At 53.5% G+C, this 57,671-nt stretch carries 45 protein-coding genes and 2 pseudogenes (2 of these 47 cut by a window edge); 7 read left to right on the forward strand and 40 right to left on the reverse strand.

The window, feature by feature from the left end; all coding sequences use genetic code 11:
* The 12 genes and pseudogenes from KJW29_RS23050 to KJW29_RS23105 all read right to left on the reverse strand — a co-directional run.
* Nucleotides 1–718 carry the 5' portion of a DMT family transporter gene (locus KJW29_RS23050; RefSeq protein WP_214626373.1) on the reverse strand. The gene continues 185 nt to the left of window position 1, outside the view, so only the first 718 of its 903 coding nucleotides appear in the window; its start codon is at nt 716–718; its stop codon lies off the left edge, out of view.
* 76 nt (nt 719–794) lie between these two features.
* Nucleotides 795–2,687, reverse strand: a complete 1,893-nt coding sequence (locus KJW29_RS23055) for a cache domain-containing sensor histidine kinase (protein WP_246608343.1) — start codon at nt 2,685–2,687, stop codon at nt 795–797.
* Nucleotides 2,674–4,314, reverse strand: coding sequence for a response regulator (locus KJW29_RS23060; protein WP_214626374.1), 1,641 nt, complete (start codon nt 4,312–4,314; stop codon nt 2,674–2,676). Before KJW29_RS23060 ends, KJW29_RS23055 begins: the two co-directional genes overlap by 14 nt.
* A gap of 167 nt (nt 4,315–4,481) precedes the next feature.
* Entirely contained in the window at nt 4,482–6,035 is a 1,554-nt protein-coding gene (locus KJW29_RS23065; protein ID WP_214626375.1) for an extracellular solute-binding protein, read from the reverse strand.
* A gap of 147 nt (nt 6,036–6,182) precedes the next feature.
* Nucleotides 6,183–7,058, reverse strand: a complete 876-nt coding sequence (locus KJW29_RS23070) for a carbohydrate ABC transporter permease (RefSeq protein ID WP_087567411.1) — start codon at nt 7,056–7,058, stop codon at nt 6,183–6,185.
* A gap of 12 nt (nt 7,059–7,070) precedes the next feature.
* Entirely contained in the window at nt 7,071–8,018 is a 948-nt protein-coding gene (locus KJW29_RS23075; RefSeq protein WP_214626376.1) for an ABC transporter permease, read from the reverse strand.
* An 887-nt stretch (nt 8,019–8,905) separates the two neighbouring features.
* Nucleotides 8,906–10,187: pseudogene (locus KJW29_RS23080) on the reverse strand (Gfo/Idh/MocA family protein).
* Between the two features lie 98 nt (nt 10,188–10,285).
* Complete coding sequence (locus KJW29_RS23085) at nt 10,286–11,986, reverse strand: response regulator transcription factor (protein WP_214626377.1); 1,701 nt, start codon at nt 11,984–11,986, stop codon at nt 10,286–10,288.
* Between the two features lie 25 nt (nt 11,987–12,011).
* The gene (locus tag KJW29_RS23090; protein ID WP_214626378.1) at nt 12,012–13,751 is read right to left on the reverse strand and encodes a sensor histidine kinase; all 1,740 of its coding nucleotides are present in this window, start codon (nt 13,749–13,751) and stop codon (nt 12,012–12,014) included.
* Between the two features lie 31 nt (nt 13,752–13,782).
* Complete coding sequence (locus KJW29_RS23095; RefSeq protein WP_087567416.1) at nt 13,783–14,667, reverse strand: carbohydrate ABC transporter permease; 885 nt, start codon at nt 14,665–14,667, stop codon at nt 13,783–13,785.
* A gap of 33 nt (nt 14,668–14,700) precedes the next feature.
* On the reverse strand, nt 14,701–15,606 hold the full coding sequence (locus KJW29_RS23100; RefSeq protein ID WP_214626379.1) for an ABC transporter permease: 906 nt from the start codon (nt 15,604–15,606) through the stop codon (nt 14,701–14,703).
* A 97-nt stretch (nt 15,607–15,703) separates the two neighbouring features.
* Nucleotides 15,704–17,365: an extracellular solute-binding protein gene (locus KJW29_RS23105; RefSeq protein WP_214626380.1), complete on the reverse strand. Its 1,662-nt coding sequence runs from the start codon at nt 17,363–17,365 to the stop codon at nt 15,704–15,706.
* A 180-nt stretch (nt 17,366–17,545) separates the two neighbouring features.
* On the opposite strand from KJW29_RS23105, the pseudogene KJW29_RS36890 reads away from it, so the two are divergent.
* Nucleotides 17,546–17,680, forward strand: a pseudogene (locus KJW29_RS36890) (ROK family protein); the annotation flags it as partial.
* A gap of 74 nt (nt 17,681–17,754) precedes the next feature.
* Here KJW29_RS36890 and KJW29_RS23110 read toward each other — a convergent pair.
* The 8 genes from KJW29_RS23110 to KJW29_RS23140 all read right to left on the reverse strand — a co-directional run bounded on the left by KJW29_RS23110 (nt 17,755) and on the right by KJW29_RS23140 (nt 25,904).
* Nucleotides 17,755–18,510 (reverse strand): arylamine N-acetyltransferase family protein, encoded by a 756-nt coding sequence (locus tag KJW29_RS23110; RefSeq protein ID WP_214626381.1) that lies wholly within the window; start codon nt 18,508–18,510, stop codon nt 17,755–17,757.
* A gap of 101 nt (nt 18,511–18,611) precedes the next feature.
* Nucleotides 18,612–19,844, reverse strand: a complete 1,233-nt coding sequence (locus KJW29_RS23115; protein ID WP_214626382.1) for an aminopeptidase — start codon at nt 19,842–19,844, stop codon at nt 18,612–18,614.
* Nucleotides 19,845–19,873: 29 nt separating this feature from the next.
* On the reverse strand, nt 19,874–21,271 hold the full coding sequence (locus KJW29_RS23120) for a hypothetical protein (protein ID WP_214626383.1): 1,398 nt from the start codon (nt 21,269–21,271) through the stop codon (nt 19,874–19,876).
* Nucleotides 21,272–21,308: 37 nt separating this feature from the next.
* Nucleotides 21,309–21,572 carry a hypothetical protein gene (locus KJW29_RS23125; RefSeq protein WP_214626384.1) on the reverse strand — a complete coding sequence of 88 codons (264 nt, stop codon included), beginning with the start codon at nt 21,570–21,572 and terminating at the stop codon, nt 21,309–21,311.
* A gap of 795 nt (nt 21,573–22,367) precedes the next feature.
* Nucleotides 22,368–23,594 carry an RtcB family protein gene (locus KJW29_RS23130; protein ID WP_214626385.1) on the reverse strand — a complete coding sequence of 409 codons (1,227 nt, stop codon included), beginning with the start codon at nt 23,592–23,594 and terminating at the stop codon, nt 22,368–22,370.
* A 146-nt stretch (nt 23,595–23,740) separates the two neighbouring features.
* Nucleotides 23,741–23,866, reverse strand: a complete 126-nt coding sequence (locus KJW29_RS36540; RefSeq protein ID WP_281426283.1) for a hypothetical protein — start codon at nt 23,864–23,866, stop codon at nt 23,741–23,743.
* A 497-nt stretch (nt 23,867–24,363) separates the two neighbouring features.
* Entirely contained in the window at nt 24,364–24,990 is a 627-nt protein-coding gene (locus KJW29_RS23135) for a ribonuclease H-like YkuK family protein (RefSeq protein WP_246608344.1), read from the reverse strand.
* A gap of 167 nt (nt 24,991–25,157) precedes the next feature.
* Nucleotides 25,158–25,904: a tryptophan-rich sensory protein gene (locus KJW29_RS23140; protein ID WP_214626386.1), complete on the reverse strand. Its 747-nt coding sequence runs from the start codon at nt 25,902–25,904 to the stop codon at nt 25,158–25,160.
* 133 nt (nt 25,905–26,037) lie between these two features.
* On the opposite strand from KJW29_RS23140, the gene KJW29_RS23145 reads away from it, so the two are divergent.
* A complete protein-coding gene (locus KJW29_RS23145; RefSeq protein ID WP_214626387.1) occupies nt 26,038–26,214 on the forward strand; it encodes a hypothetical protein in 177 nt (58 codons plus the stop codon).
* Nucleotides 26,215–26,240: 26 nt separating this feature from the next.
* Here the strand turns inward: KJW29_RS23145 and ligD are convergent, their stop codons facing one another.
* Nucleotides 26,241–27,560 (reverse strand): non-homologous end-joining DNA ligase, encoded by a 1,320-nt coding sequence (gene ligD, locus KJW29_RS23150; protein ID WP_246608345.1) that lies wholly within the window; start codon nt 27,558–27,560, stop codon nt 26,241–26,243.
* 400 nt (nt 27,561–27,960) lie between these two features.
* Here ligD and KJW29_RS23155 point away from each other — a divergent pair, with 400 nt between their 5' ends.
* The 4 genes from KJW29_RS23155 (at nt 27,961) to KJW29_RS23170 (ending at nt 33,436) form a co-directional block, all read left to right on the forward strand.
* A complete protein-coding gene (locus KJW29_RS23155) occupies nt 27,961–29,163 on the forward strand; it encodes a patatin-like phospholipase family protein (RefSeq protein ID WP_214626388.1) in 1,203 nt (400 codons plus the stop codon).
* A gap of 33 nt (nt 29,164–29,196) precedes the next feature.
* Complete coding sequence (locus KJW29_RS23160; RefSeq protein WP_425517446.1) at nt 29,197–29,781, forward strand: dihydrofolate reductase family protein; 585 nt, start codon at nt 29,197–29,199, stop codon at nt 29,779–29,781.
* A 73-nt stretch (nt 29,782–29,854) separates the two neighbouring features.
* On the forward strand, nt 29,855–32,131 hold the full coding sequence (locus KJW29_RS23165) for an ATP-binding cassette domain-containing protein (RefSeq protein WP_246608346.1): 2,277 nt from the start codon (nt 29,855–29,857) through the stop codon (nt 32,129–32,131).
* Between the two features lie 81 nt (nt 32,132–32,212).
* The gene (locus KJW29_RS23170; protein ID WP_214626391.1) at nt 32,213–33,436 is read left to right on the forward strand and encodes an MFS transporter; all 1,224 of its coding nucleotides are present in this window, start codon (nt 32,213–32,215) and stop codon (nt 33,434–33,436) included.
* An 894-nt stretch (nt 33,437–34,330) separates the two neighbouring features.
* Here KJW29_RS23170 and KJW29_RS23175 read toward each other — a convergent pair.
* The 19 genes from KJW29_RS23175 to KJW29_RS23255 form a co-directional block, all read right to left on the reverse strand.
* Nucleotides 34,331–35,359 carry an SPFH domain-containing protein gene (locus tag KJW29_RS23175; protein ID WP_214626392.1) on the reverse strand — a complete coding sequence of 343 codons (1,029 nt, stop codon included), beginning with the start codon at nt 35,357–35,359 and terminating at the stop codon, nt 34,331–34,333.
* 20 nt (nt 35,360–35,379) lie between these two features.
* A complete protein-coding gene (locus tag KJW29_RS23180) occupies nt 35,380–36,192 on the reverse strand; it encodes a TPM domain-containing protein (protein WP_425517447.1) in 813 nt (270 codons plus the stop codon).
* Nucleotides 36,186–37,217, reverse strand: coding sequence for a TFIIB-type zinc ribbon-containing protein (locus KJW29_RS23185; protein ID WP_214626393.1), 1,032 nt, complete (start codon nt 37,215–37,217; stop codon nt 36,186–36,188). The genes KJW29_RS23180 and KJW29_RS23185 overlap by 7 nt, the downstream gene beginning before the upstream one ends.
* Before the next feature lie 228 nt (nt 37,218–37,445).
* Nucleotides 37,446–38,114 (reverse strand): PspA/IM30 family protein, encoded by a 669-nt coding sequence (locus KJW29_RS23190; protein ID WP_214626394.1) that lies wholly within the window; start codon nt 38,112–38,114, stop codon nt 37,446–37,448.
* Nucleotides 38,115–38,549: 435 nt separating this feature from the next.
* Entirely contained in the window at nt 38,550–38,657 is a 108-nt protein-coding gene (locus tag KJW29_RS36235) for a putative holin-like toxin (RefSeq protein ID WP_246608347.1), read from the reverse strand.
* 592 nt (nt 38,658–39,249) lie between these two features.
* Nucleotides 39,250–40,284, reverse strand: coding sequence for a tRNA 2-selenouridine(34) synthase MnmH (gene mnmH / locus KJW29_RS23195; protein WP_214626395.1), 1,035 nt, complete (start codon nt 40,282–40,284; stop codon nt 39,250–39,252).
* A 33-nt stretch (nt 40,285–40,317) separates the two neighbouring features.
* Nucleotides 40,318–41,364: a selenide, water dikinase SelD gene (selD, locus tag KJW29_RS23200; protein WP_214626396.1), complete on the reverse strand. Its 1,047-nt coding sequence runs from the start codon at nt 41,362–41,364 to the stop codon at nt 40,318–40,320.
* 78 nt (nt 41,365–41,442) lie between these two features.
* Nucleotides 41,443–41,820, reverse strand: coding sequence for a hypothetical protein (locus tag KJW29_RS23205; protein WP_214626397.1), 378 nt, complete (start codon nt 41,818–41,820; stop codon nt 41,443–41,445).
* A 15-nt stretch (nt 41,821–41,835) separates the two neighbouring features.
* The gene (locus KJW29_RS23210; protein WP_214626398.1) at nt 41,836–42,510 is read right to left on the reverse strand and encodes a uracil-DNA glycosylase; all 675 of its coding nucleotides are present in this window, start codon (nt 42,508–42,510) and stop codon (nt 41,836–41,838) included.
* Between the two features lie 97 nt (nt 42,511–42,607).
* The gene (locus KJW29_RS23215) at nt 42,608–42,934 is read right to left on the reverse strand and encodes an antibiotic biosynthesis monooxygenase family protein (protein ID WP_214626399.1); all 327 of its coding nucleotides are present in this window, start codon (nt 42,932–42,934) and stop codon (nt 42,608–42,610) included.
* Nucleotides 42,935–43,115: 181 nt separating this feature from the next.
* On the reverse strand, nt 43,116–43,619 hold the full coding sequence (locus KJW29_RS23220) for an MgtC/SapB family protein (RefSeq protein WP_425517572.1): 504 nt from the start codon (nt 43,617–43,619) through the stop codon (nt 43,116–43,118).
* A 175-nt stretch (nt 43,620–43,794) separates the two neighbouring features.
* Nucleotides 43,795–45,720 carry a CehA/McbA family metallohydrolase gene (locus KJW29_RS23225; RefSeq protein WP_214626400.1) on the reverse strand — a complete coding sequence of 642 codons (1,926 nt, stop codon included), beginning with the start codon at nt 45,718–45,720 and terminating at the stop codon, nt 43,795–43,797.
* A 41-nt stretch (nt 45,721–45,761) separates the two neighbouring features.
* Nucleotides 45,762–46,658, reverse strand: coding sequence for a carbohydrate ABC transporter permease (locus KJW29_RS23230; protein ID WP_108991139.1), 897 nt, complete (start codon nt 46,656–46,658; stop codon nt 45,762–45,764).
* A 12-nt stretch (nt 46,659–46,670) separates the two neighbouring features.
* Nucleotides 46,671–47,606, reverse strand: a complete 936-nt coding sequence (locus KJW29_RS23235; RefSeq protein ID WP_214626401.1) for an ABC transporter permease — start codon at nt 47,604–47,606, stop codon at nt 46,671–46,673.
* A 96-nt stretch (nt 47,607–47,702) separates the two neighbouring features.
* Nucleotides 47,703–49,346: an extracellular solute-binding protein gene (locus KJW29_RS23240; RefSeq protein WP_214626402.1), complete on the reverse strand. Its 1,644-nt coding sequence runs from the start codon at nt 49,344–49,346 to the stop codon at nt 47,703–47,705.
* Between the two features lie 206 nt (nt 49,347–49,552).
* On the reverse strand, nt 49,553–50,326 hold the full coding sequence (locus KJW29_RS23245; protein ID WP_214626403.1) for a GntR family transcriptional regulator: 774 nt from the start codon (nt 50,324–50,326) through the stop codon (nt 49,553–49,555).
* Nucleotides 50,327–50,640: 314 nt separating this feature from the next.
* Entirely contained in the window at nt 50,641–53,061 is a 2,421-nt protein-coding gene (locus tag KJW29_RS23250) for a TOTE conflict system archaeo-eukaryotic primase domain-containing protein (protein WP_214626404.1), read from the reverse strand.
* A gap of 54 nt (nt 53,062–53,115) precedes the next feature.
* Nucleotides 53,116–53,250 (reverse strand): hypothetical protein, encoded by a 135-nt coding sequence (locus KJW29_RS36545; RefSeq protein ID WP_281426284.1) that lies wholly within the window; start codon nt 53,248–53,250, stop codon nt 53,116–53,118.
* A gap of 116 nt (nt 53,251–53,366) precedes the next feature.
* The gene (locus tag KJW29_RS23255) at nt 53,367–56,525 is read right to left on the reverse strand and encodes a DEAD/DEAH box helicase (RefSeq protein ID WP_214626405.1); all 3,159 of its coding nucleotides are present in this window, start codon (nt 56,523–56,525) and stop codon (nt 53,367–53,369) included.
* Between the two features lie 507 nt (nt 56,526–57,032).
* Here KJW29_RS23255 and KJW29_RS23260 point away from each other — a divergent pair.
* On the forward strand, nt 57,033–57,671 hold the 5' portion of the coding sequence (locus KJW29_RS23260) for a carbohydrate ABC transporter permease (RefSeq protein ID WP_214626406.1). It continues 264 nt past the right edge of the window; only the first 639 of its 903 coding nucleotides appear in the window; it begins with the start codon at nt 57,033–57,035; the stop codon falls past the right edge of the window.

The raw sequence follows: 57,671 nt of genomic DNA on the forward strand, positions 1-57,671 counted from the left end.
AGGCGTTCCAGACGACGAAGGCGAACAGCGTGCAAATCAGAATATTATAACCGATCGCCGCGTAATGTCCTGCGCCGAGGCTTGCCCACTCCACCTTGCTCCAGCTCCCAAGCGTCAGCGGGAACATAAACAAAGCTCCGAACAGGATAAACCACGCGCTTACGCGCAACGCGGAATACTGTTTCATCAGCGGCATGCAGGCAAGATTAAACAGCGCGCCGATTATGCTGACTCCCAGGGCGAGCAAATTGCCGATCATATGCTCCGAAGACAGATCGAGTCCGTCTCCTCCGCCCGTAATGATGAGCACGACGCCGACGGCCGCGGCCGCTCCCCCGACCGCCAGCCTGCTCGTAAATTTTTCTTTAACAAACAGAGGCGCGAGCAGCGCCGCGAAAATCGGCCAAGGCGCCACATTGAGCAGCGACGCATTGGCCAACGTCGTGTACTTTATGGAATACATCACCGCAATCTCAAGCACCGTAACTCCGATAAGTCCGATCACTGCGAGCTTTAGCGCCGCTTTCCACGTAATGCCGACGCTGCCCTCCCTGAGCTTTAGAAGCAAGAAAAAGAAGGGAATCGCGCCTCCGAACCGGATAAACGTAAACAATATCGGATCGAACGTCTCCATCGCCGAGCGCGAAACGCCGAAGTTGGCTCCCCAAATAATCGATACTAAACCAAGACCCACGTAGTAAATCCATTTTCTGTCCATCTTGCGTCATCAACCCGCCCCGTTGCCCTCTAAGTTCCACTTTACATATTGAAGGATAACGCGACAATATTCAATATTAATTTTCACCGCCCGAATCCCGAGAATCCGCAAACTCTGCGCGCAGCCGAACCGAGACTGTCGTTCCCGCTCCAAGGCGGGAGGAAATCGCGAGTCCGTACCCCTCGCCCGCGTACAGCTTGATCCGCTCGTTGACGTTGTACAAGCCGTAGGAGCTTCCGTTGCCGGCAGGATCGCCGGCACCCGTCCGTTCTTCCGTCAAAAGACGGCGCGTCAGCTCCTCGTCCATGCCGATGCCGTTGTCCGAAACGGCGAAGACGAGATCCTCCCCCTCCGCCCGTGCCGTAATGATAATACGCCCCTTGCGATCCTTTGCCTTGCGGATGCCGTGCAGCAGCGCATTTTCAACGATCGGCTGCAGGATGAGCTTGGGCATCCGATACTCTTCCAGCCCCTTGCCAGCGTCCACCTCGAAGTCAAACGAGCCGAGGAAACGGCTTTGCTGAATTTCGAGATACACTTCGGCGAGCCTCAGTTCGTCCGTCGCGCTGACGACGCTCTTGCCCTTGTTTAAGCTGAGCCGGAAATATTTCGCCAGACTGTCAATCATCCCGCTGATATCCGTCGCTCCCTTGCCGATGGCAATCCAGTTGATCGTATCCAGCGTGTTGTACAAGAAATGTGGATTGATCTGCGCCTGCAGTGCCTGTAGTTGAGCTTCGCGCTCGCGCAGCTCGGCGGAATATTTTTCTTCGACAAGCGTGCGCACCCGAAGGATGAGATGATCGACGCTCCGCTCCAGCATATGAAAATCGCCGCTAACCGCCGGCAGCTCATGCAAACCCTCTACGCTCTCCTTGCCTTCCTTCTCTTCCTTCCGAATGACCGTTATCACTTGATTGACGCGCCGATTCATGCCTCGCACGATGATGGCCAGCAACACGAACGGCAGAATAAGGAACAAGGCGACGTATTCGATAAGCGAACGACGTTCGGACTGCCTTGTCAGTTTGACGGTAGCAGGCGACAACTGGGACTCCGAGCCCTGAGCCACCAGCTTCCAGCCCGTCGGCGGCAGAGTCGTGTACAGCACGTCATGCCTCTCGTTGTCCAGCCGGATCGACGCCGTTCCTTCCGGGCCCGCGCCAATAACGTCCTGTACCGCCGGATCTACCTGCGTTCCGATCCGCAACGGATCGGAATGATACACGACGGAACCATCGGGCGCGACGAGGTAGACCTCTGTGCCAGGGGAGAATTGCAGCTCGGACAGAATGTTGGACACCAGGCTCTGCTTGACATCGATCATAAGCACGCCGGACACCTTATCGTAATCGCCGGGATCCCGCAGCATGCGCGCTGCCGACAGTATAGTCTCGTCATCCTCCCCGAGAAAAGCTTCCTGGTAGACGCCCGTCCAAACGATGCCGCCGTTGCCCGCAATGATGGAGTCGAACCAGGGCCTGCCCATCAAGCTGTCCAGCGCAAAGAAATTGACACGTTCGCCCGCGTACAGCTTGGACTTGTCCACAAACAAACGAACCCGGAACACGTCGGAGTTGGATTGCACCGTCTCTACCAAATAACGCAGATCCTCGATGACCCTAATCTGTGTGCCAATCGACTCGTCGTCCGAACTGATGGACAAATAAGAGTGCAAGTTCGCGTTCATGAGCGCGGCGTTGCTAATATCTTCGATGCGTTCCAGCCGATAAGAAAGATTGCTGCCCGCCTGGTTAAGCGCCTGACCCATCGTACGAACGACCTCGTTCTTCAATATGGTGGCGGAACGTTCGTAATAGCCGTACAGGAACACGCCCGCCGGAAGCACGATAAGCAGCAAGTACGCGACAAGCCAAGGGCGCGGGATCGAGAATCGGCGAAAGGAGATCGATCTCTCCAGTGGCTCCAGCAGTCGTTTAACGGCGTTAACCGCTTTACGCATGGCCATCCCTGTAGGCGCTTGGCGTGACGCCCGTCACCTTCTTGAACAGCTTCGTGAAGTAGCTGGGGTCGGTGTAGCCGATGGCGTGACATATGTCGTAGAACTTATACTGCGGATCTCGCAGCAACTCCTTCGCTTTATCCACGCGCACCTGCGTCAAATATTCGCCGATCGTACCGCCGGTCTCTTGCTTGAACAGGAGGCTGACATAGGTCGAGGACAAGTAGACCGCCTTGCCGATGTCGGCTACGGTTAGGCCGACTTCCGCATAATGCTGATCGATGTACGCTCGCACGCGCTCCACGACATTTGCCGTCTTGCCCAATCTTTTTTCCCGGATTCTGCCCAGCGCGGCGAACAGATACTCTTCTATTAATTGATGCATATCCCCGAGCGTCTCCTTCGCGTACAACGCTTCCGTCAGCTCCGTCTCCATCGCCTCCAGCTCGGAATCCGCCGCTCCAAGCTCCATAACGTGCTGCCCGACCGCAAGCACGAGCTGCAGACACAAATTGCGTCCATACTTAAGTCCGTCCGGGCGTCCATGGGACATGCTGGCAAAAATTCGTTTAACAGCTTCGCTCAGCTTCTCCGCATCATCGGCCTTAAGCGCGGATATCAGCTTTTCATTTAACTCGTAATCGTATTTGGGCAAGGAGGAGCCGTCCCCCTGCGCTGCACTCTCCAAACTATCCATCGTAATGATTCTATTTTTGCCAAGATACCACTTGTAGTCGGCGGCTTCGCGGGCCTGCTTGTAGGCCAAAGCCAGACCGCTCAAGCCGGCGGCCATATCTCCGATGCCGATCGTGACGCCGATCTTAAGCCAACGCTCCAGATTGGAGCGAAGATCGCCGGCCAGCGCGAACAACGCCTCAGCGGTGTCCGACATCGAGTTGCCGCCATGCTCGGGGCGCAGCACGCCGATGAACTCGCCTCCCCGGCGTTCGAAGGCGTAGCCCCGCATATACGTCCCCAGCAGCTCCTGATAGATGTTAAGCACAGAATACCACAACAATTGGCGGTCCCTCTCGGATCGACTGGCCATGACGTCGGCAAGATCGTCGACGGAGACGACCATGACCCAATAGGGAGACTCCACGGGCAGTTCCAGCCCGAGGAAGGAGATTCGCTCCTCCAATTCCGTCTTGGGCGCGCCTTCCTCGATTAGGGAGAGCAGGAACTTCTCGCGAAGGAGCGGCATGCCCTCCTTGAGCTTGACCAGCAGTTCCTCCTTATTTCGACGCTCGGTGCGCTCCGCGTCCAAGTCTGTCACGACGCGCTTGATGACCGCGTTAAGCTCCTGCAGATTAACCGGCTTAAAGATATAGTCGACGGCGCTCACCTTCATCGCCGACTTTAAATAATCGGCGTCGTCATGACCGCTGACGAACACGATTTTGACATCCGGATATTCCGCAGATATGCGCTGAGACATCGTGATGCCGTCCAAATTCGGCATCCGGACATCCGTCAAAATAAGATCGGGAGTCTGGCGGGCGATCATCTCCAGCGCGACGTCGCCGTCGTCCGCTTCTCCCACCACTTCTATGCCGTAAGCTGTCCAGTCGAAATACATCCGCAAGCCCGCCCTGACCGTCGGCTCGTCGTCTACAATGAGCAAGGAATACATCGCCGCGCCCTCCTTATCTGCATGCTGAATGCCCCTTAATCATAACATCCCCGTGGCCATATCGGCGTAACCGGATATGTCGCTGCTTCGCGCCTATAATCTTCCTTAGATAGAAGGAAGCGACTGACGATCTCATGACCGCCGTCGCTTCTACTTTCATTGCACTACTATTTTGCTAATGTTGCGTACCATTCGTTAACTTCCTTGGAGCTGGCTTCTCCGCCTGCCTCCATATATTTTTTCTGGAAATCCTCGAGGCCGTCAATGGATTCCGCGCCTGCGATCAGCTTGACCGTATAGTCGCCGATCATCGTGTTGAGCTGCTGGTTGTTTTTGGCATATTGCTGCATGTATGGCGCCAATCCCAGCAAGTTCGTTACTTTCGCTTCGGCCGGCTGCTGGTTGTTCAAGAAGTCAAACGCCTCGAACATAACAGGGTTTTTGCGAACGCGAGCTTGCCAGTACTGCGGATAATTCGTCTCGTCCGTGCCCGCCATGAAGTTGTTCGCCAGATTGCGCTCGTCCGTAAAGATCGGCTGGATCGGCTCGTAAGCGCCGTCCACAACCTTGTAGTGCGTGCCCTCTACGCCGATCGCCATGTTCTTGAACGTCTCCGGCTCCAGGCTGGCATTGATCCACTTAATGGCTTCCTCCGGATGCTTGGAGGACTTCGGAATGTAGGAAAGTCGGTCGAAGCCGGCATTCGCCGCGAATCCGAATTCGCCGTTCGGCCCTTTGAGCGGTGGGACAAAAGCAAATGTCGCTTCGGGCTTCGTCTTCGCCAAGGATTCGGACAACGCGGGAATATCCGCCCAGTGTACGACGATCGCGCCGGCTACGCCGCTCGCGAACTTCTCCTTGGCCGTGGCATCCTTGTTCGCGACGAATTCGCGGTCGATCAATCCGTTTTTGTACAAGCTGCCGGTATAGGCTACATAGTCCTTGTACGAAGGGTCAAGCACGCGAGGGACGAGCTGCCCGTCGACATCGTTCCATGCATTCGGCATCCCGAATGCGCCTACGATATTGTCGATGATGGATTGATCGCCTTTGATCGTAAGCGGTACGTTGCGATCGCCGTTGCCGCCGGGATCCTTTTCCTTGAATTGCGTCAGCACGTTCGTCAGCTCATCGGTTGTCGTCGGCATCGACAGGCCCAGCTTCTCGAGCCAGTCCGTCCGGATCAGAATGGAGCTGTTGATTTCGTAAGTGACGGTTGTCGGAATGGCGTACAGCTTGCCGTTTACCTTCAACGCCTCGATGGACTCAGGCTTCAGCGCCGCCTTGATATTGGGGCCGAATTCTTCGATGAGCGGACCCAGATCGACAAGCGCGCCTTTCTGGGCATAGTCGGAATACAGCGCCATATCGCTGTAGGACGTTACGATGTCGTAAGCCTCTCCCGAAGACATAATAAGGTTAAGCTTCTCCGCCCATTTGTCCTGCGGGAGCATATCTGTTTGCATTTTATAACCCGTGTTCTCCTCCAGCAGCTTCGCTACCGGATAAACGTTGTAATCCTCGCCCGCCCAGACGTTCAGACGTTTTAGACCTGGCTTCGGTCCCTCCGGCTTGGCTGTCGCTTCGCTGCCGGTTTTTGGGGCATTCGTGGAACCGGACTCGTTGTTGGCGGTGCCGTTATTTCCCGAGCATGCCGCCATTACCGAGACCAGCAGCGCAGACATGGCGATTGTCGAAATCAGCTTAAATGGTTTTGTCATAGTGAGACCCTCCTGCTTGTATTGTAATCTATATCATTAATTTTCCACAGAAGCCCGCCCGCCGCCGCATCGCCGCGCCCCGGTACCTGGATTCGCTTGCGTTCGGCGCGAGCCAGCCCGTGAGAAAAGTTAATGCAAGGTTTTCCATCAACCCTTGACGGAGCCGATAAGCACGCCTTTGATAAAATATTTCTGCAAGAAAGGGTAAACCAGCAAAATCGGAATGGTGGACGCGATGACGGTAGCCGACCGAACGCCTTCCGCCGGCACGTTCATGAGATCGTCGGCCGTCTTGTCGAGCGCCGAGGATGTGTCCGCATTCATGACGATGTCTTGCAGGTACAACTGCAGCGGCTTGAGCGACGTGCTGTTGATGTACAGCATCGGGTGGAAATAATCGTTCCAGTAATACACGGCGTAAAAAAGTCCGATGGTCGCGAGCACGGGACCGCTGAGCGGCAAAATGATTCGGAACAGGATCGTCAGGTTGCGAGCCCCTTCGAGCTTGGCGGACTCCTCCAGGCTGGCGGGCAAGTTTTCGAAGTAGCTCTTGATCACCAGCATGTTGAATACGCTAATCAGAGCGGGCAAAATCAGCGAGCCCAGATTGTTGATCAGGCCCAGCTCGCGGACGAGCAAGTAGTTCGGAATAATGCCGCCGTTGAACATCATGGTGAAGATGAACAGGACGATGATGAAGCCCATGCCGGGCAGCTCCCGCTTCGACAGCGGGTATGCCGTCAGCGCCGTGATAAGCAGCGAGCCGAGCGTGCCTGCCACTGTGATGATCACGGAGATCCAGAGCGAATTCAAAAACTGGGAGCTCGTGACGACGAATTCCATCGTGTCGAGCTGGAATCCAACGGGGAAAATCCCGACCTGGCCCGACATAATCGCCCATTCCTCGCTGACCGACTTGGAGAAGACATTAACGAAGGGGAGCAGCGTGATCAATCCCATCGCGATCAGCACGATGTAGATGGTGCCGTCGAGCATATAGTCTTTTGCTGTTTTTCTGTACATGAACGTCCCTCCTTACCAAATACTGCGACCTATAAATTTGCGGCTGAGCATGTTGCCGATTATGATCAGCAGAAACCCTACCGCGGAGTTGAACAGACCGACCGCCGTGCTGAAGCTGTAGTCCTGCTGGCCGAGACCCATCCGGTACACGAAGGTGCCGATGACGTCCCCCGTCTCGTAGACGAGCGGATTGTACATCGTCAGTATCTGCTCCGTGCCTGCCTCCAGGAGGCTGCCGATTCGCAAGATAAACATCAGGACGATCGTGGGCAGCATGCCCGGCAGCGAGATCGACCACATCTGTCTGATGCGCCCCGCTCCGTCGATGGCCGCGGCTTCGTATTGCTCCTGCTCGATGCCCGCGAGGGCGGCGATAAAGACGATGGCATTCCAGCCCATCTCCTTCCAGCCTGCGGTAAACACGACCAAGCTGCGGAACAAGCTGTTGCTCGTAAAAAACGAGATCGGCTCTCCGCCGAAGGATCGAATGATTTCGTTGACAATGCCGCCCGACGGCGACAGGATGTTGATAAATAACCCCGAGATAATGACCCAAGAGAGGAAATGCGGCAAATAGATGATCGTCTGGATCGTCCGCTTAAAGAACATGCGCCGCACTTCGTTGAGCATTAGCGCGATGACGATAGGGATCGGGAACAGAATGGTAATTTTGTACAAGCTGATAAGCAGCGTGTTGGTCAGTACTTGCAGGAATTCGTCGGATTGCAGCAGCCTCTCGAATTGAGCCAGCCCGACCCATTCGCTGCCGGATATGCCGCCGAAGATGTTGAAGTCCTGGAAGGCGATGATGATGCCGTACATCGGCGCGTATTTGAACAAGAATAAAAAAATCAAACCCGGTATGAGCAGCATATACATATCCATATTGCCGCGGATCAGCTTCAGGCGCCGTCTCCCGGTCCCCAGCGAAACACCTTCTCCTCCGCGAGGTTTGCTCATGTTCTCCACCTACTTTTCTCTGTCTTGATCCTTATTGTAGAGGCTGGGGACGGGGGCGAGTAGCGGACGATCCTTTTATTTCTGGTCTAATCCGACACAGTTTGCTTAATAGACCAGAGAAGCGTTCCGGAATGTATTTGGCGGTCTGACGAGAACAAAATATCACCTGATGGTGATTCGAGTACTCTAAACATCCAATCACTTACTGCCTATCGGACAAAAAGAGGCTGTCGATTCATTGAGTGCAAAACTGGAAATGAAGCTGCAATTCATCATCGCCAACCTGTTAACGGAAACGAGGGCCCTTATATGGATCTTTTGGCGTGATTTTAAAATCTAATGGAACTCTGAGACGTTATTAGTGTGAAATCTAGGCCAAACGCGGACTTTTGCCCATCATAAGAGCTGTCAGTTCCATTAGATTTGCGAAGTGCGGCTTTTTACTGAAATAACGTCTCTCATTTCCGTTACAGTTGCTCCCGTTCATTTCTTACCGGACATTTGCCCGCAATTTCACCTTTACACCATTTATCGACAGCCTCATACACGACCTTATTGGCATCACCACAACGCAAATTGACGCCCTTACGACCCAATAGTTGCTACCCTGTCCGTTAGATTTGTTTGAGGTTAAAAAATCGGACAATAGCATCGCTGCTGTCTGTTAGACTTTTCAACCTTTTGTTCACAAGTCTGGCAGTTGCATAATTACCTAAACAAAAAAACGCAAAGCCGTCGGCCCTGCGTTTTTTTCTATACTTTACTTTCCCCGCTATTGAGGCGAAGCCAGCCCTCTTGATTGTTGCCAGTCTTGATGACGCCGCACCCCAAGAACGATTGTATGTGCTACTGAATATCCTGCAAGCGAAATATGCAGCCACACCCTCTCACTTTTGTGCGCGCCCGCTCGCCGCTCCCTGCTCCCGGAACTCGGCAAGGCGGACGGACTCGCCGTCGCGAAGACGGGAGTGTTCCGCCGCAAAGGCGATGAGATGGCTCTGGAGCGATGCGGTTGCAGACGTTAGTCCCTGCGACGGATTGCGGTCGAAGCTCCGCACGTCTCGCAGAAACGCGGCTACCATCCGCTCGTCGCCGCCGCCATGCCCGTCGCCTTCGACGCTGCAGCGATGTTCGATGCGTTCGTCCGTCGCGTAGCGATATAAAACGAACGAGCCCTTGTCCATGTCGCCGATAATCTCGCCTGCCGTGCCCATGATCTGTACGCGGCGAGTTCCGCTCTCGGTAAGCCCGGACATAATAAACGACGCGTTCGCCCCGTTCTCGAAGGCCATGTTGACGACCTGATGGTCCACGACGTTGTTGTCGCAGCGATAAACGCAACGCCCGAACGGACCATCCTTCAACGCCGCAATGATTCCTTCCTGAGTAGGGTCGTCCGTCATATACCTCGCCCACTCATGCGTCGGCTGCCGCAGGTATAGCTTCAGCGCCGAGAACGCGCAATCCCGCTCTACCGCGCAGCCTTCCATGCAACGTTCCGTCGAACCCGCCGGCGCGTTCTCCGCCCTGAAGTGCAGCAACGAGCCGTAGGAGCTAACATTCGTGCATGGCTGTCCCATCATCCACGAGACGAGATCGAGATCATGGCACGACTTCGCGAGAATCATCGGGCTCGTCTCCTCCGCCTTGCGCCAGTTGCCCCGCACGTAGCTGTGCGTCATATGGCGGTAGCCGACATTCTCCGTCAGCTGGATCGTTCCCACAGTGCCGAGTTCCCCCTCGTCGATGCACCTCTTGATGCCCGACCAGAAAGGCGAATATCGCAGCACATGCGTCACGACGAGCAGCCGCCGCAAGCGAGGCCTCTTCCAGCCGAATGCACTCCTCCATGGAGGGCGACATCGGCTTCTCGAGCATGACGTGGTACCCCAGCTCCATGGCCTTCATGGCCGGCTCGTAATGCATGCGGTCCAGCGTGCATATGATCATCACGTCCGCGATTCGCCCCTCGTCGAACGCGCGCTCCCAGCTCGTGTACGTTCGCTCGGGAGCAATACCGTGAAGCGCGGCAAATGAGCTTCTGCGTTCCGCGTCCGGCTCGGCCACGGCAACGATTCGGAGTTCGTTCGGATATTTCTCCGCGTATGGCCCGTAAATGTATCTTCCCCTGCTGCCCGCTCCGAGCAGGACGGCTGTTAATGGTTTCATCTGTTCTGTTCTCCTCCTCGCAAACCCTCGTCTGTATTTTCATTGTAGAACCGCCGGGGGACCCGAGAAAGAGATCGTTGCTTACTTTCCGTATACAGTTATTGACCATGTCCGGACGGCTGGCTTCGCGACGAACGGAATTCGAGCGGCGTGGCGCCGTTCTGCTTCTTGAAAAACCGAATAAACGCAAGCGCCGAGTTGTAGCCCAGCGCGCCCGCGATTTCGTTGACCTTCATCGAAGTGTTAAGCAGCATGTCCCGCGCCGTCATGTTCCGGTAATCGTTGATGTACTTGGACAGGCCGATGCCCGTGTTCTGCTTGTACAGCCGGGACAAATACGACGGATTGAGCCCGACGCAATCCGCCAGCGCGTTCAACGAAATGTCGGTCGCAATATGCTTCTCGATGTATTGATGGACTTTGCTTACCACTTCGGAAGGAATGACCGCGCCGTTAAGCTCGTTCCACTCGAAGCAGCAATCGGCCAATTGCCGGTAATAAAGAATCAGCTCCGGCCATGGCAGCGCATCTCCCCGGCCGAACAACGGCGCCAGATCGAGCTGCGTATTGGCATAGTCGCATACGTCCCGGTTGCGCTGCAGATGGAACAAGAAGACGGCGGACAAAGAATGGTACAGCTCCGTCTTCCTCTCGTTCGACGCTCCGGACTCGTTCCAGATGGAAGTCAATTCGGCATACAGCTTATAAAAAGGCTCCCGCTGGCTGTTCTCCAGGCAGCCTGCAAGCATCTGCACCCGGGCATGGTAAAATCCGTCGCTGACATCCGCCGTTTTTCCCGCGAACCCTTCGGCAGGCACGGAATCTTCCCGCTCGATCAGAATGGCTTCGTGCAGCAAGCCCTGCCCCTGCGCCAGCTCGTACTTCACCGCATAGAACCGCTCCGCGACACCGTCCCACTCCACAGGCTCGGCGCCAAGCGCGAACGACACCGACATGCCGAGCAGCTCCTTGCAGGTTGCCTGAATGGACTCCAGCACGCCGGCAGCGTGACCGAGACAGCTGATCTTCCCGCCCGAGCCATTCGCGACTGAATCGCCCTCGCCGCCAGCAGTCTCGACCAGCGGCTGGATCAGCCAGACGATCTTGGCGAATTCGAACGGGGCGGAGTAATAACGCGCGCCCCTCGCCAAATATTCGTCGCCGATGTTCTGGAAAGCCGACGTCAGGAGCGCCTTGTCGGGGGCGGACATCATCTCCTTCCAGCCGTCGACGCGGCCGATTAACAGATAGACCGGCTCCTCCGGGTCAAGCGGGATGTCCATCTCGAGGAACAGCCGTTCCATCCCGCTTCGCGTTGCCGTCCTCCCTTGCAAAAGCCCCAGCATATATTCCTTCTGCAGCGATGGGAGCGCACGTCTCATGCTGCTCTGCGCCTTCGTAACGATTCGTTCCCGGTCCAGCTCGTCGTCCAGCTTTACCATGGCCCGCTCCACCGCGTCGATAATCTTGTTGTCGCTCTCCACCTTCAGAATATAATCGAATCCGCCGTAAGTTACCGCATCGCGCGCGTACTGGAAGTCGTTGTACCCCGTCAGGAAGATGACCTTGCAGGACGGCCATCGGGCCCCGATCTCCTTCAGCAGCTGAATGCCTTCGATGCCGGGCATCTTGATGTCGGAGAGCACGATATCGACGCGGTGCCGGTTCAACAGCTCCAGCGCCTCTTCTCCCGAATAAGCTTTCATGACCTCAAGCTCCAGCCGTTCCTGCCCTTGGAACAATTCCAGCAAGCCGTCCACAATAATCGGCAGATCGTCAACGATAAGCAGTCTGTACATATGTATCCTCCCCGTTCGTTATCCTTTAGCCAGCGCTTAATCTGATCCGCACCTGCAGCCCGCCCAGCTCGGAACGCGCGACCGCCAGACCGTACTCCTCGCCATAACGCAGTTGAATTCGGCGATGCACGTTCAGGAGACCCGTCGTCTCCTCGATCCGGTTTGCGGAATAACGCAGCTTCTTCCTGAGCGCTTCAATCTCCTCGTCCGTGATCCGGTCGCAATTATCCTCGACATAGAAGACGAACGAACCTTCGTCCGGCTCGCCGCGCAGCCATAATTCCCCGGGGCCTGGCATACGATCAAACGCATGTTTATACGCGTTTTCGATGACGGGTTGGAGAATGAGCCTCGGAACAAGGATGTCCGGCAACCGATCCTGGCCGTCAAATGCAACCTGTATCCGGTCTCCGTAACAGATCGACTGCATCTCGACGTACGTGCGGGAATGCTCCGCCTCCAGCTTGAGCGGGATATCGTCTTCGTCGTTGCGCGTGATGAACTGGAAATATTGTCCGATATGCAAGCAGAAGCGATAGGCCTTCTCCTGCTGGTTGCCGGACTTGATCAGCCTGCATAACACGAAGAAGCAATTATATAGAAAATGGGGATTGATCTGCGATTGCAGCCGCTTCAGCTCCGAGCGCTGATTGCGGATTTGCCCCTCGTAGTTTTCTTCGATCAACGTTTTCAAATGCAACACCGTGTCGTTAAACGCCTCGTACAAATAACCGAATTCGTCGGCTCCGCGGTCGACGGCGATCGTCTCCAGCCGGTTCATCTGCACGCGGCGGAAGGAATGCACCAGCTTCATCAGCGGGCGGTAAATAATTCGAAGCAGAAAATAAGAGAAGAACAGCACGATGACGACCGCAAGCCCGCACGCCCACCAAAATAAAGTCCGGTACACCTCAAGCGAGCCCAACACTTCGGCTTCGGGCACGTACGTAACGGCATACGCGTTCCAGACGGCGGAATGCGTATAGATCGCCACATATCGCGCTCCGTCATACGCAATCGTCTCGCTGCCCTGACGATTGGCGGCAGCGCTCTTCTGGCGCGCGAACTCCTGCATATGGCTCGCCATGTCGGCATCCGCGCCGCTCTCCACGCTCCATCCCCGATCCAAATTGATCATGGCGCTTCCCCCGCCGCGGGAACCGCGAATTTGCGCGAGAGTAGCCCTTATTTCAGGTACGGATAACTCCACGGCGACGATATACAACGGCTTCGAGGTCGTGCCGGTCGGATATTGCATGGACATGAACAGCCGGTCGCGCCAGATAATAAACGGCTCTTCGTACAGCTTCCCGCTTTGCCGCATGGCCGCGTATTCCTCCAGGTCGAGGAACGTCTCGAAGCTGTGGGAGAGCACCGTCCGGTCGATGACGGGAATATAGGCTTTGGTCTCCCGGATGAACGGGCTGGAATTGCGCATCAGGTCAAGCCGCTTCTGAATATCCAGAATGCTGCTTGACCTCTCGTAGGAGCTCATATGATCCCCCGTCGCGGCGATCTCCATGAGATCCTGGTCCATGACGTAGTTGGGCAAATATCGTTCGATTCGATCCGCTTCCTTATCAAGTGAATCCATATAGTACCGCGCCGTATTCAGCACGGATTCGGATATTTCTCCGCGAATGCGGTTCGAGCCCTGCTCGACGATCATCCACGTGATCGCCAGCAGCGGCAGCAGGGCGGCCAGAAAGGCAACCAGCATTTTTTTGAAAATGGAGGAGTCACGCAGGAACAATAAGCTTTTCATCTCTCGTCCCCCCGATTGATTGAGTCAACTCCTATTCCTTCACGCTGCCCATGACGATGCCCTTGATGAAAAACCGTTGAAGAAACGGATATACGATCAATATCGGAAACGCCGCCACAAATATTTGGGCCGCGCGGCTCGTCCGGTCGGACAGCTTCAGCAGCAGCTCGGCATTCTCCGCCTTGATGAAGCGGAAGTCGAGCTTGATAATGACCGTCTGCAGGAATGTCTGGAGCGGATAATTCTCAGTATGATTCATGTACAGCATGCCGTCAAACCAGCTGTTCCAGTGCCCCACCATCGTGAACAGCCCCGTCGTCGCTAGCGCGGGCAGCGACAGCGGCACGTAAATCTGCCACAGCGTGCGGAAGTGGCCTGCTCCGTCGATACGCGCCGATTCCTCCAGCTCCTTTGGCAAGTTGCGGTAAAAGTTCAGCAGAAGAATAATATTGAACACCGGAATCGCGGTCGGCAGTACAAGCGCCCACATCGTATCGATCATGCCAAGCGACTTGACGGTCAGATAGGACGGAATCAGCCCTCCGCTAAACAGAATCGTGAAGACGAACAGCCAGGCATAGAAGGTGCGCAACCTAAGCTGACGGTGATCCTTGGAGAGCGGGTACGCCGTGATGATCATAAGCACCATGCTGAGCGACGTGCCGAGCGCGACGCGCTGGACGGATACCCAGAACGCGCGCAGGTACTCCGGCTTGCCGAAGACGTTATCGTAAGCGGCCGTCGTAAAGTCGACCGGCCACAGCGCCACTTGTCCCGCGGCCGCCGCAGCCCCGGAGCTGAACGACATCGCCAGAATGTGCACGATGGGCATGAGACAGAGCAAGGAGATAAGCAGCAGGAATGCGTAATTGCACCCCGCGAAAACCGTTCTGCCCCAAGTGCGGTAGTTCGTCATGATGATGCTCCCTTCCGTAGAATTGGCGACGGGTCAGAAGATCCGGTAGTTCGCCAATCGGTAAGCCAAGAAATAAGAAAACGAAATAAACAGGAACGATACGATCGACTTGAGCAGTCCCACCGCCGTCGCGAAGCCGAATTGCGCTTGCTGCACGCCCATCCGGTAGACGAACGTATCGATAATGTCCGCGCTTTCGTAGACGGGCGGACTGTACAGGTTGAAGATTTGCTCGAAGCCCGCGTTCAGCACGTTTCCGATATTGAGCGTCAGCATCAGCACGATAATCGGCATCATGCCCGGCAGCGTTACGTGGAACGTTTGCTTGAGGCGCCCCGCCCCGTCGATCTCGGCCGCTTCGTACAGAGACGGATTAATGCCCGTCAGCGCGGCCAAATACACGATGGTGCCGAAGCCGAATTCCTTCCATACGTCAGAGATGACCATCGCGTAAGGAAACCAGTCATTGCTGCCGAGGAAAAAGATCGGCTTCGCGCCGAAATACCCAAGCAGCTGATTCACCACGCCCGACGTGGGCGACAGAACGTCGACCAAAATGCCGCTGAGCAGCACCCAAGACATGAAGTGCGGCAAATACACAAGCGTCTGGAACGTGCGCTTTACCCATTCGCGGCGCAGCTCGTTCAGCAGGATCGCGATGGTAATCGGGACAAAAAGTCCCGCAACGATTTTCATCACCGCAATGTAGATCGTGTTAAAAAAAATGCGCCCGATATCGGGATAATCCATCAGCAGCCGGAAATTCCGCCAACCGATAAAGGGGGAGCCGAACAACCCTTTGTTCGGCACGTATTTCTGGAACGCCATGACGATGCCGGCCATCGGCACGTAGCTGAATATGACGACCAATACGATGGCGGGCAGCAGCATCATGTGAAGAGGCCATTCCCTCTTCCACAGCCTTGTTATTCCGTTCATCCCGTTCACCTCGCTGTTTCACTAAATCGACAATCCCCCGCAAGCAGTTCGGGGGTGAGAGCAATGCCCCCATCCCCCGACTCCTTCGCGCTATCGATTATTGATGGGTGGCGTACCACTCGTTCACTTCTTTCGTAATTTCGTCGCCGCCAAGCTTCTTCCACTCCTGCACGAAATCATCGAACGCGTCAACCGGCACTTGATTCATGATGATTTTGAAATAAACCTCGTCCCGCTTCTTGAGCAAAATTTCCTGGCGCTCCGCCATTGCCGGCGTCGGCGCTCCATAGAACTTGTTCTGCAAATATTGTTTGTTATCCTGAATGGCAGGCACCAGCGAGAAGGCGCCCTTCGGACCGGAGATCAAATATTCCCACCACATGCTCGTATCGCCGTCGACGTATTTCATCGCGCGTTCGTACCGCGTCCGGTGATCCTTCGTCTCCAGGATGCTCGGATCTTTGTTCTCGATGGCTTTCGGCAGAATTTCGCCGTTGTTGTCCTTCTGCTTGCCGACTCTGAGCGGGCTGAGCAGCCAATAGTTGTTGCCTTTCTCCTTGAGATCCTTGCCGAACTCGTATACCTTCTGCTCGTCGGTCGGATGGTTGTCGACCGCGATCCAATGGTTCAGCAGCTTGATAACGCCTTCCGGATGTTTCGCTTTTTTGGAGATGACGTAATATTCGTCTACGCCAAGGCCGATCTGCGACAGCGCCGGCTTGTCGTCCGACGTCGGGATCGGGAACACGCCCCACTCCTGCACCACCTTGCCGTCCTTCACCGCGCCCTTCGCGAGCTGGGCAGGCGTCCACGATGCGCCGTATACGATGCCGACGCTGTTATCGTAGAGAAGCTCGGCCGCTTTCTCCGTATCCTTGACCGCGAACTCCGGATCGATCAGCCCTTTCTTGAACATATCCTGCAGCGCGGCTAGCGCCTGCTTCACTTCCGGCTGGATGTCGCTGTTTACGAGACCCCCGTTGCCGTCCTCGATCCAGATATTCTCGTATGCGTGGTAGCCGTTCAAGAAAGCGCGAAGACCGGTCACGCCCGTATCCATGCTGAACGGGTTTTTGCTAACCGCGAGACCGTACGGCGTTTTGGTGCCGCCCGGATTTTTGGTTTTGAAAGCTTCCGCGATCGCCATGATGTCGTCCATCGTCTTAGGCTCCGGCAGGTTCAGCTCCTTCAGCCAATCCGTGCGCACGTATAAATATTGATACTGGTATGGATTGTACGAACTCGGAATGCCCATCAGCTTGCCGTCGAACGTCGCCGTCTTGAGTTGCATGCCGCCATCCATCGTCAGGAACTTTTTCGTCTCTTCCGTGGCGTGCTGGTCGTACACTTCCGTAATATCCATAATCATGTCCGCTTCGGTCAGCTCCTTGAGCTGCGTTGCGTTCACCAGCACGAAGTCGGGCAGATCGTCGGAAGCGATTGTGATTTTCACCTTTTCCTTGAACTGGCTGACGTCGGCGATCCAATTGTTTTTGATCCGGACGCCGATGTCCTTCTCGTAAGCGTCGTACACGGCGTTTTTATCGAAGCTTTCGCCTTCGTCGAACTTCAGGTACGGATCGCTTGGCGATACCGTCGTCACCTCGATCACTTCATTCGTCTCGGGCGGCTGTTCTTGCCCCGCTTCCGCGCTTGGACTAGGCGATGCGGCCGGCTCGTTCGCTCCGTTGCTGCAAGCGGACACTGTCAGGCACGCTAGCGTTGCGGCAATGGTCAACATTTTGTATCTCTTCTTCATGCTACTACCCCTCCGTCTGGTCTTGATATGGATCCATCCGCCGCCCTGCAGCGCGGCTTGTCGTCCCTGTTTTCAGTATAGAAAGGACCCGGCGCGCCAGCCATATACTACTGTTTACTTTCGTATACACCTTTTGAGAAATGGCCGTCCAATCGATTGTAATGGCAAGCCGGAGACCCGCTCGCGACGGACATTATGCAAGAAGCGATTGCCGCGTTGGGGGCGGCAATCGCTTCGATCGTCCATCTGCTCAATCCTGAACTGATTATTATCGGAGGAGGCGTTGCGGATTCGGACACCCCGCTGCCGGAACTGCTTCGCGAGGAAGCACATACTGGATACTTGTGGCCCATCGTCGTTCTCGACGTCTATGGACATCCAATTTCACTCTACACCACAATGCCGAAATACTTCTTGAGCGCCTCGGCATCCTCCGCCTCGGAGGCCGGTGTAAAGGCATGGACGCCGTCCGGGCGGAACAGGCGGAACTCCTCGTTCCACACCGTGTTTCGCCCGTCTTTCGTATGCATCGCTACGATCCGGTTATTTTTGAACACGGAATCCGGCGCATGCTCGCACCAGAAGGACGCCATCAGATAGTCCTTCGGCAGTTGAGGCTCCTCCGTGAACGAGAAGAGGCGGGCCCAGCCGTCCTTCTTCTTCTCCATCAATAGCCAGCCAAATTCCGCATCCCGGTCGAATCGATAGCATTCGCCGCCCTGTCGCTGCTCCAAGCCTTCTTGAAGCAGCAGCGGCCTGCGGGGCACGATACCGCCTACCCCGACATCGCACAGGAAGACGCGGCCCTCTGCCTCGACGCGAAGCACCTGATGCCTGCGCTTAGGCGGCGTATTTGCCTCGTCGCGCCAGAACCGGGCGAAGTAATCCGTCACTTCGTAGCCGAGCTCCCTCAGCAGCCAGCCGAACAGCGCGTTCAGTTCGAAGCAATAGCCGCCGCGTCCCCGGCCTACAATCTTGTCATAGACGGATTCCAACTGCAACGACAGCGGTACGCCGTTCATAATATCCAGGTTCTCGTACGGCACGGCCTGGAGATGCAGCTCCTGCAGCTTGCCCAGCGTCTCCGTACCGCCATCCGGCTTCCCTGTAAGCCCGATTCTTGCCAAATACGCCTCCACGTTCATTCCCCTGTTCCCCCTCCAGTGAAATTAAGTTGCGTCAATCATTCATAACGTTAACATCGTACGACACGAACCTTCGAATTTCTCCATCCTGAGGCGTCGGGCTATTGCGCCCAATTCCCCTTGCGGAATACCGGCTCGATCGTGCCGTCCGGCAGCTCCCCGTCGATGTCGAGCTCCGCGCAGCCGATCATGAAGTCCACATGCGTCAGGCTGACGTTCGCCCCGCGGGCGACCAGCTCTTCGCCCGACAGCTTCGTGCCGCCTTCAAGATTGACGGGATAGGCGCTGCCAAGCGCGAAGTGGCAGGATGCGTTCTCGTCGATGCCGGTATTGTAGAATACGCGGTTCAGGTTCGAGATCGGCGAGTCATGCGGCACCAGAGCCAGCTCTCCCAGATAGGACGCTCCTTCGTCCGTCTCCAGCAGCGTCGTCAGATGCTCGCGGCCCGAGTTGGCGTCATACTCCACGACTTTGCCTTCCTTGAACGTCAACGTGATGCCCTCGACCAGTCTGCCGTTCAAATTCAGCGGCAGCGTGCTGCGAATCGTTCCGTTGACGCCTAGCCGATGGGGCATCGTATACACTTCCTCCGTCGGCATGTTCGCGACGAAATAAACGCCCTTCTCGTTTTCTCCTCCGCCGCCGCGCCATATATGGCCTTCCGGCAGAGCCACCTGCAAATCCGTGCCCGGGGCGCGGTAATGAAGGCTTTTGTACTTCTTGCCGTTCAGCAGATTCTGACGCTTCTTCAACTCCCCGATATGCTCCCGCCAGGCGGTTACCGGGTCGGCGGCGTTCACGCGGACCATGTGGAAGATCGCCTCCCACATCGCTCCTATGCGCTCCTCCTCGGGCAAGTCCGCGTACACCTTGTCCGCCCATGCGCGGGTAGGCGCCTTGATAAGCGACCAACTGATCCGGCTGTTGCGCGTATAGGCCGAATACGCCTTGCGCGCGACTGCCGCGGCCTTGGTCGCCGCTGCCACCTTGGCGGAATCGATGCCGCGGAGCAGCTCCGGATTTGGCACCTTGATATGCAGAATGGCGCCGCCTTCCTCCGCGAACCGCTCCATACGGTCCGCCTCCCATCCCGGATAATAGTCAAACGAATCCTGCGGCGCCTTCTCGTACCGGATGCGGGTAATGTCCTCGTCGTCCCATTCCACGATGACGTATTTGGCTCCGGCCTCGTACGCCTTCGCCACGATGAGCCTTGTCAGCTCCTTCGTCTCGATAGGCGCATGGATAATCAGCACCTGTCCAGTTTGTATGTTGACGCCGACCTTGACGACAAGCTCCGCGTATTTGTTCAGCTTGATTTCAAAATCATTCATTCCTTGTTCTCCTTCCATTCTCGCAAAGCCTAATTCAGTTTTATTTTGTTCAATTCATCGAGGAACGCAGCCCTCTTCTTGTAAGCCTCGCGAAGCGATTGGATCAGTCCTTCCGCATGCTCGCGTCCTCCCGCCTTAATCAGATGCCGAATGATATCGCACACCTTGCGGTACTCCTTACGGTTCGCGCTAACTTTGGCTTCGTGCGTGATCTGTTTTACAAAGAGCATGTGCAGCTCCACCGGGTGGCTGTCCACCAAATGCACATAATAGTGCGTCAATAAATGGGGGTTCTTTTCTACATATCGCAGCAGCCTGTCGTTGCGCTTCTCCTCTATAATCAACTTTTTGTACAACGAGCCTGCTTCCCAATCGCTTCGGGCAGCCTCTTCGATTTCATCCAGCAGCGCCTCGTAGTTCGCTTCCCACTCCAAAACGTCCATCGCTTCCTTGAGCTTGAGGAAAAATTCATATTCGCCTTCGAGCGTATATTTTTTGGCCAAAGCCTTCAGCGCTTCCCGATCGCCGGTCGCTTCGTAGATGATGGCCCGTTTCTTTTCCCAGTGGCTGACCAGTCCCCAGTGTCTTCGCTTCCTGTCCCCAAGCTCTCCCTGTTCGATTAAGGATAATGCATCGGCGTACCGTTCCTCGAGAATGGCCCTCTCGATCGCGATGTCCCGGAACGCTTGGATTTCCAGACGTTCTTCCATGTATCGGTTGGCCTGCTCAGGTCCGTCGAATCTTGCGAGAACCTCGTAACGAAGCTGCGACGCCTCCTCCGTGAAGAAGCTGCTTTGATATTCCTTCGTTTGCTCCTCGGCCTCGAACGCGTCCAGTTGGCTCCACCATTGATCCTTCTCCTTCGGACTGTCCATCCACAAGGAAGCGGTTCGCATAAGGGACAACCGCCATTCGTTCCAGCCATCCCAATTCGAATGTTTCGCTTCTTTTAATGTCATAGCAAACAGGGAGGCTCGTATCTTCGTATCGACGCTACCCCCTTGCTCCGCGGAGGTCAGCAAGTGCCTTAACCCCTCCTTGATCATTTCCCCCACATCGCCGCCGGAGTCGTCGCTTTTTTGCAGCAGATCGCACATTTCATGAAGCACGCACAAAACGATCTCCGCCGCGGCAAGATACTGCCCTTTTGCCGTCGCCGCGTCGGCGGCTTCCATGACTTTCCGTGCACCAGTCAACGCCCTGTACACATTGCGATAGAATACGAAACCCCGATCCGAATATTGCTTGATTGAAGCCTTGATAATCGCTTTGTATTGCTTCAACGACTCTTTGCTGCCCGTCTCGACGAAACGAAGCGACAAATCCTTGTTCACCTCATCGTATTGCTCCGCCAGCCCTGCCAGAAGCCCGATAAGCTCTTCCTTCGTCAGCGAAGCGAGCTGCTCTTCCAACCCTTTTTTTGTCATACGAATGCACCCTCTCTCGCACCTCAAGCTCTTGTTACTATCTTATCCATTGATCGGGCGGTAGAGCAACCCGTTCCCTCGCCAACTGAGAAAACATCTGTCGAGGCCTTTCAGAGATGAGCAGCCTCCAGCTTTGCAAAGCAAAGCTGCTTCGAAGCATGAGGTAGGTAGGCAGCGTCATGAAAGTTTTATCGCCAAATAGATTTTCGGTTTTCGAATGCTTTAGATCGATGAAGCCGCCCTCAATCATGAAAAACAGCCAGTCGGCAAGCTTTAGATCGATGCCATCAGAATCTTCCATAATTTTCCCTTGCCTTCTGACGGTCTTTTTTGTGCTAGAGCCAGAAAGAAGCAACGGCGTACCCTCCTGTCTGTTCGTTCTCTCGAATAAAAGGAAAAACTCCCTCTAATACCCTCGTCTCCGCCCTTGCTTGCTCTTTAGAGGGAAATCCTACCTCTAATCCTTGGCTAATCACTGTTTTCGGGTTGAACCACCCCGATTAAAGGGAGGTTTTCCCTCTATGCGGAGCCGATATTCCGATTTTTCCAGATTAAAGGGAGATTTCCCCTCTATTTTCCGATGCGATATACGGTGGGCCTTTGGGAGATGAGTGGCCTTCAGCTTTGCAATGCAAAGCCCTATGGCGGAAAAACGTGAACAAAACGAGCTTGTTGACCAAACTAAACAGGTGTGCGGAACTGAGCGACGTTATTTTCGCCAAATCAACGGTTTCGGGTACCCTTACGGAACTGAGCGTTCTTATTCCAACCCAATCGCGCTCCATCCCCCTTATTATCAACCAATAAAGTCTCTGAGTTCCGCTAGCCCTGGCTTTACCCCGCCATTCGCCGAAATAAGGGCTCTGTGTTCCGTTGTCGCTATTGCGCACGTACGGCACGCCGTAGCGACAGCGACTGAACTCGCGCCCCGCTTCGAAAATTTTAAATTCTATATAATTACAAGGTGAAACGGCTGTCTCCGTCCTTTGGCGACGCAGCGCGTTTCATTCCGAGAATTATAGGTCAAGTTTGGAGAAAACCTACACATTCCTATAATTAGAAAAACACCTGCGCCGGGCTGCGCAAGTGTCTTCTACTAATCCTTATACGGGTCAAACTCGTCCGCTCCCGCCATGCACACCCCTATGGGCTTCAATACATGCAGAACCTCGATCGTTTCCGAGTGCGCGTCAAGAACATCCTGAAGCTTGCGGTACACAAAAGGACTTTCGTCCGTACCGGCTCCGCGAAGCTCGACGTCATATGCGTCGACGGCTTCCTTCATGGCTTCGGCAGAGATTTGTCCGCCTGCGCGCGTCCTCGTCTTCCAATTCATTTTGCCCGCGGCCTGCGTCCGGCTCATGATTCGCCCCGCACCATGTACGGTGCTATAGAAGGAATCCCGATTCTCGTCCGTTGCCTTGCCCCTCACGATGACCGAGATGTCCCCCATGCTGCCCCCGATAAAACCAAGCTGCCCCGGCGCCGACGGAGTCGCGCCTTTGCGGACGACGACGGCTTCCTTGCCGTCATGCCGCTCCCGCCATGCGAAGTTATGATGGTTATGCACCTCGAAGTCGGCCTGCGCACTCAAAATGGAAAGCACCTGCCCGATCACGTAATCCCGACCGGCATACGCGTATCTTCCGGCCAGCTTCATCGCGCGCTCGTACATATCGCCAAGCTCGCTGTTCAGATCCAGCAGAACGGGAGGTTGATCCATGCTCTCGCCGGGCGCTTTTCCAAGAAATTCGCGTCCTGCCGCCAGATTCAGGAACCCGCTGGCCGTCTTGTGGCCGAAGCCCCTGCTTCCGAAATGGTTCGCGATCCACAACCGTCCCGTCGCCTTCTCCTCGAATAAATCGACATAGTGGTTGCCGCTGCCTACCGTGCCGAGCTGACTGTGCGCGAGCGCCTTCAATTTGTCATGCTCCTGCTTCCCTATTGCGTTATACACGTTCCAGTCTGGATCGTCGAACAGCGGGTGGTCCACCTTCTCGCTATTGACGCGCCCTACGCCGAAGGACACCTTGCGGGCGATGGCGTCCATGATGGCGGGCAAGGACGTCTTGACGTCCGCTGCCATCAGATTGGTGCGTACCGCCTTGTTGCCGCAGGCAATGTCGTAGCCGACGCCGGACGGAGAGATCTGTCCGTCGTACGCGACCACGCCTCCGATCGGCTGGCTGTACCCTTTATGATGATCGGCCATCAGCAGCGCCTGCAAGACGTTGCCGTGTTCGGCACATGTTTTTGCCTGCGACATCGCGCCCGGATCCGGCGTTCCCCATACACGGACGCCGTCAATAATTTGATAAGCCATATAAATGATTCGCTCCTTTAACCTTTCATGTTCGCCGCACCTTATGTATGCCGCACTCGCTCCATTGTCGCTGATTTCGCCGTCTCCGAACAGGGTGAAAGTATGGCTGGCGAAAGTTTGAGCCGGCTACGGGCATGCCGATGCCGCTATGTGGGATGCCGATTGCCGATTCGGGCGGATCGATTGGCTCTCATGTTCGGTTGCTTCGAAGGAGCAGTACTGATGCGTTCAGCTACATTTGCCCGGATCTGCTCCAGTGCGCGATTTTTCATACACATATGCTGCCCCTGCCCGTCCGCGCGCGTATTGTACTCACTTTTTCATACACATTTACTCTTCCCCGCCTGTCCGCGCCCATTGTACTCGCTTTTTCATACACATATGCTCGCCCACGCCCTTAAGCCCCCCATTGCACTCGGTTTTTCATACACATTCGCTCGTCCCCGCCTGTCAGCGCCCCATTGTACTCGCTTTTTCATACACATTCGCTCGTCCCCGCCTGTCCGTGCCCCATTGTACTCGGTTTTTCATACACATTCGCTCGTCCCCGCCTTTCCGTGCCCCATTGTACTCGCTTTTTCATACACATTTACTCGTCCCCGCCTGTCTCCACGCGGCGCATTATAGTCGATTTTTCAGCTACATTCGCACGACTCGGCCCCCATGCGGCTCAGTTCCCACAACTCGAGCTGCTCCAGGTAACAGGCTTGTCCCGCTCCACCCGGCGGGCGATCCCATCCGCAGGGCATCCGGCCATCCACCATCGGGCTTAACCCGACTGGTTGACGCAAGTGCCGCGATGTGGCGTCTTCGTGAAGCGGTTGGAGACAGACGACGCGACGATGGCCTCCGGCTTTACGCGAGCCGACACGCCCATTGCTTCGACCCTGCCCACCATCTCGGACACGAAAGCGGCAGTCTGGTTGCGCCTCTCGTCCGTGCCCGCGTCGATGTCGATGTACATGCTGAGCTCGGCGCCTTGATAAACATGCGGCAGCAGAATATCCTCGAGCTCCGAGAGTTTGGCCGCGTCGAAGAACGCCGCGATCTCCTGGCTAAACGTCGTCTCCAGCGTCAACTTTTCTTGAATGGAATAGATTTCGCGAGGCAAAATGACCTGCCGATAACAGAACCACGCCCCCCGACCCGGCCGAAAAATAACGATCGACGTTATAAACTTGGTATGGCCGGCATGCACCTGCGCGTCCGTGCCGATCACCAGCTGGTACGAAGAACGCGCATCGCTTTTCATAAAACCCACAATCCGCAGAAATACCTCGTCCAGCGTCATATCCTTGTCGGTCCTATTACGAAACACGGTCTCGTGAAGCAACGCGTAATGTTTTTTCTTCATAAGGATCACCCGTGGAAGCAAATTCGGCTTCTTCCTTTCCATGGCTATGGCCTCTGCTTCTGTATCATACGCTCGCCCCCAGCCTCTGCGGTTGTACGAACGCCCTTATAACCCCACTTAGATGTGTACTTCCGCTCAACGAAAAAAAGACCCCGAACATCAGGGCTCTCTGAGACGGGAATCATCGGAGAAAGTTCGGGGGGACTGCATTAGCTTGCCGTTCGCATGCTGCGAAGGAAAGCGAGAACCGCTGCTGCCGCGAGGACTACAGCCAGGACAGCAGCCGTGTAGACGACAGCCGGATGATCTTGTTGCTTCATACAGATGGCAACGTAAGCCCAGACGAAGACAAGCGGCGCGACCGCGTCTCTCCTAGTAAAAGCGATAGCGAGCGCAATCACGGCGCCGACTGCAAGCACGATTGGCGCCCACAAAGTCTCCGACAGTCCGAATCCGTCCCATTTGCTTGCATGGAGCGCCGAGGAGATGTTGACGATGGTTGCGACACAGATCCACCCCAAATACAGGCTAAACGGCACGCGGACGAACCATCGCTCCCCCATCGACACGTACGTTTCGCCTGCCGCCCGGACGCGGGTATAGATCGCGATTATCGTAAGAAGCAGCGCAAGCATGACGAATACGCTTGCGTTCACATATTCATAATGCCAAGCAAGAAGCCAGCCTGCATTAAACACGCAGCTGAGAGGGAAATAAAAACCGACCGCTTGCACGGCTTTACTGTTCCTGCCGGCATGCGTGAAGGAATAAATAACGAATCCGATCAGAAACGCGTAGATGAGCAGCCAGATGGAGAAGGCGTAACCGGCCGGCGTAACGAGCGAGGGGTACTTCGCCGACAGCTCCCCCGTCGTTCGGCCTCCTAGCGGCAGCCTTTGGGCCAAGACATTCATCACAAGCACGAGTACCAGACCAATAGCATGAACATATCTCATAGCTAGCACACCTCCGAATAGACAAGCTTAATTCTTATCTATTCACCTTATCGTAAAATTATTAAACAAGGACGGAGCCAATCTCGCTGCATTTGGGGCAAAAAAATACAGATTCGGTCCTAGTATCCCTGGCTTGCAGGAATCTTATTCCTGTTGCGCCGGGCTTGCCTGGCGGTCCGGTCCGCGCGTTCCGGTGATACAAGGCCGGGCATCCAGCGCCAGCAGCTTCATCCGCAAGCTGGGCGAATTCGATCCGGCGCTGCTGGAGTCCGCGAGCAAGCGCTCGCTTAAGAAGCCGTCCTTCCGCTAAGGGGGACGGCTTTGCTTTAGCCTTGATTACAAGCGGGTCGTTCCCGCTTTCAGTTGCGCAATGACAATGCCAAGGACAGAGTTGGATTGGACCCCGTAATTCCGCATCGGACAAGGCCTTGTATGAAGCCGCTCCAACACCGACGGAATCGTAAATTGCTCCGGCGCGAGGCCATCATTCACCTCGTCCCACTCCAAGGGAGCCGCCACCGTGGCCGCTTCCGTGCCTCTGGCGGAATAGGGGGCTATGATTGTTTTGCCGGGCGCATGCTGAATATAGTCGACATAAAGCCGGCCGCCCCGCTTCTTCTTTAGCCGCTCGATCGTGAACAGCGCAGGAAACTTCTGTACCAAATATTCCGCGACGAATGACGTGAACACTCTTGTGTCGTCGTACGTCAGCGTGTTTTCCGGGCCAAGCGGAATGTGGATCTGGATCCCTTTCCCTCCGGATACTTTGGGATAACCTGTTATGCCGAACCGGTCAAGCACCTGGCGAATTTCGATAGCCGCGCGCACCGCGAGCGCAAACTCCTTGCGGCTTGGCGGATCGAGATCCAGCACAATCTCGAGCGGATTCGTTTCGCCGATGCGCTGGAACGGGACATGGAGCTCGATAACCGCCTGATTGCCAAGCCAGACCAGCGTCGACAGGTCGTCGCAGACGATGTAGTTAATCCCTGCGGATTCCGAGGTACGGACAAAAGGCGGTGCGTATGTGGGACAATTTTTTTGATAAAACAACTCCCCCGGCACACCGTGAGGATACCGAATCGAGGTCAATACTCTATTCTGCAAAAAAGGCAGCAGCCGGGGAGCGATCCGGATGAGATAAGCCGCATAATCCTCCTTGGCGATGCCGGCGGAAGCCCACAATGGCTTGTCCGGGTGCGTCAATCCCGCCTTGGGGAGCAGGTCCGCATTGTCCACGATCAGCCTGCTCCAGGAGCAAGTGTCCGCCTTCTCTCCGAATCGGAAGGAACAAAAAGTGGGATGAACAAGATAAACGACCGCCGATTCAAGACCCTTCCCGCCATTATCGCTGTCTGCAAGTCCGCCGAAACCGAGCTCCACGCAAATCCCCGGCTTGGTCCGGACCAGCGAAAGCAAACCGCCCTCCTCCCCCCGATTGTCCAGAATCGTCTTGGCGAGCGTCTCCCTCTCCTCCGGCTTCATCCCTTCCCGGAAGGAACCGACTGCCGCCCATTCTCCATTCCCTTGCAACAACCCTGCTATGAATCTGTCTTGCGACCTGTCGTATCCAAGCACGACGAAAACCCCGCGATAGAGTCCGGCTCCTTGCTTGAAGTGCGCCGTCATCCCCGCTATACTCCCGAGATTTGTCATGACCATCTCCTTCCTCTCTTCGATATAGAGGTTGTTCAAAAAGTTCGCTTTTGATCACGAAGTATGCCAGGAAGCGTACTCGACATCGAATATGGAACGCAAGCGAAACTAAGCATATGCTTTCGAAGTATGTTTCCTCCGGAAACATTGCAGGTGCTCACGTAGCTTCCACTACGCTCCGCTCCTCAGTTTCTACTTGCATTCCATCTTCTCGGTGCTGAAAACCGAACTTTTTGAACTCGAACATATTGTCTGACGTTATGCAGGCCGAATATACCTTCTCGCCATATGCATGGCATGATTGCCGGAGGTATAATGGAAATGTCTGCAAGGTTCGGCATACATATCTTTATAAGCGGATACATAACGGAGCAACGAGACAGACGGGAGGATTGCCATCATGGCGGAAGCAGCAAAGCCGGGGCTGGGGCTGGCGCTTGAAGGCGGCGGCGCCAAAGGCGCTTATCATATGGGAGTGGCGAAAGCGTACTTGGAGGCGGGTCATACGTTCGACGCGGTAGTCGGCACCTCGATCGGCGCGCTTAACGGAGCCGTCATCGCGCAAGGCGACTTCGAGAGCGGCTATCGGCTGTGGGAGCGGCTGGATGCCCGCGCGATTTTCGATATTACCGATGAGGAATACCATCTGCTGATGCGGCGCAGGCTCGACACAAGCGCCTTGCGCCACTTGGCCTCGAGAACCCGGAAACTCATCGCGAGCAGAGGCATGGATACCAGGAAGATGCGGCAATTGATCGCATCCGTTGTCGATGAAAGCCGGCTGAGAGAATCCCCTGCCGACTTCGGGCTGGTAACGGTATCCTTGACGGGCCGCGCCCCGCGCGAGCTGTACAAGGAAGATATACCGCAAGGACAGTTGGCGAATTATTTGATGGCCAGCGCTTCCTTTCCCGGCTTTCAAACGACCGTCATCGACAACGAGGCTTTTATCGACGGGGGGCTGTATGACAACTGTCCGATTAATATGCTGGCTCTTAAAGGCTACAAACAAGTCGTTGCGATCAGGACGCTTGGACTCGGGATTACTCGCAAAGCCCGGTATCCCGGCATGACGGTTACGACCATCTCGCCTTCCGAGCCGCTCGGCGGCATGATGAGCTTTAACCCCGAGTCGATCCGACGCAGCTTGAACATGGGCTACTACGACGCCATTCGGCAGCTTAGAGGGTTGCAAGGGAAAACGTATTGCGTCGACATCGGCGGACTAACCGAAGAGATGTGCAAGGAGATGCTCGACTCGCTCCCCGAAGCCAAAGTGTTGGGTGTCGGCCGCATGCTCGGCGTTGGCGGACTTCCGCCTCGGGAATTGTGGAGCAAAAGTATCGTGCCCAGGTTGTCCGGCAGCATGCGGTTGCCGGCGGACGCGTCGTCTCTGGCCTTTATCATCGCTCTGGCAGAGACTTTAGCGACAGCAAAGGACGTGCACAAATACGCCGTTTACTCCTTCGCGGACTGGATTCGTACCGCCATAAGCGGTCCGCTACGGAACACCCGCGGTCTCGGCTTCCGTCAAGTGGAGCTCTGCATGGCCGCGCAGCGTATACTGGAGGCCGTTCGGCTGCCCGAAGGGCCAGAAGCTTAATATGACATAAGGTGACGTATTTGAGGATCTATAATGGGGGTAGGTCAACGAAAGGAGTTACTGCTCATGAAACGAAAAATCATTTTAGATTTGGCGGTTACTTTAGATGGTTTTATTGAAGGGAAAAATGGTGAAATCGACTGGTGCATTATGGACGCCGAGATGGAGTTTAATCATTTTTTAGATCAAGTCGACACCATTTTATATGGAAGAAAAAGCTATGATTTATGGGGACAATATACTCCGGAAATCGAACATTCGGATTCTGAAAAAGAATTTTGGGAATTGGTTCATAGCAAAAAAAAATACGTGTTTTCCAGGACGAAAGGGAGTACCGATGATCAAGTCATTTTCATCAATGACGGTATTCTTGAAGAAGTGGCTAAATTAAAGAATGAGCCGGGTAAAGACATCTGGTTATATGGCGGAGCAAGTTTGATTACGACTTTTATCAACTTAGGACTTGTCGATGAATTTAGATTATCCGTTCACCCTGTTGTTTTGGGAGAAGGCAAACCGCTGTTTGCGGATATAAAACAGAGGTTGAATTTAAAAACGGTTCATACAAAAACGTTCTCCTCGGGCGTTGTACAACTCATTTACCATTCGCTCGTTTAATCATGACATATGTTGTCATGGTACTTCAGTTAAACTGTGATAGCTTGGAAAATAGAAATCCGAGGTGATGTCTATGAACGGCTATGATATCGTAATTGAAGGAGCGCGAGAGAATAACCTGAAAAACGTAAATGTCCGCATCCCGAAGCAAAAAATCACGATCTTCACCGGCGTCTCGGGGTCGGGCAAATCCTCCCTTGTTTTCGACACTATCAGCGCAGAAGCTCAGCGGCAGCTTAACGAGACGTTTTCCGCGTTCGTCCGCAATCGGCTGCCCCGGATTAGTCAGCCGGATACCGATCTCATCGAGAACTTGTCTACGGCGGTTGTCATCGATCAGAAAAGACTCGGCGGCAACTCCCGTTCGACGGTTGGCACAATCACGGATATTTATGCCATGCTCCGGCTGCTTTTCTCCAGAATCGGCAAGCCTTCGGTCGGCTCTTCTCATGTCTTCTCGTTTAACGAACCGGCCGGCATGTGCCCGGAATGCTCCGGAGTCGGACAGGTGGTGCAGTTTAGCGTGGACAAGTTGTTCGACAAGTCCAAATCGCTTAATGAAGGCGCCATTCTGTTCCCCGTCTTTAAAGTGGGAAGCTGGTACTTGAATACGTACACCCATTCCGGCTTGTTCGACAACGACAAGCGGCTTGCCGACTATTCGCCGGCCGAATGGGATACTCTCCTAAACGGCAAAGAAAGCAAAATCGTATACCGCACCATAGGCGGCGTTATCGAATCGAATTACGAAGGTCTGCTGCCCAAGCTCACCCGCCTGTATGTAAAGCGGGACAGCAGCGAGATATCGGATGCCAAACGCGAAACGGTGGAACGTTTTCTATCCTTTAGCGAGTGTAACCTTTGCGGGGGAAGCCGGCTTAACCAAGCGGCCTTGGGCTGCCGGATTAACGGATACAACATTGCGGAGTGCGCGGCGATGGAGATCGGCGAGCTGATCCCTATGATTGAAGCCATTCGGGATCCCGTTGCGGGTCCGATGATCGGCGGGATTTTAACCCGGCTGAACCATCTGGTTTCCATCGGACTGGAGTATCTGAGTCTGGACCGGCAGACCGCCACTTTGTCGGGCGGGGAGTCGCAGCGCATCAAGATGGTCCGTCATCTGAGCAGCAGCCTTACCGGCATGATCTACATTTTCGACGAGCCGAGCGTGGGGCTGCATCCGCGAGATGTCCATCGTCTCAACGGCATGCTGCGTCAGCTCCGGGACAAAGGCAATACCGTGCTCGTCGTCGAACACGACCGCGAGGTGATCGAAATCGCCGATTACATCATCGATGTCGGACCGCTTGCAGGAACACGCGGCGGAGAAATCGTCTACGAAGGAGACTTTGCGGGCCTGCTCCGCGCGGATACGCCGACAGGACGGCACTTAAAGCAAAGCCTGCCCTTGAAAACTTCAACCAGGACGCCTACGGATTGGATGACCGTAACCAGCGCCAGGCTTCACAATCTGAAGGATGTTACCGTCGATATCCCCGTCGGTGTGCTGACCGTGGTAACGGGCGTAGCCGGCTCGGGCAAAAGCACGTTGATTAACGGAGCCTTCCTGCCCTCGCATCCAGGGTCGATTGTCATCGACCAGTCGGCCGTAGGCACATCCATCCGCTCCAATCCGGCCACTTATACGGGAATGATGGACGAGATCCGGCGGCTGTTCGCAGCCTCCAACAAGGTGAGCGCATCGTTGTTCAGCTTCAACTCCAAAGGAGCCTGTTCCAACTGTCAGGGTCTCGGGATGATATACACGGATTTGGCCTTTCTCGAGCCGATAAGGACGATTTGCGAAAGCTGCGAGGGCAGGCGGTTCAGCGACGAAGTGCTGGAATACAAGCTGAACGGAAAATCCATCAGCGACATCCTCGCCATGACGGTACGGGAAGCTTTGGAGTTCTTCAGCAGGAAGGAACTGCTCCGTCAATTGCAGACGCTGGAGGATGTGGGACTCGGATACGTGACGCTGGGCCAACCTTTAAGCACCTTGTCGGGCGGAGAATGCCAACGCATCAAGCTCGCCGGCGAGCTGCATAAGGAGGGCAATCTCTATGTGATGGACGAGCCGACAACCGGATTGCATATGTACGATATCTCCCGTCTGATGGACATCATGAACCGCCTGGTCGATGGGGGCAACACGGTGGTGGTCATCGAGCACAACATGGATGTAATCAAGAGGGCCGATTGGATTATTGACATGGGCCCCGAGGGCGGACATCAGGGTGGCCGCATTGTTTTCGAAGGCACTCCCGTCCAGCTTGCCGCTGCCGAGCATTCGATAACGGGGGCGTATTTGCGCAAGTCGGAAGGCGGCCAGGGAGCGTCTTCCTGATAAGGATCGATACAGATCGGAAGGTTGGTGGTATACTCGTAACTAGATTATGATCCACTGATCCGATTGGGAGCGATTCGATTGAACATATGGAAAGACTTGCGGACGTTCGCGGACGTACCCGGTGCTCGCGGGTTATTGGGCGCGTTGTTCTGCTATGGCATCGGACTCGGCATACTTGCGCCCATGAATGCCATCTATCTGAGCGAGAACATCGGGCTTGACAAAGGACAGATCGTATCGGTATTCGCGATCTCCGCCTTGCTCAACCTCATCGTCACGATAACGGTCGGCATCTTTAGCGACCGGATGAGGAGCAAAAAAAGGATTGCCATCGGCGCGGCAATCATCTGCATGACGGGACTGCTGTTGTATATGCGGGCGGATAATTACGCGCAGGCGCTCATCTTCCTGTGCGTGGCATCGGCTCCCTCCGGACTCATTATGGGACAGCTGTTCGCGCTGGCGCGGAACCACTTTGCCCGCCTGGCTCCCACTCTGGTCGAGATGGCGCTTATTTGGCTGCGTTCGTCGATGAGCGTCGGTTTCTTCGCCGGCTTGCTGATCGGAGCCAACCTGTATGTGCTCGCGACGTTTCAGGGGGTCTTATGGGGCAATCTGACCGGTTATGCCGCCCTGATGGTCTTGCTTCTGATGCACAAAGAGCTAGGCGCCGAAACGCCGACGGGGGGCAAAAAAGTCGCGGCGCCGAAGGGAGGAGAACCTTTTTCTCTCCTCATGCTTCTCGCTATTCTTATGATTGCATGCGCTGACGCCGTGCGCGGACTATACCTGCCGCTCGTGGTAAAAGAGTTGTTCGGCCGCGCCGAATTCGCCTCCTACATCTGGAGCGTACAGGCCGTATTCGAGCTGCTGCTCATGACCGTTTCCGGCTACTGGGCGGCGCGTTATGGCACCAAGCGTATTTTAATGCTGGGTGGCTTGTGCGCAATTGCCAGCTACGCCGTCTATCTTGCGTCGCCTCCGCTCGCCTACTTCTTCCTCGTGCAGCCCGTCTATTCGCTGTTCGTCTCCATCAAGTTCGGCGTGGCGATGGGTTATGTACAGCGCATGTTCCTTGGCCGCAGCGGTTTCGGCGCCAGCCTGTACGAAAGCATCATCCTGATGGCTACGCTGCTCGGCTATGTTCTCCCGCTATTTATCGAAGGATATCATCCGCTGCTGTTCCTTATCCCGACCGCCATTATCGTCGTATCGCTAATCTTGATCGGCTGGTCGATGGCGAAGGAACGCGGCCGCAGTTCGGGTATAGGATCGTCGGGAGACACGGCAATAGCGAAGTAGCGCCGTTCTTCTTACAAGAAGAACAACATCACCTGACGGTCATTCAATAAAACAAAACGTCCAGTCACTCCTTGCCTCCCTGCCTAACGGACATATTGAGGCCGTCGATTCATGGTGTGCAAAACTGAAAATGAAGCTGCAATAAATCATCGCCAACGTGTTAACGGAAGTGAGGGCCCTTATATGGATCGTTTGGCGTGATTTTAAAATCTAACGGAACTCTGCGTCGCTATACGTGAGAAATCCAGACAAACCGCGGACTTTTGCCCTTCATAAGGGCTGTCAGTTCCATTAGATTTGCGAAATGCCGATTTTTGCTAAAATAACGCCTCTCATTTCCGTTACAGTTGCTCCCGTTCATTTCTTACCGTATAGTTGCCCGAATTTCACCTTTGCACAATGAATAGACAGCCTCAAATTTGTGCTATTCTTCGATTTTTCAGGATTTCGAAAATCTAACTGACGGACACGCACGACATTATTGGCATCATCATCGCGCATTTGGGCTCCATTACAACTCAATAGCGACTTTCCTGTCCGTTAGATTGGTTTGCTGTTAAAAATCGGACAAGAAACGTCGCTGGCGTCCGTTAGATTTTCAAACTGTTGTTCGCAATTTTTAGAGCTGCAACATTTTCCTATACAACATGGAAAAGCCGCCGCGATGGTCGCGACGGCTTGTTGGTTGTGCTGGGAGTTGGCGAGTCATGAGTGATCGACCGCTGCCAGCCTGATCCATAGGTCGAGCGCGTCTGCGGTTAGGTCACAGCCAGCAAGCTGTGCGGCGACGCATGTGTTCCATCGTCGACCGGATCGAATGACCGGCCAATATGACACGCAGCTCCTCGAATGCACATCCATCGACCGCTAATCGCGCAATGAATCCGTGTGCCGTCAGCCCAGCTTCTGACCGCAGTTCGGACAGAAGTTCGCGCCTTCGTTCTTGGCGCCGCAGTTCGGGCAGAAATTCGGCTTCCCTCCGCCGGACGGAGCCGATCCGGAGCCCTGCTGTCCCGAAGTATTCGAATTCCCTTGCTGCCCGGAACCGCCGCTGCCGTTGCCGCCTTGCTGGCCGCCGTCGCCATTCATGCCCTTCATCATTTCCTTGGCTATATTCATGCCCATCATCATGCCTGCCGCATCGGCCGCCATGCCGCCGCTTTGCAGCTTGCCCGATGAGATCGCGTCGATCATCGACGCCTGCTGGAAGCGTCCCATATCCCCGATCATGCTGTGCGAGGCGTTTTTCGTAATCATCGCCTGGATTTCCGGCGGGTAGTTGAAGCTCATCACCTGGAAGCCCGAAATCGTGATGCCGATATCCAGCAGCTCCATGTCGAGATCCTCGCGAATGCCACGCGAGATTTCCGCTGCATTGGCTTGGAGGTTGAACATATCCTTGCCTTCCGTGCTGATCCACTTCATGAGCAGGCTGTCGAGCACGGAGGTAATGCGAAGCTTTACGTCGTCAACGAGATAGCTCTCCCGCACGCCGGCGATTTTATCGATAAACGTCACGTAATCCTTGACCTTGAACACGAACGTGCCGTTGGCGCGGATTGGCATGCCGCCCGGCAATTGCGGCGTCGGAATCATGACGGGGTTCTGCGTCCCCCATCTTACCGTAAATTCCTTCGTGTTGACGAACACGACCTCGACCCGCATGCCGCTGTTGAAGCCGAACTTGAAGCCCTTGAGCGTGGAGAGGAACGGAATAATCTGAGAATCGATATTATAATCGCCCTCGTCCTGGAAGATGCCCTCGATTCTGCCATTATGGACGAAGATCGCGTCCTGGCCGGGGCGGATGATCAGCTTGCTCCCCTTTTTGATTTCCTTGTTGCTCCACTTCCAGAATATCATGTCGTCGCGGAATTCTTCCCATTCCACTACGTTTGCGAACTGGTTTTTGAAAAACACCATTATGCCTCATCCTTCCCCGTTTAAAATGATCCTCTGCTTCCGCTATGCGAGTGGCCGCCAGACGATCTGCCGCCACCGCCTCCTCCTCCGCCGCCACCGCTGCTCGGCTTCGGAATATGCTGCTTCGTTACCGTCGTTCTTATATACTGGTCCCGATGGCCGATGACCCCGGAGGATCCGACGTTCTCGTAGGTACGGCTGTGCACCGTGACTTTTCCTCCCGAGTTCGCCACCATCCGCCAGACGATCAGGAGCGCTACAGCACCGGCCGCGCCGACCTGAAACCACCATTTGAACAAAATATTATCGGGATCCACGCCCGGCTTGTAGCCCATGTAACGATGCGCCGTTACGATGTAGTCCGAAAACGCGGCGTAATAATCGCCCGCCGACAAATCGGACGTGATCCGGTTCCTGATGCGGTCCAGTCTGCCGTCGTCCAGATATTCCTCGCCCTTGTAAAAGCCCGCCAAGTAAACTTCCCTGAACTTCATGTCCATCGTCAGAATGACGGCATTGCCATGGGGCTTGTCGTAGCCGGGAGCCTTGTTGTCGTAGAAGTCCTCCGTCATCTTCATGACATCGGCTCCCGACTCGTTAAGAGAGGTATAGATGATGATGTCGGTCTCCCTTTCGGCACCGTAGGTTCTTGCCATCTCCGTAAGCTTGGCCTCCTGCTCCGCGTCAAGCAGTCCCGCTTCGTCGTAAATCAGCGGCTTCCCGTCCTCGGCCGCGTATACGGAGGCCAGCGGAATGCACAGGAAGAGCATCCCTATAATTGCGACCATCCTAGCGAACGGGGTCAGGCGGATTAATTGTCTTCCCGTCACCATATTCCGCCTCCCATCGCCAGCTGTAAGGCTTTCATGACCGCGAACCCCGCAAGGAAGATGCCCGCGAACCAGCCGAATATTTTGCCCTTGCTCAGCGGCGGCTTCCCGACGACCTTCCCCGTCTGCCCGTTCATCGCGAAGGTGTATCTTTGTTTGTTATAGTCGTAATGCACAACCCAGACAGGCAGCAGCGCATAATCCGCCTTCATCGCGGAAGTCCGGATGTTCTTGTTCTGGTAAGTCAGTACATGGTACGCCTGCATCGTGGACTTGATATACGATTCGATATAATCGCCAATCTTATGCTTGGCGCGAGGATACAATACGCTGTCGTCGTAATTGTATTTCTCCGCGACGTAGCCGGAGAGATAAGGCGCCTTAAATTCCTTTAGCCGATCATAGGGGAACGGCTCCAGCTTGTCCATAAGCTCGTCGTTCATCTTCTCCGAGGCATCCACCGGCACCTTTACGTAATCCAGCACGATGTCCCGGTAGACGTCATAATGCTGCGTCTCCGTATACATGTAGTCGCCGCTTCTATAGGTTCGTACCTTGGTCCCGTGTGCCTGTACCTGGATGCTGCTATGCAGATCGTATAACCAAAAAGGCACGTACATGCCCGTGATGCTCTGGATCCGATCCGCGGTCATAAAGCCCGGCGGCGTCAAGAGACCGTTCTTGCACCACTTCTTGAACGCCTTTTGCGCCTCTTCCTTGCTAATCGCGAACGGAATGACGATGTCGGGAGACAGCTCTCCCGCCAGCCGATCGCCCAATACGACGTTGGAGCCGCAGAAGCTGCAGGACGTCGCTACCGTCTCCGGCTCCGTGATGAGCACGGCGCCGCAGCTCGTGCAGTGGTATTCGTGCGCCTCGTCCCCGCTAAAAACGGAATGGCTGTTGGAGCCCGAATAACTCTCGATCTCGTCCTTCCTGCCGCAGCTTTGGCATAGCAGCATGCCGGAGGCGCTATCGAACGCCATCTCGCCCCCGCAGTTCGGACACTTATATGCAATGACCGACATTCGTGCCATCACACCCCTTTCCCATCCCGATTCGCACTGTTGTGCTACCTTTGTTTCCTTAAGAAAACCTCTATCGCAAAATCATCCTGACGGGTGATGAGAAATCCGCCTAACGGACATAAACAACACTCCGAGCAACTTGTCGCAATATTTCGGCCATATAGCGGCGCTCCTGTGATGCTCTATCGGCCCCTATTAACTCCGTTCGTTATCCACATTCGAAAGGCCTTACCGACCCAGCTTCTCCTTCAACTCGGCCAGTTCTTCCTCCGGCTTCGTTTCCTTCGCCTTCTCATATTGGGCGAATTCTGCGTCTATGTCGTAGGCCGCGTCTCTGCGAAGCTCGGCGAGCGCCATCGCCTCGTCATAAGCGCGCTCCGCCTTCTCCTCCAGCTCGTCGAGCATAGAAGCTCCCGCTACACCCGCTGTGTCCGCAGCGTTAATCTTCTGCTGCGCTTCCGCAGCCGCAAGCTTGCCTTTGATCGCCGTCCGGCGCGCTTCCAGCAAGTTGATATCCGCGGTCAGCTTTTCCTGCAGCGCCTTCATGTTCGTAGCATTGCCCGCCGCGGTATGGTAAGCGGCTTGCAGCTCGGCTTCCTTGCCAGCCTCCGCCGCCTTCTGTTCCAGAAACTTCATCGCCTGAGCTTCATTGCCCGACTGAACCGACTTCTCCGCGTAACGCTGCAGCTTGGCGATCTCCGCCTTGCATTCGTCGAGCGCCCGCTTGGCCCGGCTTTCCGCAGCCAGAATCGACGCCGTCTCCGCCTTCACCTTGCCCAGCTCGCCATTTACGCTTCGCATATATTCGTCAAGCGACTTCTCTACATTGTCGGAACGCTTAAGCAGCGCATTCACATTACTCGTCATCAAATCCCTGAATCTGGATAGAATCCCCATTTGCCCGCCTCCTTCTGCAACAATTTCCTGATCTTATAGTACCTTATTTTCGGCAAAAAGGATTCAATTCGAAGCGAAAAGGTTAATAAAGCTCTTTTGCGGCGTTAGATCGCGGTTCGCGATTAATAGCCCTATTATAATCAATAAGATATTCGCTCTCAATTGCAAGAAATTAACTTGAATATGTTGTAAAGCTTGTCACCATTACGGCTCCATTATTGGCCCATGTAATTGACCCTACTCCGTCAGCCGGAATCGGTCCAATATGGTTTGCATTACCATTCCATGTTGCATGTATAAACAGTGGTAGTTATAATAAAAACTAAAGAAGGAGCCGTGCGACCACACGACTCCAGCAGCACAGTAGACCGCTTCAAAGGCGGTCGGCTTCGGTAGATCGATCAGAATTAGACCGTTACCTTGCAGGGGGGCGGTCTATTTTTGTTGATTAATCACGGCAATGATGGCAACAACCAGCGTCAGCAGCGCTACAATAAGCGCGCTAAAACCGATCATCAACGTCAAAGCGTCTTTAACCTCCATGGGCATCCCTCCCTTCTGAGAGAGGTAGCCGACCGCCCTTGCAAGCCGTTCTATTTGCTTGTCTAATTATAGCATAATTTGTAAGAATATATGAGCAGCGAACTCTGATTTTCTCCTGCTTTGCACAAACGGGAGTTGAACCGATGTTGATCGATCCCCGAGACAAAGGACTTAGGTTTGTAGCACCGCTATAGTTGTGCGTTCCGGCTCTTTATCTGGATATACGGGCAGCCCGGAGGATGCGAGTGCATACTCGCTCGGATCCGTTTTGTAAGTATTTTTAGGACAAGAGCGTTATTTATGTGTTGATTCCGCAAATAGAAAAATACATCGCCATGATGTATTAGCCTCATGGCGATGTATTCAAAGACAACTATACGTTCCGCGGTTCTCCGTCATCATCCTCGGTAGCGATCGCATTCCCCTCATAACTAATCCAGTCGCTCCTGAGACATTGGAATCCAGCATATGGAACGCAAGGGCGAGCTGATCCTGGTCGCCGAAACCGAAATTCATGCGACGGCAAGTAGCGGCATGCCATATCCGGGTAATACCGAGCCACTTTGCACGGCTTCCGAATGTTCTTCGCTCTTCAATATCCCCGGCTCACGAGTCGTTCCTTGACCAGCCTGGCGGCCTCGGCAACCGTACCGGCTTCGATGATCGTCGTCGGTCCGCTATACTGGCTCATTGCGTGTTCGTAGCGTGGATCGTAATAATGCTCCAAAAGCAGCCGGACGGCCGCTTCGTATTGATCGGCTTCCAGACATGCCGCAATCTCCTTGGCGACCGGCGTATGAATGTGGCGGCGAATGCGCTGAAAGCCTTGAATCAGTTCCTGCTTATGCTCCAGCGGACGGTAATCCTCGACGATATGACGTACGCGTTCTTCCATAGGCAGACGAATCAGCAGCTGCTCTCCTTGCTCCTTCTTCCTCACGATAAAATCCGGAATTACCGCCTTGCCGATTCGCTTGCTCTCCCCTTCTATCAAGACGTATGGGGACTGCCCCAGCTGCAGCAAGTCGGCAACAAGCAGCGACTCGAACGTCTTCTGATTATGGGATGCCATCCCTACATGTCCGAAGATAGAACCGCGATGTCCGGCCATCCTCTCCAGGTCAAGGACAGGATATCCCTCCTCCGCGAGCTGGCGGAGAATAGCCGTCTTGCCTGTCCCGGTATTGCCAAGCAAGACAATCGGAGAAGCAGCCAGCTCCATATTCTCCAGCGTCTCCACGACCCACTTGCGATAAGCGCGGAAGCCTCCCGTCAGTCTATGAACACGTATGCCCATCAAGGAGAGAACCGTTGCCGTCGTCTTGCTGCGCATGCCGCCTCGCCAGCAGAATACGACCTTCTGTCCCGGAATCTCGCGGAACTGCTTAATGAAATCAGGCAGCTTGGCCGATACCAGCTCCAGCCCGCGGTCCATCGCCGCCTGAACGCTGACCTGCTTGTAGGTGGTGCCGACCTCCGCGCGTTCCGCGTCGTCGAAGAGCGGAATGTTGAGACTGCCCGGAATCGTCGCTTCGGCGAATTCGGACGGCGAACGCGCGTCGATAGTGACGACCGTCTTGCTCTGCCGCATATTTAATAGCTCGTCTATGCTCATATCCTGAAACAACGACACCGTCTCCTTGCGCTATGTTTTCTCGACTTATCTGACCTCTATGCGTCCGGGATGCTCATCCGTCGCGCCGCCGATGATGGCAGCCTCCACGCCGGACTGCTTCAGCTTATCTAATAGCTCTTCCGCTTGTTCTCCGGCTACGGAGATGAGTAGGCCCCCCGAGGTAACGGCATCGCACAGGATCCATTGCCCGATCTCGTCCAAGGTACCCGCGAAGTCGATGGAATCCTTGACATGGGCAAAATTGTTTTTCGTGCCTCCGGGCACGAAGCCCGACTCCGCCAGCTCTCTGACCCTCGGCAGGACGGGGACATCGGCAGCGTTCACCCGTATCCCCACTCCGCTGCCCTTGGCCATCTCCAGCGCATGTCCCATCAGACCGAAACCCGTTACGTCCGTGCAAGCATGCACGTCGAACGGCTCCATGATTTCCGCGGCCGTCTTGTTGAGCGTCGCCATGACCTCCGTCACACGACGAACCTCATCCGCACTAAGCTTGTCCTTTTTGATGGACGTCGTCAGGATGCCTACCCCGATCGGCTTGGTCAGGATCAGCTTGTCGCCGGGAAGCGCTCCCGCATTGGTCCGCACCTTGTCCGGGTGTACAAGGCCCGTGACGGCAAGTCCGAACTTTGGCTCGGCATCGTCGATGGAATGTCCCCCTACGAGCGTAATGCCCGCCTCCCGCGTCTTGTCCCCGGCTCCCCGAAGAATTTCGGCAAGAATGGATTTGTCCAGCGCCTTGATCGGAAAGGCGACAATATTAAGCGCCGTCAGCGGTTTGCCGCCCATGGCGTATATATCGCTGATCGCATTGGCCGCGGCCACCTGGCCGAACGAATAGGGATCGTCCACGATCGGCGTAAAGAAGTCCACCGTCTGCACAAGCGCCAGCTCGTCGCTTAGCTTGTAAACGCCTGCGTCGTCGCTCGTATCGATACCGACAAGCAGATTGGGGTTCGGTATAGAGGCCGGCAAGGCGCGAAGGACTTGGGAGAGCTCTCCGGGTCCGATTTTGCATCCGCAGCCTCCTTTGGTAGAGTAGGAAGTCAGTTTGACCGGTTCCGTGTTCATGGCTTAGTTCCTTTCCATAGGGATCGTTAGTGTTATGTTAATAAGTATGTCCATGCTAAACGAAATGGCCCGGAAATTCTAACTCTCCGTAGCCAGATCAATCTTCCGATTGCCAGCGCGATACATGACGTAATGCCGGCTCCAGATTTGCGTTGCCGTCACAATGGTTGTTTCTCCGTCCTTCTCGAAAAAATAGCCGGACCCTTCTTGGCCTGTATATGTCCAGCCTTCTTCATGCATTTTTTCCTTAAGGAGCTCTCGGTGGCCTTTCGCTTTGGATACGAACTCTCCGTCCCGGTTCATGGGTAGGATTGCTCCTTCGGCAGAACGCAGCCGATACATGAGTCCGGCATTGTCCAGCCCGACCTTATTGAGAAGAAGGCCTGCCGCGAGCAAAAGCAACAACGCGACAACCGCTATCGCCCATAATGACCACTTCCAAACAGGTCTCGGCAATGTCATCTCTCCTCATTATATGTTTTCAATCTGCCAATCGATCTCCCCGCGGCCGCTCGCGCGAAGAAATTCATTGGCCCGAGAGAACGGCTTGCTGCCGAAGAAACCCCGATGCGCCGACAACGGGCTTGGATGCGCCGAGCGAAGCTGCAGATGATGTCGGTTCGTGATGAACTCCGCCTTCTTCTGGGCATGGCTGCCCCATAGCAGGAACACGACGGGCTCGTCCTTCTCGTTGATGGCCTGTATCACCCGATCCGTGAAATGCTCCCAGCCTTGCCCCTTGTGCGAATTGGCTTCGTGCGCCCGCACCGTCATGACCGTGTTTAGCAGAAGCACGCCCTGCTGGGCCCACTTGATCAGGTAACCGTTATTGGGAATGTAGCAGCCCAGATCCTCGCGGAGCTCCTTGTACATGTTCAGCAGCGACGGCGGCGTGCCGATCCCTTCCTTTACGGAGAAGCTCAGACCGTGCGCCTGGCCTGGCCCGTGATAAGGATCTTGCCCCAGGATCACGACTTTCGTATCGGCAAGCGACGTGTAATGAAGCGAGTTATAAATATCGTATTTGTCCGGGTATACCGCTCCCCTGCTATATTCATCGACTAGAAAATCTCTCAGCTTCAAATAGTAGGGCTGCTCGAACTCCCCCTCCAGCTTATCCGCCCAATCATTCTTTAAGATGGCCATAATGAGCGTCATCCTCCCCCGCGTTCTCAATCTAAAACTATTATACATGATTCGCAATATTTGATAACGACCGGCACGGGCACTCCTTCGACATTAGTCAACCCATAAAGTTGTCCCGCTCCACCTTTGCCACTCGCAAGACGAATTGTTGGTACCACTCCGCCTTGCCCTTGTCCTGAGCGACTTGATGCAGAGAATGGTTTTTCCAAGCTTCAATGGCCTCAAGCGTCGCCCAATAAGAGACGGTGATTCCGAAGCCGTCGCCGCCGCGAACACTTTCCACGCCGAGGAATCCCTCCTGCTGAGATGCCAGCTCCACCATCTTGTCCCCCATGGCCCCATATCCTTTGTTGTCCCCATCCGACATCTGCGAGGTGAACACAACGGCATAATACGGCGGTTCAGGTGTTCGAGCGATTGTCATTCGTAAGCACTCCCCTTTGCTGTCCTTTGATCGTCATTGTATCGCTAGTTTATCAGATTGTACCGGACAACAAACCCTCTGTCTAATAATCTGCCAATCGGCCGACTGCACTTTGCCGTAAGATGAAAAATAATGGCTGTGGTTATGACGCCTTTTGAAGGAACTTAAACGATCCCCAACGTCAGCCCTGCTCGACCGCCGTGACCGAATCCGCCGATGTTTCCGGACGATTGGCTTTCCGGAACCTTTGACGTTCGACATAATTGGCGATTCGCGCAACCGTCATGCTCGTCAGCACGGCGAACAACACAAAGCTGTAGAAACCGGCTCCCAAGCCAATCCCCGCTCCCCCGACGAACAAAATCATAGCCGCCGACGTGAGCCCCTTTACCTTCAAGCCGTCCTTCAAGATAACTCCTGCCCCGAGAAATCCGAGCCCCGCGACAATCTGCGCGGCCAGCCTCATCGGATCCATCATCGTATTCGGATATTGACCGCTTAGCCTACCTACGCTATAAATGGAAATCAGAGTAATCAATGTGCAGGCTACGCATACGTACATATAGGTTTTCAACCCGGCCGGCTTGCTCTTGGCCTCCCGGTCCCAGCCAATGGCCAGGCCGACAAGCGCGCTGAGCACGATACGAATATACGCTTCATAATAATGCTCCATATGATGAATCATATCAGCGGCAATACTCGCCCAAAAATCTTCCACCGCAAGAACCTCCTCTCCTAAACACATCCTGACTATGCGTCCATCAACTGCCTTCATTTATAAAAGACGTGCTCCCCGCATCAACGCGAGGAGCACGTCCAACCCTTCCATAGTGTTAGCACGTAGAGTTATGCCACCAATCTTATTCCACCCACACAGGAGCCGTCGCGGCAAACTCGCCGTCCTCCTGGTATACCTTGACGAAATAATAGCGTTGTCCCGATGGCAGCTCAAGCCGCAGTTTGAGCTCCGGCTCCGTGCACTCGACGCTGTGCAGCACGATGCCCTGCTCGCCGATAATCTCCGCGCGGACGATGCGATGTCCCGTCTCCCGGCGATACGATGCCACGATGTCAAAGGAGAGCCTATCTGTTTCCGAGATGCGCGAGCCCATGATGGCTCCGTTTACCCGAAACCATACTTGGAGGAACAACGCAGATGTGAAATACACGCGTTGCCGGCGCACCGCATCGAAGAAATGCTCTTCCGTCAGCTTATCCACCAGCACGCCTGTGCGAAGCGTATTTTCGGTGCCCCATTGCCCATGGTGGTTGTCCTGACTGCCAACCGGGGCGATGTGCCAGCCCAAATCCAGAGCTTTGACGTAGTAGTAGAGGCCGCCCAGCTCCTTCGATTCGATCGTGTTGATCTCCAACATATGCATGACCTTGTCCAGCTCCGGATCGTAAGGCGCGAAGCCGTCCAGATGGCGGTTGCCGCATGACCACGGGTGATTCCATTGCTGGATGGAGTCGGGATAACGTTTGACCAGCTCGTAGTAAGTCGGAATATCGTTGAACCTGGTTTCGTAAGCGTTAATGAAGAAGTCCATATTATACGTGTTCATATGGCCGAACTGGTTGTACCAGGTCGTCTCCGCTCCATACAGCGCAAGGAACGCGCCTTCCTCGGTTTTCGCCGCGGCAATCTCCTGGATCTCACGCCACTTCCGGCTCTTGTCCCAGTCCAAATAATGATCGTATAAGTTGCTGTGCTCCGTAATCGCCAGAAAATCCAGCTCCGCCGTATAACGCGCGTAATCATACGCATACTCCGGCACGCCGATGCCGTCCGAGAAGCCGGTGTGGCTGTGCAAATTGCCGAAGTAGACGCGATATTCGCCATTCGGCGCAGGCAAATCGGCAGGCTTCGGACGAGGTGCCGGGAACGCCCTCGCCTGCGCAAGCGCCAGCCAATGGATCAGCAACGTCTGACCCGGATCGATCGACTTCAGGATCAGGCAAACATCGTGAACGCCCTTAAGCGGTTGATTGTCCGAAGCATGCAGCTCCCCGGCCAGAATCGACCACCGTTTCCACTGCTTGAACAGCACAAGCTCGCCAATCACGACACCCTCCGGTCCGCCCAATCTCACCTCCAGGTTCGCCTTGAGCGACTTGTCCGGGTTAACGAAGCCAAACTCGCCTCTCAGTTGGTTGACGCCCTGCGCGGTGAAATCAACGTCCCGGTACAGGAGGTACGCGCCGGCTTGATCGCTTGCCGCCACAACCGCGCGGCGTCCCGGCTCCAGCTCGTCGTCTTCCCGCAGCCCGAAGCCCTCCCCCTCGTCCCACTCCGTTGCAGGAAACAACAACGGAGCCTTTCGAGGCGGCGCCTCCATCTCCAACGGATCATCGGAGCCGTACACCTCGACATGTCGCAGCAGCGCCGCTTCGTCCGTCGAACAATAGGTGACCGTCACCCGAATGTATCGGGCGGCAGCGCTTGTCTCATGCCATACGCCATCCAACGTGGCAACGGCATCGTCTTTTTTGCTGGCAATCTCCGTCCAGTTCAAGCCGTCCTGGCTGGCTTCCACGAAATAATGAACGTACCGTTCGTCCCCCGCGTAAGCACTGATTCGAATTCGCGATAACGGCAGCACTTTCTCCAGATCAAGCTTCCACCATTTGTAATAGGGTCCACCTTTCCAACAGGTTTCCTCGCGTCCATCTACCGCCATTTCTGCCTCGCAGCCATCGATCTCGAACTCGGCGATTGCCAGCTTGCCCTGGCTAAGCAGAACGAACTCTGTCGTTCCATTTGATCGCGAATGCTCTATTGTCATCGTTCTATCACCCATTCGGTTAGTAATTGTGTCCGTCTTCCTTATCCTTTGATCGCGCCCATCATGACGCCCTTCACGAAATGCTTCTGCACCAGCGGGTACAACAGCAGCATGGGCAAACTCGATACGACAATGACCGCGTATTTGACGCCCTCCGTCAGCAGCAATTGTTCCACCAGGCTCTCGCCTTGGCCTCCGACCAAGCCTCCCATGTCCTGTTGAATCAACAGGTTGCGAATCACCATCTGCAGCGGCATCCGCCAGTCGTCGTTCAGGTAAATTAACGCCATGAAATACGCATTCCAGTGGGCTACGGCATAGTACATCGTCATGACGGCGATAATCGGCATCGACAGCGGCAGCACGATCCGGGTTAACGTTCGAATATTGCTGCAGCCGTCAATAAACGCCGCTTCCTGCAATTCATAAGGGATGGAGGTTTGAAAATAAGTGCGCATCACGATCAGGTTCCAGACGCTGACCGCGCTCGGAATGACCATGACCCAAAGATTGTTGTACAAGCCCAGCACGTTCTTATAGATCAGGAACGTCGGAATGAGGCCGCCATTGAACAGCAGCGTGAATGTAAACAGAAGAACAAGCACGTGTCGCCCCACCAAATCCCTTCGCGACAACGCGTAGGCGCCCATCGTCGTCATGACGACATTAATCGTTGTGCCAACGACGAGATAGAGGATGGAATTGCGATAGCCCGTCCAAATATCCGGATTTTGAAAAACTTTGCGGTACGCATCCAGCGAGATGTCCTTCGGCAGCAGCCAAAGCTCGCCCTTGACGATGGCCCAGGGATTGCTCAGCGAAGCGCTGACAATATAGATCAGGGGATACAACGTACCTAACATAATTAGCGTCAATATCGTATAGATGACGATGTCATAGATACGGTCGCCGGCCGACTTGTGCCCGAGATGATTCATGCTCCCCCTCCTCTACCATAGGCTCGTGCCGCTTACGCGCTTCGCGATTTGGTTAACGGCGATAATAAGAATAAAATTGATTAGCGAGTTAAACAATCCCACTGCCGTCGAGAAACTGAATTGCAAGCCCAGCAGGCCGATTTCGTACACATAAGTGGAAATGACGCTGGATGCCGATCGGTTTAGATCGTTTTGCATTAAATAGATTTTCTCGAACCCGATATCCATGATCGATCCGAATTGGAAAATCAACATAATGATGGCCGTCGGAATGAGCGCGGGGATGGCGATATGCAACAGTCTTTGCAGCTTGGTCGCGCCGTCTATCATGGCCGCTTCGTACAGGCTTTTGTCCACTCCCGCCAGAACCGCAACATATAACACCGAGGCGAAGCCCATATTTTGCCACACATCCGAGAACACATAGATGCTCTTGAACATCGACGGTTCCGTCATAAAATAAATCGGATCGCCGCCCAGCCGGACGATGATATTGTTGACTAGCCCCGTCGATGGCGACAAGAACGCCATGACGATGCCTACAAGGACGACCGTCGACAGAAAATGCGGCATAAAGGTGATGGACTGCACGCTTTTCCTGAAACGCTGGCTTTGCACCTCGTTGATCAGCAAAGCAAAAATGATCGGGAGCGGAAAAGCAACGAGGATTTGATAAAAGCTGATGCCCAGCGTATTGCGGATCAAAGTCCAAAACTGGTAGTTATTAAAAAACCGTTCGAAATGTTTGAGGCCAACCCAACTGCTGTCCCAGAAGCCCTTTACCGCGCTGAAATCCTTAAAGGCGAGCTGGATCCCGTACATCGGCAAATATTTCAGCAGAACAAAATACAGCACGACGGGAAGAATAAGCAAATACAGATCCCAATTACGGCGAACCGAGCGGGGAATAAGCAATCTGGATTCTCTGCTCCTTGCACCGGATGTCATAACAGCACTCCTTCTTATCGCTAGTCCTTGCCGTTATCGGCAGCGGAGGATGGAGGGGGTGTCAGGCCCTATTCCTCGCTGCCGCCCGCATCGTGACTACTTGGTGTAACGCTCGTAAGCCGCCCCGTAAAACTCTTGCAACCGCTCAAGACCCATCCGTTTAATCTGCTCGACGTATTTGTCAAACTCGTCCAGCGACGTTTTTCCTTGCACGAATTCCGCCGTCCGCTGACTGACCATGGCATAAATATCCGTTTCCATCGCCTGCTTCTCGTCCGCCTCTTCCGCGGTGAAGCCAAATGGCGCCCACAGCTCGTCAGGCAGATAAGGACTCAGCTTCTCTGCCGCCGCTTTCGCGGAAGGCTGCGTTTCGCCGCCTTTGAAGTAATCCTCCAGAATGAGCGTCGGGAGCGATCCGCCCGCATACGGCACATATTTGGATACCACCTGGTCAAACGACGAGCCTTCGGGAATATTGCTTACGATTTCCGGCAAGAAGTCGTATTGCCCCTCCGCGTTTTTCCCGTACGATTCGCCTTCGACGCCCAGGTACAACATGCGGATGCCTTCCTCGCTATAGAAATAGTCGATCCAACGCATGGCCGCCTCTGGATGTTTGTTCGAGCTGGAGATCATAAACGCCCCCTTGGAGCCGAAGTGGCCGCGAGCGCTCGTATAAAGCTGCTCGCCTGCCGGCCCGACCAAAGCTTGGTCCAATCCGGCATAATCGTCGGCGTTCGTATTGGCTCTGCCGATGACATTGCCGAAGGAGAAGGAGCCGAGCTGGTTCTGTTCGTTCATGGCCAGCACTTTCGCGCCCGTATTCGTAAAGATTTCCTGATCGATCAGCTTTTCGGTGTACAGCTTGTTCATATAGGTCAGCAATTGCTTGTACGCGTCGCTAATCGGAAAAAATCTCAGCTTGCCTGTCTCCGGATCAACATCCCAGTTGCCGTTGCCCGTGCCGCGATTGCCCAGACCGAAAGCCCCGCGCAGCACCTGCGTCAGCTCGTCCAGCGAATCCGCCGTAAGCGGAACCTCGTCCGCCTGTCCGTTGTCGTTCATGTCGCCGTCGCGGAACGCCTTAAGCGTCTCGTACAGCTCGTCCGTCGTCTTCGGCATGCTCTTGCCCGCCTTCTCCAGCCAGCTCTGGTTGAGGAACAGCTTCCGCGTAATCTCGATACTAGGCGAGTCCGTCAAGCTCGGCATGGCATAGATGCTTCCGTCGGCCGTCTCCAGACCTTTGCGAACATCCGGATACTTCTCCATCACTGCTTTGAAATTCGGCGCATATTGGTCGATTAAATCATTTAGCTTCATTAACGAACCGTCAGCCCCGTACTTGTCGACATCGCTGTCCGGCATCCGGGTACGGAAGAACACATCCGGCAACTCGTTGCTCGCAAGAGCAAGATTACGTTTCTCCGTCATGTCTGCGCTTGTGTAACCATCCCACTCCATGCGAATGCCCGTCATTTTCTCGTATTCCTGCCACACCCGAATCTCATTCCAATCGGGCGGCTGCGCGGGACTAAGCATGACCATCGCGGACATCGTTACCGGCTCGTTCACGATCGGGAAGCCCGTCGCATTCAGTAAGGCAGGCGTGCTCGACTCCGTTGGAGTCGTTGTAGAACCGTTCGTTCCTTCGGGCTTCGCGTTGTTGTTCTTGCCGCTGCAAGCGGCCAACATAGATGTCGCAATCACGCACGTCAAAATAACCGATATTGCTTTTCTCATGAAAAAATTCCTCCCGTTTCGTTTCATTCCGTGTTTTTACAGAAAATTCCGAATATTGAGAAAACAATACATGTGCCTAAGACTCGCCGTTATGACGCATAATATCGGCTGAACTAAGATGATCGCACCATCGCCGGGAGTGTGGCGGTGCGGACCAAGCCGCGCCGCCGAATTAATAATCTATTTTGTTTTGCTACACTGCTGCATTACTCGCCGCTTCTGGATTCGCTGAGCGCACCTTCGTAAACCGCTTTTTTGCGCAGCTTCTGCCTGTACTTGTATTTATATTTGTCGCTGATAATGAAGCTTTCGCAGTATTCGATGATCTGCTCCTGCGCCATTGTCACTCTTGTCAGATGCATGACGGCCGCATTTTTTTTGATCTGCAGCTGTACGGCAATGTCCGACGGGCAGTTCGCCGCCTCGATCTCCACTTCCGCCTCTTCCGCCATTAGACCGGAGCAATGAAAAATTGTCATATACAATCCTTCTCGGTCCAGATCCTCTTCCGTCGCCTTCTCCAGGAATTTGCTTGGCGTATAGGAACGCTCCCATGCAAAAATCTCACCGCCGATGTGTCGGAGCCTGATCAGTTCATGAATCGACTCGTGCTCGTTTACCTCCAGGTGTCTCATCAATGATACCGACGGCTGCACTGGCTTGAACGAAATCAATTGGAACGAAGATTCCAGCCCGCTCTTCTCGAGCTCCTTGGACAAGCTATAATCGCTGGACAACTCATGCTCGAATTTAGGAAGGGATACGAAGGTCCCTTTCCCTTGCTTGCGGACAAGATAACCCTCTTGCACAAGCCCTTTGATCACCTCTCGCACCGTTATCCGGCTAACTCCGTATTCATCGCATAATTCCCTTTCGCTTGCGATCTGTTCTCCCGGCGCCCAGATCTTGCTTTGAATCTTCTCCAGCATCTTGCTTCTGAGCTGATACTGAAGCGTAACCGGCAGCTTGTCATCGAGCATTTTCCCAACCCCCTTTCTTTGTAAAGGATTTAATAAGTGGTTATAACCTCTTAATTAACTGGTTATAACATTATATCATCGAGAGTTGAATGTCAATATACTTTACAACAAATAAATATGAGAAAAACTTCTATCGAGGTACTTCAGTGATGAGCGACCGCGTTTAGAGATAGTTTTTATCGCCAATAAGAATTTTTCTTCTCCGGCAAGCTCGGAAACTTATACGCTTATGTGGTAAAGAAAAGGATGACCGCCTTGGGATTGGGGGTCATCCTTGAATTATTTTGAGGCGGCGTTCAACGTAATTAATGCTATTACAATTCTGCCCCCTTATAGCCCATCTTGCGATAACCTTTGACTCTTTTCTTATACATACTCATAAGAACAGGCACCTGAAGGTCAATGTAATCGTAAATTTTTACCTCATTTTTATGAACATGTGTGCGATGCAGCCTGCCTGCATATTGCTGTAATGTACCGGACCACGATATAGGATGGACTAAAAACAAAGTGTCCAATCTCGCGTCATCAAAACCCTCACCGATTAATTTGCCGGTTGCAATAAAGACTCGCTCTTCTTGATCCGGAATTCCGGTGATCTGTTCACGAGCGGCATCTCTCTGTTTCTTCCCCATACCTCCTGTCAACACAATAACATTTCGAGCAAACGAACGAAGCCGCTCTTCAAAATAGAAAGCATGCTCCCTTCGTTCAACTAACAGCAAAGGCGATCTCCCTTCTTCCAAACAAGCAAGCAGATCATCGAATATCATTGTATTCCGTTCTTCATCGCTCACTAGATACTGGTAGACCTCCTGTATAGATGTGCCTGTATCTGAAGTCAAGCGCAGATTAGTGTACCTGGGTACCACTGTCAAAGAAAAACCACGATTACTTGTCAGAGATTTAGCATCTATTTTCGTGCGAATTGGGCCAAGCTGCATCATAACAATCGCTTCATGCCCGTCCTGTCTCTTAAGCGTTGCCGTAAGGCCGACCACATATTTGGCCTTAGCTTTTATGAGCACCTGTTCAAAGCTAAAAGCTGAAAGATGATGACACTCATCGACGATAACCTGACCATATTCCTCAATAAAATCCTTCACCTCTCCCTTACGATTCAAACTTTGTATAATGGCAATATCAATTACGCCACTGCGTTTATCTTTACCTCCACCAATCAAACCAATCATGTTCTTCTCTATGCTTAAAAACGTATGCAGTCGTTCCTTCCACTGCTCCATCAGCTCACGACGATGCACGATGATTAACGTGCTCACTTTACGTCTTGCAATGATACTCGCGGCCACTACAGTCTTACCAAAACCAGTCGCGGCAGATAGAATTCCCATTTCATGAGCTGTAATTGCTCTTGCCGCAGCATCCTGCAGAATAGTTAATTCTCCTTCAAACTGGACATCAATAGCCTGTCCCTCACATCTTCTGTCTTCAACGATCGGCTTAATTTTCAGCTCTTCAAGCATAGATAATACTGCCTCTTTACAACCCCGGGGCAATGCAATAGAGTCCTCTAAATCCTCTGAGCAACTAATAATCCTGGGTTTATCAAATGTCGATAACCTCAATGCCTGTGCTTTATAGAAATCCGGATTTGAAAAAGAAGCAAGACGAAGAAGTTGATTAATTACCGGTGCAGGTAATTTGTCTTTTCTTATATAGATTCGATTACTTAACACAATCTTGACTTCATCTGGTAGAGTCAATTGAATAATCTCTTGATTCTGTTTTTTATCAGGAGCCCAAGGCACTATTTCTTGCTCCGAAAGGGGATCTGTATGAGTGCCCCAATCATCGGATACCGCATGTTGCTTGATAAACGACAAAACTTCCTCACTAGTCAACTTTCTTACACTCGCCAAATAGCGCCACTGATCATCATATGGCTCCAGCTTCTCGTTTACAAATACGCTATTCCCACTCTTCCGCGGTCCACCTTGAAGCGGCAACGCAATTAAGTTACCAAAACCACCTTTGGGCAAAGTGTCCTGGTTAGGAAATAATCGATCATACGATTCAAGTCCGATCTGATACCTCTGATTCATGGTAAGTGTCAAAATTATAGTACCAAGCCTCCTTGCTAGACTAGCTGCAATGGGCTCTTCAAAGAAAATCCAAAGATGTCCTCCTTGACCGGACCGTGATCGTTCCAATGAAGCAGGAATATTTAAGCCTTCACAAACTTGCATGACAGCCAAAGAATCGTCTTTCCAGTTCTTCTTATCAAAGTCCATTGCCAAAAACCAACAGGTCTCATCTGGCAGCATGGGATAAACGCCTATCGTTCGATCCTGCCTGGCGTCCAAATGTTTGGACAAGACATCGTCCGTAACTTGCAAAAAATTCTGATGTAAACATGCAGAACACTTCACTTTTGGTTTCTGACAAACAGACGTCCACTCATTCCCACAAGCAGGAGAATAACCCGACTTTCCCTGCTTGTTACTCCAACGAACAGGATATACATCTTCCCGTCCACGGAAATAGTTACGGTATATGGCTAGTTTTTCACTAACCGATGAAAGTTGATGAACTGTTGCGGGTGATTCGTATTCAGTTCCACTATCACCCTCTTTTGCATGATTTGAACTATCCGATAATTTTACAGATTCAAACGAAGCAACACGTTCGAGTTGGTTTTTAAGTCGTTCATTCTCTTGTAATAGGCGATTAATCTCTTTAAGAGCAGCCTTATATTTTTCATGAATATCGTCCATGTTGATAATCACCTCGCTAGGCAGCCTAAACAAAAAGCGCCATAAAGGCGCAGTTTATTTCACTTCTCCAACTTCAATAATAATTGATGCAGCTTGTCTGCTTGCTCCTATAAATGCTATTACCTTACCAGGTTCAATAGGAACGTCAGATAAGGACTTAAAGCTTTTAATATTTATATTCATATCCATTACGTACACCCATTTCGTTACTACTCAATCTATCCAGGTCACTTAAAAATATACTTCTCTAAATTCTACATGACCTCCTTGGGATTGGTGGTCATCCTTGAGTCTCTTGCATGTTGCTACACGATCGCCTTCTTGGCCGCCGGCACCATAGACGGAGGCAGCTCTTCCTTCAGCCGCCAGACGAAACTGATTGGCTTGTTGCCTTCATGACTCACGTATTCCGCTTCTCCAAGGAAAGTAAAGGGACTCGTAAACCCGCCCTCTTCCTTGTATTCACGAACGAATAACAGGATGCGAGACTCACGTTCCCGGTGATGAATATACCGCTGTGCCGTCTTCGACTCCTCCGAAGTCCGACTCTGCGTCTGCCAATGGAACAACGTCTCATTAATGGCGTAATCCTCATATTGCGTTGAGGGGGAGAAGTCCTTGTCCGACTTGTTTAGAGTGATAAGGAAAATGTCGGTTGACTTGCTCTCAAAATATTTGACCCCTTCGCGGAAGCTAGGAGCCGCTTCATCGTTCCAATAACCGAAAGCGGCCATCACCTGGTCCAGCGTATAACGGCAATGCACATAAAGCGGTAGAGCGTAAGGCAAGCCGTGCGGTTTGTTGACAAAATCGATATTGGAAAGATTATGGTGCAGGATTGCCGTTACTTCTTCTCGGAATGGGACGCATGAAAAGATTTGTAAAAGCGCATCCTGAACTCCCGCATACCCCTGCTTTTTAGGCTCCGTCCTGTAAAAAGTATAACAAAACATATTAAGCATGAGCTGCTCTTCTTCGGACTGCGCTAGCCGGCTTGTTGCCAAGTAATCGATTAGAAAACGCAGTAGTCTAGGTTCATTGAGCTGCAGTAAAGCCGGGAAACGCTTCGTCAAATATTCGCCTGCTTCCCAGTGATACGGCTCCTTTAATCCCGCTTCAACCAATAACCCCTGAAAGCTTCTCCGTCCCGTTCTTCCGCCGTAGAAATCCTGTAAGGTTAGCCCATAATGACCCACGAAGTTTTCTAGCGTCACGGGTAAACCCGTATCTGCCTCGAAATATTTGAGTCGATTCACCAGGCTTCTTCGGTTTACGGACATACTCTTCAGATTGCGCAATATGTAATGTTTAGCCTGCTTTTCGAGCTGGATAAAGCTGCCTCGCGGCAAACTTGAAAACCCATTCTCCACATAATGTTGAACGGAATGTTTTGTTCTCCCCACCAACGCACGGAATTTCTCCTGAAAATTATATTCCTGGTGGGCCTGTCCTATAAAATCCAGTACGGTGAGGCATTCCTTGCCCTCATGCAAGCGGAGTCCACGTCCAAGCTGTTGAAGGAATACGGTCAAACTTTCCGTCGGGCGGAGAAACAATATTGTATTTACAGCGGGAATATCAACGCCTTCATTGTACAAATCAACGACGAAAATCATGCGTATCTCGCCTTGCTCCAGCTTCTTCTTGGCTGATTGTCTCTCCGTATTGCTAGATCCGCTATATAGGGATATGCTTGGTATGCCGGCCTCGCAAAAGACGGTTGCCATATACCGTGCGTGATCAATGCCAACACAGAATCCCAGCCCTTTGAGAGCGTCCATGTCCGTCGAGTACTTGCGCAGGCTGTTTAGAATTTGTACGGCACGAATCTTATTATGCGTATACAAATTTTCTAACTCGTTTAAATCGTATCCGCGTCTCGACCAACGCACTTGCGTCAAATCAACCGCATCCGTCACCCCAAAATAATGGAAAGGACTCAATAATTTCCTATCGATTGCATCCGTAAGCCGAATTTCGGCCGCGATGCGGTTGTCAAAATAACCAAACACGTTCTTGCCATCCATACGCTCAGGCGTAGCCGTTAAACCTAGCAAAATACGAGGACGATAATGGCCCAGCAATTTTTGGTAGGACGGCGCAGCCGCATGGTGAAATTCGTCAACTACGATGTAATCGTAATAGTCCGGTGTCGTTCGCTCCGTAAGTTGCATCGAATTCAGACTCTGAATACTAATAAACAGACGATCCAGGCTCTGAGCTTGATGATTGCCAACTTGAAGTTCGCCAAAGTTTAGATCTTTTAGGATATAGCGAAACGTATCCCGGCTTTGTTTCAAAATCTCTTCGCGATGCGCAACGAACAGCAGCTTCGCATTTGGGTGAATTTGTGCAAATTTTTTGAAGTCGAACGCCGATACGACCGTCTTTCCGACGCCAGTCGCCGCCACAACCAAATTGCGTGTCCGTCCATGCAACGTTCGCTGTGCCTCTAATTTCTCCAGGATCTCCTTTTGGTAGTCGTAAGGATGAATCTCGAACGGAAATGAAAGTCCCTCCTCATCCCTGGCCGACTTTCCCTTGCGCAGCGCTAGCAACAGCATCTCCTCGTCAGTTTCATCGGTAGGGTCGAAGAGCTTGAACGCCCGATCGTTCCAATAGCTTGCGAACGTGGCGTCGATCTTGTTCAGCACGTCGTAGGAATCCTTCTCCGTCACCTTCAAATTCCATTCCAGTCCGCTGGTAAGCGCCGGATTGGACAAATTGGACGAACCGACGTATGCCGTCGTAAAACCGGTATCCCTCTTGAAAACGTAGGCTTTAGCATGCAGCCGAGTACGATCGGTGTCGTACGAAATTTTGATTTCTGTATTCGGCAACTTGCTGAGCTCCTGAATCGCTTTGTAGTCAGTAGCTTCCATATACGTTGTTGTAATGACGCGTAGCTTTCCACCTCTGGTCGTGAACTGCTCCAGTTGCTCCATTAAACAACGAAGACCGCTCCACTTGATGAAGGACACAAGCCAGTCGATCCGATCCGACGTCAGAATTTCCTGTTTTAACTCGTGAAGCATGTTCGGCTCCGCATGCGCGCCGGTAAATAATGAACTTTGGGACAGCGGCGTCGCTGGCCGAATCACCTTCTCGTCTTTGAATGCACGAATGTGATTCATCCTGGAATAAATATGCGTCAGCACTTCTCCCTGCTCGTCCAGCTTCAGCGCTTCGGCTTCCTCTGCTCCGAGACTTTCCTTCAAAGACGCGATAACATCATTGCATGTCCGCACCTGTGCCAATATTGCCTCTTCGTCCTGTGTCCCTGCCTGCTCCCTCACCAGCTTGAGCGCTCTGCGAGTGACAAGCCCGATGTAGCTGGATAACATTTTCCGAGCTTCTTCGCTGTCCAGCTTCTCCTTTCCAATAACGAACTCAGAGGCATTTAGCCGAAGCAGTTGCTCCGATGTCAAACCGTTGATGACTTGTTCGTATAGGCCTTCTTTCATGGTGGGCTATGCCTCCTAGCCAGTTTTAAATGTTGCATATAGAAAAAGAGTAACTTCTAAGGTTACTCCTCTTACTTTTTCAGCTTATATTCATCGAGGCTCCCCGGATACCTGCGCCCATTTCTCTCGTGGCTTAGGTTCTTCTCTCGAAGTGTGAAAGAATCCATATTCTAAATGAGGCTGTTCCCGATGTAATTAAGCCGATAACTGTGATCACATTTTTCTTATTTTAACATATTAGGTTATTCTCCCGATATATCAGGTTGGCCATTTTAAGTGCTAAGGTACCGGAGAATATGAGTCTGGTGGTAGCACCAATAGGCTAAAAATAGGCTGTTTATAGGCTCCCGGCAGCCTGTTTTGCGTACAAACATATTTTTTACGCTAACAAGTAAACAAAAGACCGAGAAAGTAAAGAGACGGAAATAGATTGGGCGGAGGTTCAATCTTATAATAAAACAAGCGTTAAGAAAACGATTACAACATTTTTCGGAAAGGGAGGTGATTATGATGCGACGCAAAGCTTCAGATTATTTTACAGGCTATTTATTCATTATGCCGTATGTGATTGGCGCTTTTATGCTATTTATAATTCCAGCCTGCATGTCCTTATACTATTCTTTTACACGATTTAAAGTTATTTCGCCGCCGATGTTCAACGGGCTGGACAATATACGCATGCTTTTAGCTGACCAGTTGTTTATGACTGCCTTTAAAAATACTTGGTATTATTCACTCATTTATGTGCCGATTCAGGTTGTCATTCCGCTTGTTTTTGCAGTTATGCTGAGTTATTCCAAAAAATTGATTAGGGGCAAATGGTCGGATTGGCTTCGCGCAATCTACTATTTCCCGGCTATTCCATCCTGGTTTGTAATCGGTATGGTTTGGATTTGGCTGCTTGCTCCGGAAATTGGCATCGTCAATCAAATTATTGGCTGGTTTGGCAAGTCCGATATTGCTTTTCTGGGAATAGGTTCGGATACAATTATCCCCAGTTTAGCGCTAGTAGCCGTGTGGAAGGGTCTTGGCTATGCCATGTTCATTTATTTCATAGGACTTAACAATATTCCAGATTCGCTATATGAATCAGCTGAAATTGACGGTGTGAACGTTTGGCAAAGATTTCGAAACATTACCGTGCCG

The organism is Paenibacillus agaridevorans, from assembly GCF_018604145.1.
Lineage (GTDB): Bacteria > Bacillota > Bacilli > Paenibacillales > Paenibacillaceae > Pristimantibacillus > Pristimantibacillus agaridevorans.

Bases quoted from the DNA above. Each gene is read 5' to 3' on its own strand.
- KJW29_RS23055 (WP_246608343.1), bottom strand. From the start codon at position 2,687: ATGGCCATGCGTAAAGCGGTTAACGCCGTTAAACGACTGCTGGAGCCA.
- KJW29_RS23060 (WP_214626374.1), bottom strand. From the start codon at position 4,314: ATGTATTCCTTGCTCATTGTAGACGACGAGCCGACGGTCAGGGCGGGC.
- KJW29_RS23065 (WP_214626375.1), bottom strand. From the start codon at position 6,035: ATGACAAAACCATTTAAGCTGATTTCGACAATCGCCATGTCTGCGCTG.
- KJW29_RS23070 (WP_087567411.1), bottom strand. From the start codon at position 7,058: ATGTACAGAAAAACAGCAAAAGACTATATGCTCGACGGCACCATCTAC.
- KJW29_RS23075 (WP_214626376.1), bottom strand. From the start codon at position 8,018: ATGAGCAAACCTCGCGGAGGAGAAGGTGTTTCGCTGGGGACCGGGAGA.
- KJW29_RS23085 (WP_214626377.1), bottom strand. From the start codon at position 11,986: ATGTACAGACTGCTTATCGTTGACGATCTGCCGATTATTGTGGACGGC.
- KJW29_RS23090 (WP_214626378.1), bottom strand. From the start codon at position 13,751: ATGAAAAGCTTATTGTTCCTGCGTGACTCCTCCATTTTCAAAAAAATG.
- KJW29_RS23095 (WP_087567416.1), bottom strand. From the start codon at position 14,667: ATGACGAACTACCGCACTTGGGGCAGAACGGTTTTCGCGGGGTGCAAT.
- KJW29_RS23100 (WP_214626379.1), bottom strand. From the start codon at position 15,606: ATGAACGGAATAACAAGGCTGTGGAAGAGGGAATGGCCTCTTCACATG.
- KJW29_RS23105 (WP_214626380.1), bottom strand. From the start codon at position 17,365: ATGAAGAAGAGATACAAAATGTTGACCATTGCCGCAACGCTAGCGTGC.
- KJW29_RS23110 (WP_214626381.1), bottom strand. From the start codon at position 18,510: ATGAACGTGGAGGCGTATTTGGCAAGAATCGGGCTTACAGGGAAGCCG.
- KJW29_RS23115 (WP_214626382.1), bottom strand. From the start codon at position 19,844: ATGAATGATTTTGAAATCAAGCTGAACAAATACGCGGAGCTTGTCGTC.
- KJW29_RS23120 (WP_214626383.1), bottom strand. From the start codon at position 21,271: ATGACAAAAAAAGGGTTGGAAGAGCAGCTCGCTTCGCTGACGAAGGAA.
- KJW29_RS23125 (WP_214626384.1), bottom strand. From the start codon at position 21,572: ATGGAAGATTCTGATGGCATCGATCTAAAGCTTGCCGACTGGCTGTTT.
- KJW29_RS23130 (WP_214626385.1), bottom strand. From the start codon at position 23,594: ATGGCTTATCAAATTATTGACGGCGTCCGTGTATGGGGAACGCCGGAT.
- KJW29_RS36540 (WP_281426283.1), bottom strand. From the start codon at position 23,866: ATGAAAAATCGCGCACTGGAGCAGATCCGGGCAAATGTAGCTGAACGC.
- KJW29_RS23135 (WP_246608344.1), bottom strand. From the start codon at position 24,990: ATGGAAAGGAAGAAGCCGAATTTGCTTCCACGGGTGATCCTTATGAAG.
- KJW29_RS23140 (WP_214626386.1), bottom strand. From the start codon at position 25,904: ATGAGATATGTTCATGCTATTGGTCTGGTACTCGTGCTTGTGATGAAT.
- ligD (WP_246608345.1), bottom strand. From the start codon at position 27,560: ATGACAAATCTCGGGAGTATAGCGGGGATGACGGCGCACTTCAAGCAA.
- KJW29_RS23155 (WP_214626388.1), top strand. From the start codon at position 27,961: ATGGCGGAAGCAGCAAAGCCGGGGCTGGGGCTGGCGCTTGAAGGCGGC.
- KJW29_RS23160 (WP_425517446.1), top strand. From the start codon at position 29,197: ATGGGGGTAGGTCAACGAAAGGAGTTACTGCTCATGAAACGAAAAATC.
- KJW29_RS23165 (WP_246608346.1), top strand. From the start codon at position 29,855: ATGAACGGCTATGATATCGTAATTGAAGGAGCGCGAGAGAATAACCTG.
- KJW29_RS23175 (WP_214626392.1), bottom strand. From the start codon at position 35,359: ATGGTGTTTTTCAAAAACCAGTTCGCAAACGTAGTGGAATGGGAAGAA.
- KJW29_RS23180 (WP_425517447.1), bottom strand. From the start codon at position 36,192: ATGGTGACGGGAAGACAATTAATCCGCCTGACCCCGTTCGCTAGGATG.
- KJW29_RS23185 (WP_214626393.1), bottom strand. From the start codon at position 37,217: ATGTCGGTCATTGCATATAAGTGTCCGAACTGCGGGGGCGAGATGGCG.
- KJW29_RS23190 (WP_214626394.1), bottom strand. From the start codon at position 38,114: ATGGGGATTCTATCCAGATTCAGGGATTTGATGACGAGTAATGTGAAT.
- KJW29_RS36235 (WP_246608347.1), bottom strand. From the start codon at position 38,657: ATGGAGGTTAAAGACGCTTTGACGTTGATGATCGGTTTTAGCGCGCTT.
- selD (WP_214626396.1), bottom strand. From the start codon at position 41,364: ATGAACACGGAACCGGTCAAACTGACTTCCTACTCTACCAAAGGAGGC.
- KJW29_RS23210 (WP_214626398.1), bottom strand. From the start codon at position 42,510: ATGGCCATCTTAAAGAATGATTGGGCGGATAAGCTGGAGGGGGAGTTC.
- KJW29_RS23215 (WP_214626399.1), bottom strand. From the start codon at position 42,934: ATGACAATCGCTCGAACACCTGAACCGCCGTATTATGCCGTTGTGTTC.
- KJW29_RS23220 (WP_425517572.1), bottom strand. From the start codon at position 43,619: ATGATTCATCATATGGAGCATTATTATGAAGCGTATATTCGTATCGTG.
- KJW29_RS23225 (WP_214626400.1), bottom strand. From the start codon at position 45,720: ATGACAATAGAGCATTCGCGATCAAATGGAACGACAGAGTTCGTTCTG.
- KJW29_RS23230 (WP_108991139.1), bottom strand. From the start codon at position 46,658: ATGAATCATCTCGGGCACAAGTCGGCCGGCGACCGTATCTATGACATC.
- KJW29_RS23235 (WP_214626401.1), bottom strand. From the start codon at position 47,606: ATGACATCCGGTGCAAGGAGCAGAGAATCCAGATTGCTTATTCCCCGC.
- KJW29_RS23240 (WP_214626402.1), bottom strand. From the start codon at position 49,346: ATGAGAAAAGCAATATCGGTTATTTTGACGTGCGTGATTGCGACATCT.
- KJW29_RS23245 (WP_214626403.1), bottom strand. From the start codon at position 50,326: ATGCTCGATGACAAGCTGCCGGTTACGCTTCAGTATCAGCTCAGAAGC.
- KJW29_RS23250 (WP_214626404.1), bottom strand. From the start codon at position 53,061: ATGGACGATATTCATGAAAAATATAAGGCTGCTCTTAAAGAGATTAAT.
- KJW29_RS36545 (WP_281426284.1), bottom strand. From the start codon at position 53,250: ATGGATATGAATATAAATATTAAAAGCTTTAAGTCCTTATCTGACGTT.
- KJW29_RS23255 (WP_214626405.1), bottom strand. From the start codon at position 56,525: ATGAAAGAAGGCCTATACGAACAAGTCATCAACGGTTTGACATCGGAG.